The sequence below is a fragment of the Pseudomonas sp. 22515 genome, assembly GCF_052044625.1.
Lineage (GTDB): Bacteria > Pseudomonadota > Gammaproteobacteria > Pseudomonadales > Pseudomonadaceae > Aquipseudomonas > Aquipseudomonas alloputida.
In genome coordinates this window covers 1-57,619 of record NZ_JBQENN010000033.1, presented here as the reverse complement: position 1 = coordinate 57,619, position 57,619 = coordinate 1, and the positions used below count along the sequence as shown (strand labels likewise).

The window sequence follows — 57,619 nt, the reverse complement described above, 5'->3', positions numbered from 1 at the left end:
GAAATCTACGCAAAAAAAAACGCCGCTGATAACAGCGGCGTTTTTGAGTACCTCAATGCCTTAGAACGGCATCTTGAAGCCTGGCGGCAGTTGCATGCCGGCGGTCATGCCGCCCATCTTTTCCTGGCTGCTTTGCTCAACCTTGCGCACGGCGTCGTTCAGCGCAGCGGCAATGAGGTCCTCCAGAACTTCCTTGTCGTCTTCATCAGTCGACATCAGGCTCTGGTCGATGCTGACGCGCTTGACGTCGTGACGACCGGTCATCACCACGCTCACCAGACCGCCACCGGACTGACCGGTGACTTCGGCGTTGGCCAGTTCTTCCTGCATCTTCTGCATTTTTTCCTGCATCTGCTGGGCCTGCTTCATCAGGCCGGCCATGCCACCTTTCATCATGGGGTATACCTCGATTGGGTCATGTGATGCGGCCCGGCACCGGGCCGGCCGCATGGTTATCCGTTACTGGCCCTGACTGGCCAGGGCTTCTACAGGCTCAATAGTATCCTGCCGCACCTTGGCGCCGAACAACTTGATCATCTGCTGGATCAACGGATCCTGCTCGATCGACGCGACGGCGTCCTGCTGGCGCTCGGCACGCTTGCGCGCTGCGGCCTGAGCCGGGGTTTCCTGCTCGGGCAGGATCAGCTCGATGCGCAGGTTCAGCGTGCGCCCCAAGTGCTGGTTGAGCGCTTCGTTCAGGCGCCGCTGCTGGGTGGCGTTGAACAACGCACCCTGGCCCGGGTCCAGATGCAGCAACCAGTCGTCGCCATCGGCGGCAATCAGCGTACAGTTTGCCGCGATGTTGCCTGTCATCCCGGACACAGGCAACTGTGGGAATAATTCCAGCCATTGCAGGGCCAGACCGGTGGCCGGTTTGGCTGCCGGCAACGGTTCGGCCGCCGGTTTGGACACGTCTTCCTGAACATGTTCGGCCAGCTCGTCCAGGTAGCTGAAGCCTGCCGGATCGCTTTCGCCGCCGTAATAGTCTTCGTCAAGCGGCGGCTCATCGTCGCGCTCCATCCCCACGGCAGCGTAGGCAGACGGGTCGAAAGGCGGCTCGTCGTGTGCCGGGGTGGCCTGTGGGGGCGCCACCGGGGCAACAGGCTCGGGCTCGGGTGCAGGTGCCGGTTCGGGCGCGAGTTCAGCCGCTAACGGCGCGGGCGCAACGGCAGGCTCTTCCCACGGCAAGTCGACCACTTCGGCAACAGGCTCAGGTACGGAGATGGCCTCGGCTTCGGCCTTCAGCTCAACATCTGCCTCGGCCTCCGGCTCATGATCAGCCGTCGCGGGTGCAGGCACCTCCAGCTGCGGGGCTTGCGCTACAGGCTCCGCCGGCACAGCCGCGACAGGTGATGAAGGCTCGACCGGCGCCGCGGCTGCCACCTGCCCTGCAGGATCAGCTGTGGCCTGGCTGATCCCCGCTGGCTTTAGCACCGGCTTCGGTGCGTCGTCCGTGTCTGCCGGGCGGAACGCCAGCATGCGCAACAGCACCATCTCGAAGCCACCGCGCGGGTCCGGCGCAAGGGGCAGGTCACGGCGGCCAATCAGGCCCATCTGATAATAGAACTGCACATCCTCGGCCGGCAGCGCCGAAGCCAGCGCCAATACCCGCTCGCGATCACCCTGGCCGTTGTCTACCGCTTCGGGCAGCGCCTGGGCAATGGCTACACGGTGCAGCACATTGAGCATTTCGGCCAGAACGCCCGACCAGTCCGGCCCTTGCTCGGCCAGATTACGCACGGCCTCCAGCAAAGCCCTGGCATCGCCTTCGAGCAGTGCCTGCAAGACCCCATACACCTGGCCATGGTCGAGGCTACCCAACATGGCACGTACATCGGCAGCCAGTACCTTGCCTTCACCGAAGGCGATGGCCTGGTCGGTCAGGCTCATGGCATCCCGCATGGAGCCGTCGGCCGCACGCCCCAGCAGCCACAGGGCATCTTCCTCGAACGGCACATTTTCGGCGGCCAGTACGTGGCTGAGGTGCTCCACCACCCGCTCCGGGCTCATGTTCTTCAACGAGAACTGCAGGCAGCGCGACAGGATGGTGGCCGGCAGCTTCTGCGGGTCGGTGGTGGCGAGGATGAACTTGACGTAGGGCGGCGGCTCTTCCAGCGTCTTGAGCAAGGCGTTGAACGAGTGGGTCGAGAGCATGTGCACTTCGTCGATCAGGTAGACCTTGAAGCGCCCACGGCTGGGGGCGTACTGCACGTTATCGAGCAGTTCGCGAGTGTCCTCGACCTTGGTACGGCTGGCGGCGTCGATCTCGATCAGGTCGACGAAACGGCCTTCGTCGATTTCACGGCACACCGAACAGGTGCCACAGGGCGTGGAGGTGATGCCGGTTTCACAGTTCAGGCACTTGGCGATAATACGGGCGATGGTCGTCTTGCCCACGCCGCGGGTACCGGTGAACAGGTAGGCATGGTGCAGGCGCTGGTTGTCCAAGGCATTGATCAAGGCCTTGAGCACATGGGTCTGGCCGACCATTTCGCGGAACGAGCGCGGACGCCATTTTCGTGCAAGAACCTGATAACTCATCGAAAAACCATCGTAGCCTGATCGAGCGGAAGATCGCTAATGCTAGCGGAGCGGGGGCAAAATTGCACCCTGCGCAACTCGTCTAAGCTTGGAATGGCGCATTGTCCAGGGAGGATTGCCTTTGCGAAGACTGCTGGCCCTGTTACTGCTGTGGTCTACAAACAGCCTGGCTGACCAGCCGGTGCTGCGCTTCTCCGTAGCCGAGAGCTGGAGCATGCCCCTGGTACGCATCGAAGGCGATCAGCCAGTGGAGGGATTGCTTTACGACCTGATGCAAGCCGTTGCCAGGCAAGTGGGCGCTCGCCCCGAGTTCCACGTCATGGCCCGCTTGCGCCTGGAGGAGGCCATGAGCAGCGGCGATATTGATGTCCGTTGCTACGTCAGTACCCAATGGCTCAACGACCGCCCAAGGGATTTTGTATGGAGTATCCCGCTGATTCATCAGCGTGACGTACTGGTCGGCCGCGCCAGCGACAGCACCCCGATACCCCCGGAGCAACTGCCAGCCCAGGCGATCGGCACGGTACTGGGCTACACCTATTCAACCCTGCAACCACTGCTGGACCACGGCCAGTTGCACCGTGAGGACAGCCGCAACCAGTTGCTGGTACTGCAAAAGCTGCAGGCCGGCCGGTATCGCCATGCGGTGAGCAACCAGTTGTCGTTGCAGTGGTTCAACCAAGGGTTGCCAGCGGAGCAGCAATTGCAAGCGCTGGCGGTGCTGGACGAACAGGATTTGGGGTGCATGGTGCGCAACGATCCGGCGATACCGACACAAGGGCTGTTGCGGGCGTTGGTAAGGATGAAGCAGTCGGGGGAGATCGAGCGGATTTTGCAGCGGTATGGAGGGACGGGCGACCCGGACAGTAGGTCTGTGGCCCGGCCCGAAATACCCAGCAAAATGCCGGCACACAGCCAGCGCAACTAACGTCCTGCTCATTTCGCGAACGCTTGCGCAAACACTGCTGGAGCAACTGTCTTGCTCAATTTCTAAAAGCTGGCGCGATCCCTGTGGGAGCGGGCTTGCCCGCGAACACGGGCGAAGCCCGTGCCATCCACCGCGCTATATTCTTCGCGGGCATGCCCGCTCCCACAGCATTGTGCGGCACATTCACAATCGCTATCACAAACTCAACGTCACCGGCCTTTACGTTCAAACGCCAAGCTGACAGCATCCGCCTGCCCCCAGGCAATCTGCATGGCCCGCAAACCATGCTCCAACAACTGCCTGGTTTCTTCGTCCTGAATACGCTCAAGCGCCCGCCGGCTATCGCTGTAGGCGAACATCAGGTAGTGGGAAACATTCATCAACGCGAACTCCATCGGGACGATGCCTTCGCTGATCGCGCGGGAAAGGGATTTGCCTTGGGGAAGATCAAAGACGTGGAGCGGATCGGGGACCAGTTTTTTCATGAGTTCACCATACCGGGCTGAGAGCACCCTTTCGCTTCCACACTTAGGGTGACAGTTGTACGCGGGGTGGAAGACCAGGGGTATGGCAAACCCGGCAGGCCCGAAGGCCTCCCACGCACAACTGTCATATCGACAGCCGCCAAACCACCCAGGCTTCCACACCCGATCGCTGAACTGACAGCGACCGCGAAAGCCTAGTGGGCGAGGTTTACCGGGACAATCAGACGGGAGTCGACGGAACACGTAGGATAATTCGCTATGCCTGCCTGACGTGTAGGGGCTTTCCTAGACTGTTATCAGACCTATCTTAAAGTGGGCACTCTGATCATGTGCTTACTGTTATCGGGCTCCCTGTCTTCACACCAAAGCCCGTAAATACGCACTCAAGAACAACCCCACACCAAACACAAAATGCGTGGCCAGGCTCTTCAGACAGTTCCGCGCAGGTGTCGGCGTTCTGGACGCAAAGAACCCTGCCCCCATCGCCGGCTGCATGAGGCAAAACGGCGCCACGACTGTACCCACACCCACAACTACTGCAGGTAAAAGAGTAGGCGACCGCAACCAGCCCTCCCCTACGATCACAAGCAGCAGCATCGCGAAAAGCACGCCGGTGGCGTAGTGAATCCCCCATCCCCACGCCAACTCATTACGCACCGGTTCCGCTTTGGCAATCGCTTGGTGCGAAACACGCCCGCCTAGCAAGTGCCCCGCCCAACGCCCGACCATGGCAAAGTTCAGCGTTGCCACACCCAACCGCCTCAGCAGCAGCCCCCATAGGTCCATCACTACAGTGGCACCAATGCCAATCGGCAATGCAGCTAGAAACATCGCAGTAAACGTCATTTGAACAAGCCCTCGAAGGTTGACGGTCATTACCCATGCCGCGCAGCATAGAAGTTGAAGTCAACTTCAAGTCAAGGGCCCGAAATGGACATTGCCGACGTCGCCAAACGCACAGGCGTACCCGCATCGACACTGCGTTACTACGAGAAGAAAGGCTTGCTCAAGTCGCTTGCCGGGCACGGTCAGCGTCGACAGTTTGCAGCCGACGTGGCGGACAGGCTAGCGCTGATCGCCCTGGGGCAGGCTGCGGGGTTTTCGCTGGATGAAGTGGGGGCGATGCTGGTGGACCTGCAGGTCGACCGGCAGATGCTGAATGCCAAAGCTGATGAACTGGATGCAAGAATCAAACGATTGCAAGCGATGAGCAAAGGCTTGCGGCATGCCGCGCAATGCCCTGAGAAAGATCATCTGACATGCCCGAAATTCCAGCAGCTGATGAAGCTGTCGGCGGCAGGAGCATTGGGCGAAAAGCAGAAAAGAACGAAGACGTTCGTTACAGATTGAGGTTTTCCGACCCCAGAAATGGAGGCGGCCCCACCAGCCACACCCCGGCACTCGATGTTCCCGCTATGGCTGCTCCCTTCCGGGCCTGACCAGGTTAACGGGTAATCAATGCGGAGGGACCGATGGGGCCACCACTACATGCCTCGCTGAGCAGCGAGTGGCGCCATTGTACCGGTCTTTGGGGCAGATACAACCACTGCGGCAGAAAAAGTCATCATTTCTCAATGACTTGTCAGGGGCGAGACGGCCTGGACGGGCCTCTTCGCGGGTAAACCCGCTCCTACGGGGGACCGCGCAGGCTTTTCGAGTTTTGAGCAAGGCCGTTGCCCCCCACAGGGGGGGCACGGATGCCTAGACCGCTATGCCCTGTTCGGCCAGGAATGTGACGAAGGCATCTTCGTCCAGTACCTTCACACCCAGCTCAGCAGCCTTGGCCAGCTTGGAACCTGCCCCCGGCCCTGCCACCACGCAGTGGGTCTTGCCGGAAACGGAGCCGGCAACCTTGGCCCCCAGGCTTTCCAGCTTGTCCTTGGCAATGTCGCGGCTCATGCGCTCCAGCGTACCGGTCAGCACCCAGGTCTGGCCGGCCAGCGGCAAGCCTTCGGCCACCTTCTTCTCGCTGCTCCAGTGCATGCCGAATGCCAGCAGCTGCGCTTCGATGTCCCGGGCCAGTTTCTGGTTTGCTTCATCCTTGAAGAACTCACGCACGGCGTCGGCCTGCTTGGCCGCCAGGGCCTGGCGCAGGTCAATGCCGTCGGCGGCGATGATCTTGTCCAGGCTGTCGAGCTTGGCCACCAACTTCTCGGCACCGGTCGGGCCGACGGAGGCAATGTCGAGCTTGGCGATCATCCCGGCCAAGGTGGTGCTGGCGGCAAATTCGGCGGCCAGCTCACCTTCGTCCTGCAACTGCATACCGCTGTCGAGCAGCTGCTGGATAACCTTCTGGTTGTGCTCGTCTTCAAAGAAATTGTGGATCTCGTAGGCCACTTCGAGACCGATGTCCGGCAAATAGGTCAGCACCTGCGGCAATGCCTGCTGCACGCGCGCCAGGCTGCCCAGCGAGCGGGCCAGCACCTTGGCAGTCTCCTCGCCGACATCCGGGATGCCCAGCGCGTAGATGAAGCGCGCCAGGCTCGGGCGCTTGCTGGCTTCGATGGCATCCAGCAGCTTCTGGGTCGACACCTCGGCAAAGCCTTCAAGGCCGACGACCTGCTCGAACTGCAGCTTGTACAGGTCAGCCGGCGAGCCGATCAGGCCTTCATCCACCAACTGCTCGACACTCTTCTCACCCAGGCCGTCGATGTCCATGGCACGGCGCGACACATAATGAATGATCGCCTGCTTGAGCTGCGCGCCACAGGCCAGGCGGCCGACGCAGCGGTACACCGCACCTTCGCTGGTGGTTTCCTTGCCTTTGCTGCGTTTGACCAGCTGGGTGCGCTCGACCTGCGAACCACACACCGGGCACTCGCTTGGCACCTCTACCGGGCGGGCGTCTTGCGGACGACGCTCCAGCACCACCTGCATCACTTGCGGGATCACGTCGCCGGCCCTGCGAATGATCACCGTGTCGCCGATGCGCAGGCCCAGGCGGGCGATTTCGTCCATGTTGTGCAAGGTGGCGTTGGACACGGTCACACCGGCCACCTTGACCGGCTTCAGCCGCGCCACAGGCGTTACGGCACCCGTACGGCCAACCTGGAACTCAACGTCCAGCACCTCGGTCAGCTCTTCCATGGCCGGGAACTTGTGGGCAATCGCCCAGCGCGGCTCTCGGGCGCGGAAGCCCAGCTCGCGCTGGGCGGCCAGGCTGTTGACCTTGAACACTACACCGTCGATCTCATACGGCAGGCTGTTACGCCGCTCGCCAATGTCGCGGTAGTAGGCCAGGCATTCTTCGATGCCCGCCGCATGCTTGAGCTCGCGGCTGATCGGCAGGCCCCAGGCCTTGAGTTGCTCGAGGATGCCGATGTGGCTGTCGCCGATGCTTTCGGACAACTGGCCGACGCCATAGCAGCAGAACTCCAGCGGGCGGCTGGCGGTGATTTTCGAGTCCAGCTGGCGCAAGCTGCCAGCGGCGGCATTGCGCGGGTTGGCGAAGGTCTTGCCACCGGCCTCGGCCTGGGCGGCATTGAGCCGGTCGAAACCGGCCTTGCTCATGTACACCTCGCCGCGCACCTCCAGCACTGCCGGCCAGCCCTTGCCCTGCAACTTGAGCGGGATGTTGCGCACGGTGCGTACGTTGACGCTGATGTCTTCGCCAGTGGTGCCGTCGCCCCGGGTGGCGCCCTGCACCAGCTGTCCGTCGCGGTACAGCAGGCTCACGGCCAGGCCATCGAGCTTGGGTTCGCAGCTGTAGTCGACCGCACCCGGCTGATCGAGGCCTTCTACCACACGGCGACCGAACTCACGCAGATCGGCTTCTTCGAAGGCGTTGCCCAGGCTGAGCATGGGCACTTCGTGGCGCACCTGGCTGAACGCAGCCAAGGCAGCGCCGCCAACGCGCTGGGTGGGCGAGTCAGGGGTTACCAGGTGCGGGTGTTCAGCTTCCAGCGCCTTGAGCTCGTTGAACAGGCGGTCGTATTCGGCATCGGGCACGCTGGGCTCGTCGAGCACGTAGTAGCGATAGTTATGCTGATCGAGCTCGGCACGCAGTTCGAGGATACGGGTTTCGGCGGTCATGGGATTTGTCTTCTCTTGCAAAGCAAAAGAGCAGCTTGGGGTGGTGCGTGGGGTTCCAGGTGTCTGTTGACTGTGCCGGCCTNGCCTAGGGCGGTGATGTACCTGTAGGAGCGGGTTTACCCGCGAAGAGGCCGGAACAGGCAACGACGATACCCGAACCGGCCAGCACGCCCTCAGGCTGCTCTTTCGTCTGGATCTGTCAGCGTTTCTGGGTCAGCGCGCGGCGCTCGAACTCGACGATACGCTGGCGGTAGTGCTCGATGGTCTGGGCAGTCAGCACGCTGCGCTGGTCATCCTTGAGCTCACCGTTCAGTTCGTGGGCCAGCTTGCGTGCCGCGGCAACCATCACGTCGAAAGCCTGCTTCGGATGACGCGGGCCCGGCAAACCGAGGAAGAAGCTCACAGCGCGAGTGCTGAAGTGATCGATGTCGTCCAGATCGAACACGCCAGGCTTGACTGCGTTGGCCATCGAGAACAGCACCTCGCCGTGACCGGCCATGCTCTCGTGGCGGTGGAAGATGTCCATTTCGCCGAAGCGCAAGCCGCTTTCCAGGATGTTCTGCAGCAGCGCCGGGCCCTTGAAGCCACCCTCGTCGCGGGAGATCACGCTGATGACCAGCACCTCTTCGGCGGGTGGCAACTCCTTGACGCTGCTGCTGGCAGACGCTGCGCCGCTGCTACGGTTGTTGTCGGCGGCAAAGTCGTCATCGCTGTCGGCAAACAGGTCGGGCTCGCGCTGCTCGGCGCTCAGGTTCAGGTCACCCTGCTGCACATCGGCAGCCGCACTGGCTCGCTTGCCGCGCTTGCTGGCCTTGACCGGCTTGGGCTCACGCTCGCGATCACGCGCAGACGCGCTGAGGGACGGCAGGTCGCTTTCGTCCAGCTCAGGCTCCTTGTGGGTATCGAGCACTCGCGACGGGCCGAGCACTTCGGCACTGCCACCCTCTTCGTCCGGCAGGTTGGAATAACTGCGATCCAGACGGAATTTCAACTTGCCTTTCCCGCCGCGCATGCGGCGCCAGCCGTCGAAAAGAATCCCGGCGATAACAATGATGCCGATGAGGATCAGCCACTCGCGCAGACCGATTTCCATGTAATCCCGTGCCTCTATAAAAATATGCTTGAAAACAAAGGGTTCAAAGCCCTTTAACACGTGGCGCCAACTCTATGTTCTGACAGGCGTTTTACCCACGCAAAAAACGAGTGACATTAAGCTAGCACGACCAAAGACAACTTTACACCGTCTGTCGCACACGGCGGGGGCATTTCGCTGCAGAATGTGCCCCTATCGTCGTGCATCAAGCGTCGACCATGGCCATGGCCGCCTCCACATCAACTGCAACAAGGCGTGAACAACCCGGCTCATGCATGGTCACCCCCATCAATTGGTCCGCCATCTCCATGGCAATCTTGTTATGGGTGATGTAGATGAACTGCACGCTTTCACTCATTTCCTTGACCAGACGCGCGTAGCGCCCGACGTTGGCATCGTCCAGCGGTGCATCGACCTCGTCGAGCATGCAGAACGGTGCGGGGTTCAACTTGAAGATGGCAAACACCAGCGCCAAAGCGGTCAGTGCCTTCTCGCCACCGGACAGCAGATGGATGGTGCTGTTCTTCTTGCCCGGCGGTCGCGCCATGATCGTTACCCCTGTATCGAGTAGATCTTCGCCCGTCAGTTCCAGATAAGCGCTGCCACCACCGAAAACTTTTGGGAAAAGTGCCTGTAATCCGGCATTTATCTGATCAAAGGTATCCTTGAAGCGGTTGCGGGTTTCCTTGTCGATTTTGCGGATGACGTTTTCGAGGGTCTCCAGCGCTTCGACCAGGTCGGCGTCCTGAGCGTCCAGGTATCGTTTGCGCTCGGACTGCTGCTCGTATTCTTCGATGGCCGCCAGGTTGATCGCCCCCAGGCGCTGGATGCGCGCTTCAAGCTGTTCCAGCTCCTGCTCGGTGCCCTGCTCGCTGGCCTCGGCTTCCAGGGTGGCGAGCACGCCTTGCAGGTCATAGCCGTCGGCCAGCAACTGCTCTTGCAGGGTCTTGCGCCGCACATCCAGGCCCTGGCACTCCAGGCGCAGCTGCTCCAGTTGACCACGCAGCAGCTGGGCCTGCTGCTCGGCCTGGGTGCGGCGTTTTTCGGCATCGCGCAGTTCGCGGTCAGCTTCGTCCATGTGCAGGCGAGCCAGGCGCATTTCCTCGTCGACGCTCATGCGCCGCTCCAGCAGCTCCTCCAGCTTCAGGCGCAGTTCTTCCTGCGGGGCTTCACCCTCCTCCAGGTTCAGGCTCAGTTGTTCCTGGCGCTCGGTCAGGCGCGCAGCTTGCTGCTCCAGACGCTCCAGCGCCTGGCGGGTGGAGTCGTGCTGGGCACGCAACGACCCCAGGCGCACCGCCAGCTGGTGAGCGTGGTCCTTGTGCTGGCGGGCCTCCTGACGCACCCGGTCAAGGCTTTCGCGCAGGGTGTCGCGGCGGGCCATCAACTGTTCGCGCTGCTCGGTGTCCTGGGCCATGAGCTCCAGAGCCTCTTGCAGCAGCAGGCGTGCTTCGCCCAGTTGCTCGTGTTCCAGGGCGCGCTGCTCTTCCAGCTCGCTCAGCTCTTCGTGCAAGCGGCGGCGGCGCAACTCGACCTGCTCGGCGCGCGCGCGGCTGGCCGAAAGACTGGCCTTCAGCTCGCCGTGCAGGCGGTTTTCATCCTGTGTGCGGCGGCGCAACTGTTCGCGCTGCTCCTCCAGGTCCAGTTGCTGCTCGCGCAGCGCCTGCAACTGTTGATCGAGTTGCTCCAGCGCCGCTTCCTGCTCCAGTTGTTCCTGGCCCAGGCGTTCGATTTCCTGGCCGCGCGCCAGCACGCCGCCTTCGGCCTCGCCACCTCGGCGTACCCGCACGAAGTGCCGGCCGACCCAGTAGCCATCACGACTGACCAGGCTCTGCCCTTCGCCGAGCGACGCGCGCTGCTCCAGTGCCTGAGCCAGGTCTTCCACAGGCCTGACCTGGCCCAGCCAGGGCGCCAGGTCGATACGGCTCTCAACCTTCTCCAGCAAGCTGCCGGGCAACGTCGCCCCCGCGCCGACGGCCAGCAGCAAACGCAGCTCACCCTGTTCCAGGCCCGCAAAATCGAGGTCGTTGAAATCGTCCACCAGCACAGCCTGCAGATCGGCGCCAAGCACCGTCTCTACCGCCAGCTCCCAACCCGGCTCCACCCGCAAGCCTTCGGCCAGCCGCGGCTGTTGCTCCAGCCCTTGGCCGTGCAGCCATTGCGCAGCACCTGCGCCCGGCTCCAGGGCGGCCTGCTGCAAGGCTTCAAGCGAGGCCAGACGCCCGCCCAGACGCTGCAGGTCACCCTGTGCCTGCTGTTGCGCCTGGGTGGCCTGCTGCATTTGCTCGCGCGCGCTTTCCAGGCGCTCGATCACCTGCTCTTCGCAGAGCTGCAGTTCCTCCAGCAGCATTTCGCTGCTGGCCAGTTGCTCGGCCAGTTCGAGCATGGCGGCATCCTGCGGGTCGCCGCCCAGTTGCTCGCGCTCCTCGACCAACTTGCGCTGGCGCTCGGCCTGGCGCTCAAGGCTGGTTTCCAGCTGCTGCAGGCGCGCCTGCTGCACTTCGGCCTGGCGGCGCGGTTCGGCGGAGCGGCTGTTGAAGCTGTCCCACTGTTCCTGCCAGCCGTGCATGCCCAGCTCGGCCTCTTCAAGCGCGGCAGCGGCTTCCTCGGCAGCCGCCAGGGTCATTTCCTGCTCGGGTTCGAGCATGGCCAGCTCTTCGCCCAAAGTCGCCAGCAGGGTACGGTCGTGCCCCAGATGCGATTCGGCTTCCAGGCGTGTGCGCTCGGCTTCCTTGAAGTCGTCCTGCAACTGCCGCAGGCGCTGCTGGCCATGCTGAATGCTCTGCTCGACCCGGGCGATGTCACCGGCCACCGAATAGAAACGGCCCTGCACCTGGTTGAAGCGTTCGGACAGTTCGTGATGACCGTCGCGCAGGCGTTCGATACTGGCATCGGCATTGCGCTGCTCGGCCACCAGTGCCTCGTGAGAAACGCCCTGATCGCCGATCACCGATTCGCGCTGGCGTACTTGTTCGTCCAGGTCTCGCCAGCGCAAGGCAGACAGGCGCGCTTTCATCTGCCGCTCCTGAGCCTTGTACTCACGGTACTTCTCGGCGGCCTGGGCCTGGCGATGCAGACGCTCCAGCTGGCGCTCGAGCTCTTCGCGCAGGTCGGTCAGGCGCGCCAGGTTTTCCTGGGTGCGACGGATGCGGTTCTCGGTTTCGCGGCGGCGCTCCTTGTATTTGGAAATGCCCGCCGCTTCCTCGATGAAGTTGCGCAGCTCCTCGGGCTTGGCCTCGATCAGCTTGGAGATCATGCCCTGCTCGATGATCGAGTAGCTGCGCGGCCCCAGCCCCGTCCCGAGGAAGATATCGGTGATGTCACGCCGGCGGCACTTGGTACCATTGAGGTAATAGCTGTTCTGCCCGTCGCGGGTAACCTTGCGGCGGATCGAAATCTCGGCGTAGGCGGCATACTCGCCGACCAGGGTGGTTTCGCTGTTGTCGAACACCAGTTCGATACTGGCCTGGCTGACCGGCTTGCGGCCACTGGAGCCGTTGAAGATGACGTCGGTCATCGACTCGCCGCGCAGGTTTTTTGCCGAACTTTCGCCCATCACCCAACGCACCGCGTCGATGATATTGGACTTGCCGCAGCCGTTTGGGCCGACCACGGCCGCCATGTTGCTGGGGAAGTTGACCGTGGTCGGGTCGACGAACGACTTGAACCCGGCCAGGCGAATGCACTTCAGGCGCATCGGTCAGCCTCTGGCCAGTGCCGCCAGCACCAGTTCGCAGCTGCGCTGGCCATAGGCGGTGAGCACCTCGCGAATGCGCGGCAGGTCGCGGGAGACCACGGCTTCGAGCAGGCGGGCGAACAGGTCGAGATAGTCGATCATGTTGGCCTGGCGCTGGTCCAGCGACAGGTAATAGGCACGGCTCATGGCCGGCTGCAGGTTTTCCACGGTTTCCTGCAGGAACGGGTTGTCGGCGAACGGATAGGCCGCACGCATGACCGCAAAACTGTCGGCGACGAAGGTCTTGATGTCGAGCTGGTCATGGGCACGCTGCAGCCGCTGCTGGATCTCCAGAAACGGGCGCAGGTCGGCTTCGGTGCGCCATTTTTGCGCAACCGCATTGCCCAGCAGGATGTAGAACTCGCCCATCAGCGAGCACAGGCTACGAACGCTGCGTTCGTCCAGTTCGGTGACATGGGCACCACGTCGCGGCAGGATCGCCACCAGATGGCGGCGTTCGAGGATCAGCAGTGCTTCGCGCACCGAGCCGCGGCTGACGTTGAGCGCCTGGGTAACCTTCTGCTCCTGGATACGTTCGCCTGGCGCCAGCTCGCCGCGGATGATGCGTTCGGCCAGGTAATCGGCAATCTGCTCGGAGAGGCTGTCCGGGGCCTTGAACGTCATGGTTTTCCTTCAAAATCATTGAACTGGGCACAAGGGGCGAATTGTAGCGTACTTGGGCGGTAATCGCGCAGAGGGGCCAGGTGGTTTATTTGACCTTTCAGACAGCCACGCGCCCGGCGCGATCTATGCTTGGAATAGAGGCAGTGTGTGCGGCTGGGCATGGACATGTGCATTTTCTTGACCCTTGAGTCAGAAAAATATTGACCTGCTAGACAGGTCTTGCTTAGAGTCCGCCCAACAACAATAAAACCATTGCGAGGCCATCCCCGTGATCCAGTTTCTCGTCAACCAGGAGCTGCGTAGTGAGCACGCCCTGGACCCTAACATGACAGTGCTGCAGTACCTGCGCGAGCACCTGGGCAAACCCGGCACCAAGGAGGGCTGCGCCAGTGGTGACTGCGGTGCGTGCACCGTGGTGGTCGGTGAACTGAGCCAGGACGACCACGGCAACGACAGCCTGCGCTACCGCAGCCTCAATTCGTGCCTGACCTTTGTGTCGTCGCTGCACGGCAAGCAACTGATCAGCGTCGAGGGGCTCAAGCACCAAGGCCAACTGCACAGCGTGCAACAGGCCATGGCCGATTGCCATGGATCGCAGTGCGGCTTCTGCACCCCTGGCTTTGTCATGTCGCTGTTCGCTCTGCAAAAGAACAGCAGCGGCCCTGACCTGCACCAGGCCCAGGAAGCCCTGGCTGGCAACCTGTGCCGCTGCACCGGTTACCGGCCGATCCTCGACGCCGCCGAGCAGAGCTGCCGCCAGCCCTGCCGCGACCAGTTCGATGCCCAGCAGGCACAAACCATCAGCCGCCTCAAGGCCATTGCCCCGACGCAGACCGGCGAGCTGAACAGCGGCGACAAGCGCTGCCTGGTGCCGCTGACCGTGGCGGATCTGGCCGACCTGTACAGCTCGCACCCCGAAGCGCGGCTGCTGGCCGGTGGTACCGACCTGGCGCTGGAAGTCACCCAGTTCCACAAGACCTTGCCCGTGATGATCTACGTCGGCCACGTGGCCGAGCTCAAGCGCATCGAGAAAACCGCCAGCCACCTGGAAATCGGCGCCGCCACCCCGCTCACCGACTGCTATGGCGCGCTTAACGAGGAATATCCTGACTTCGGCGCCCTGCTGCATCGTTTTGCCTCGCTGCAAATCCGCAACCAGGGCACCCTCGGCGGCAACATCGGCAACGCCTCGCCAATCGGCGACTCGCCACCCCTGCTGATCGCCCTGGACGCGCAGGTGGTGCTGCGCCAGGGTGAACGCCAACGGGTGATGCCACTGGAAGACTACTTCATCGACTACCGCATCACGGCTCGCCAGGACAGCGAGTTCATCGAGAAGATCATCGTACCGCGCGCCTCCAGTGACTGGGCGTTCCGCGCCTATAAAGTGTCCAAACGCCTGGACGACGACATCTCCGCCGTGTGCGCAGCCTTCAACCTGAGCATCGAAGACGGTGTGGTCAGCGGTGTGCGGATCGCCTTCGGCGGCATGGCGGCGATACCCAAGCGCGCCCGTGCCTGCGAGGCAGCGTTGCGCGGCAAGCCGTGGAACCAGGCCGCCATCGAGCGCGCCTGCCAGGCCTTGGCCGAGGACTTCACCCCACTCAGCGACTTCCGCGCCAGCAAGGAATACCGCCTGCTGACCGCGCAGAACCTGCTGCGCAAGTACTTCATCGAACAGCAAACGCCGCACATCGAAACCCGGGTGACCGCTTATGTCTAACCATCACGTAGCCAAAAGCCAGGCCGAGATGGCCGAACTGTTCAGCCAGGACCTGACCACCGGGGTCGGCCGCAGCGTCAAGCACGACAGCGCCGACAAGCATGTATCCGGCGAGGCTGTGTACATCGACGACCGCCTGGAATTCCCCAACCAGTTGCACGTCTACGCCCGCACCGCCGACCGCGCCCATGCGCGCATCCTGCGCATCGACACCACGCCGTGCTACACCTTCGAGGGCGTGCGCATTGCCATCACCCACGAAGACATCCCCGGCCTGAAGGACATCGGCCCGGTGGTGGCCGGCGACCCATTGCTGGCCATCGACAAGGTCGAGTTCTTCGGCCAGCCGGTGCTCGCTGTCGCTGCCCGCGATCTTGAAACCGCACGCAAAGCGGCCATGGCCGCCATCGTCGAGTACGAAGACCTGGAGCCGGTGCTGGACGTGGTCGATGCACTGCGCAAGAAGCACTTCGTGCTCGACAGCCACACCCACCAGCGCGGCGATTCGGCTGCCGCCCTGGCCAGCGCCCCGCACCGCATTCAGGGCACCCTGCACATCGGCGGCCAGGAGCACTTCTACCTGGAAACGCAGATTTCCTCGGTCATGCCCACCGAAGACGGCGGCATGATCGTCTACTGCTCCACGCAGAACCCCACCGAAGTGCAGAAACTGGTCGCCGAAGTGCTCGACGTGCCGATGAACAAGGTGGTGCTGGACATGCGCCGCATGGGTGGCGGTTTTGGCGGCAAGGAAACCCAGGCCGCCAGCCCGGCATGCCTGTGCGCGGTAGTCGCGCGCCTGACCGGCCAGCCAACCAAGATGCGCCTGCCGCGGGTCGAAGACATGACCATGACCGGCAAGCGCCACCCGTTCTACGTCGAGTATGACGTGGGCTTCGACGACAACGGCCGGCTGCACGGTATCAATTTCGACCTGGCCGGCAACTGCGGCTATTCGCCCGACCTGTCCGGTTCGATCGTCGACCGTGCCATGTTCCACTCCGACAACGCTTACTACCTGGGCGATGCCACCGTCCACGGCCACCGCTGCAAGACCAATACCGCCTCCAACACCGCCTACCGCGGCTTTGGCGGCCCACAGGGTATGGTCGCCATCGAGCAGGTGATGGACCATATCGCCCGTCATCTGGGCCGTGACCCACTGGCCGTGCGCAAGGCCAACTATTACGGCAAGACCGAACGCAACGTCACCCACTACTACCAGACCGTCGAGCACAACATGCTCGAGGAGATGACCGCCGAACTGGAAGCCAGCAGCGACTACGCCGAACGCCGCGAGTCGATCCGCCGCTTCAACGCCAACAGCCCGATCCTGAAGAAAGGCCTGGCACTGACACCGGTCAAGTTCGGCATTTCGTTCACCGCCACCTTCCTCAACCAGGCCGGTGCACTGATCCATATCTACACCGACGGCAGCATTCACCTGAACCACGGCGGCACCGAAATGGGCCAAGGCCTGAACACCAAGGTGGCTCAGGTGGTGGCGCAGATCTTCCAGGTTGATTTCAGCCGCATCCAGATCACTGCCACCAACACCGACAAGGTACCCAACACCTCGCCAACCGCAGCGTCGAGTGGTGCAGACCTGAACGGCAAGGCGGCGCAGAACGCGGCCGAAATCCTCAAGAAACGCCTGACCGAGTTTGCCGCACGGCACTATCAGGTGACCGAGGAAGACGTCGAATTCCGCAACGGCCATGTGCGGGTGCGCGACCAGATCGTCAGCTTCGAGCAACTGGTGCAGCAGGCTTACTTCGCTCAGGTGTCACTGTCCAGCACCGGGTTCTACCGCACGCCGAAAATCTTCTACGACCGCAGCCAGGCACGCGGCCGGCCGTTCTACTACTTCGCCTTTGGCGCTGCCTGCGTGGAAGTGATCGTCGATACGCTGACCGGCGAATACAAGATGTTGCGCGCCGACATCCTGCACGACGTAGGCGATTCGCTGAACCCTGCGATCGACATCGGCCAGGTAGAGGGCGGTTTCATCCAGGGCATGGGCTGGCTGACTACCGAAGAGCTGGTGTGGAACGCCAAAGGCAAGCTGATGACCAACGGCCCGGCCAGCTACAAGATCCCGGCCGTGGCCGACATGCCACTGGACTTGCGGGTGAAGCTGGTGGAAAACCGCAAGAACCCGGAAGACACCGTGTTCCACTCCAAGGCCGTGGGCGAGCCGCCGTTCATGCTGGGCATTGCCGCCTGGTGCGCGATCAAGGATGCCGTGGCCAGCCTCGCCAACTACCGCGTGCAGCCACAGGTGGACGCGCCGGCAACACCGGAGCGGGTGCTGTGGGGCTGTGAGCAGATGCGCAAGGCGGTGGCTGCCACTCAGTCCGCAGAACCGGAGCTGGAAACCGTCACCCAGTAACGCCGCGCTCCGCTTTTTCTGTGGGAGCGGCCTTGTGTCGCGAAAGGGCTGCGCAGCAGCCCCAAATATGTATGTTGCTTTAAATATTCTGGGGCCGCTTCGCGCCCCTATCGCGACACAAGGCCGCTCCCACAAAGAAGCGGACCGCGTTGACCTGAAGAGGATCTGCATCATGCACCAATGGATCAACGCCCTCGCCGACCACCAGTCCCGTGGCGAAGCGTGCGTGCTGGTGACCATCATCGAGGAACGCGGCTCGACCCCGCGCAATGCCGGCTCGAAGATGGTGGTCAGCGCCAGCGGTCTGTTCGACACCATCGGCGGCGGCCACCTGGAATACAAGGCGCTGCACATCGCCCGGCAAATGCTCGAAGCGCAGCGCACCACGCCGCACCTTGAGCGCTTCAGCCTCGGCGCCAGCCTGGGCCAGTGCTGCGGCGGCGTGACCGTGCTGCTGTTCGAACCCATGGCCGCCGTGCAGGCTCAGATCGCCGTGTTCGGCGCGGGCCATGTCGGCAGGGCTCTGGTACCCTTGCTCGCCGCGCTCCCCTGCCGGGTGCGCTGGATCGACTCGCGTGAACAGGAATTCCCCGAGCTCATCCCCAACGGGGTGACCAAGGTGGTCAGTGAAGAGCCGGTCGACGAAGTCGCAGACCTGCCGCCCGGCAGCTACTGCATCGTCATGACCCACAACCACCAGCTCGACCTGGAACTGACCGCCGCCATTCTCAAGCGCAACGATTTCACCTGGTTCGGCCTGATCGGCTCGAAGACCAAACGGGTCAAGTTCGAGCACCGCCTGCGCGAGCGAGGCTTCGACGAGGCCGTCATGGCACGCATGCGCTGCCCGATGGGCCTGGCCGAGGTCAAGGGCAAGCTGCCCATCGAGATCGCCGTGTCTATCGCCGGTGAAATCATTGCCACTTACAACGCCTGCTTCGGCCAGCACGACGCTGCCGCCAATGCCGGCCCCATTGCCCAATTGCTGCCGCCCTCCCGCCGCAGCCAAGCCATTTGACGAGTGTGTTATGACCGTTACCCGCAAAGCCTACCGTGCCGCCATCCTGCACAGCATTGCCGACCCGGCCGAGGTGGGCCTGGAGGCTTCCCATGAATACTACGAAGACGGCCTGCTGGTGGTCGACGATGGCCGCATCAGCGCCGTTGGGCACGCCAGTGAACTGCTGCCGACGCTGGATGCCGGCATCCCGGTCGAGCACTACCAGGACGCGCTGATCACCCCGGGCTTCATCGATACCCACATCCACTTCCCGCAGACCGGCATGATCGGCTCGTACGGCGAGCAGTTGCTGGACTGGCTGAACACCTACACTTTCCCATGCGAAAAGCAGTTCGCCGACAAAGGCCACGCCGACCAGGTGGCGAAAATCTTCCTCAAGGAACTGCTGCGCAACGGCACCACCACTGCGCTGGTATTCGGCAGCGTGCACCCGGAATCGGTCAACGCCCTGTTCGAAGAGGCCGAGCGCCTGGACCTGCGCCTGATCGCCGGCAAAGTGATGATGGATCGCAACGCGCCGGACTACCTGACCGACACCGCCGAATCGGGCTATGCCGAAAGCAAGGCACTGATCGAGCGCTGGCATGGCAAGGGCCGCCTGCATTATGCCGTTACCCCGCGGTTCGCCCCAACCAGCACGCCGGAACAATTGACCCTGGCCGGCCAATTGCTCAAGGAGCACCCGGGCGTGTACATGCACACGCACCTGTCGGAAAACCTCAAGGAAATCGACTGGGTCAAGTCGCTGTTCCCCGAGCAGAAGGGTTACCTGGACGTCTACGACCACTTCGAGCTGCTGGGCGAGCGCTCGGTGTTTGCCCACGGCGTGCACCTGTGCGACGACGAGTGCCAGCGCCTGGCAGAAACCGGCTCGGCCGTGGCCTTCTGCCCCACCTCCAACCTGTTCCTCGGCAGCGGCCTGTTCAACCTGCCCCAGGCCGAGCGGTTCAAGGTCAACGTGGGCCTGGGTACCGACGTTGGCGCCGGCACCAGCTTCTCTCTGCTCAACACCCTGAACGAGGCATACAAGGTGATGCAGCTGCAAGGCGCGCGCCTGCACCCGTACAAATCGCTGTACCTGGCCACCCTCGGCGGCGCCCGCGCACTGCGCCTGGACGACCGTATCGGTAGCCTGCGCCCAGGCAACGATGCCGACTTCGTGGTGCTGGACTACAAGGCCACACCACTGCTGGACTACCGCATCCAGCAGTCCAACAGCATCGAAGAAACCTTGTTCGTGCTCACCACCCTGGGCGATGACCGTACCGTGCGTGAAACCTACGCCGCCGGGCGCTGCGTGCACCAGCGCTAAGGTTCTTTCGCCAGGCCCCGATACAGCGCGCCGCCGATTGCAGCACCGATCAGCGGCGCCACCCAGAACAGCCACAGCTGCTGCAGGGCCCAGCCACCGACGAACAAGGCCGGCCCCGTGCTACGCGCGGGGTTGACCGAGGTATTGGTCACCGGGATCGAGATCAGGTGGATCAGGGTTAGGGCCAGGCCGATGGCGATCGGTGCAAAACCTGCCGGTGCGCGGGCGTCGGTCGCCCCCATGATGACCACCAGGAACATCGCCGTCATCACCACTTCACTGACAAAACCCGCACCCAGCGTATAGCCACCGGGCGAATGGTCGGCGTAGCCGTTTGAAGCCAACCCCGAAGACAGCTCGAACCCGGCCTTGCCGCTGGCGATGAGGTAGATCACCCCGGCCGCCAGGATGGCACCGATCACCTGGGCGATCACATAAGGCAGCAGCTCTTTGGCCGGGAAGCGCCCGCCGACCACCAGCCCGAACGACACGGCAGGGTTTAGATGGCAACCCGAGATATGGCCGATGGCAAAGGCCATGGTCAGTACGGTGAGGCCGAAGGCGAAGGCGACACCGAGCACACCGATGCCGACGGGGGAACTGGCTGCGAGTACCGCACTGCCACAGCCACCAAGGACCAGCCAGAAGGTGCCGATCAGTTCGGCACCCATGCGTTTACCGAGGGACATGCTCATGAATCCATTCCTCAAGAAGTTGAACGCAGCGAATGCGCAAGCCCAACTGCTTGATGAAGGTTTGCTCACAAGAATTTAGCAGACCTTTGGGTTATGGCCAGTTGTGGCTAGGGGCTGATTTGCAGCCCCTCGATCACACCGGCAAACGTTCAACCCTTGACGGAAACCTTGGGCTTTTTCAGCAAATGCGAGAACACCGCATGCAAATCGTCCGAGGCGCTCTCCTCGTCCAGGTTCAGCTTGCTGTCGATGTGGTCCATGTGATGCATCATCAGGCTCACGGCCTGCTCGGCATCGCGCGCCTCGATGGCATCGATGAGCTGCATGTGCTCATCGTAAGAGCAGTGCGAGCGGTTGCCGCTTTCGTACTGGGCAATGATCAGCGAAGTCTGCGATACCAGGCTGCGCTGGAAACTTACCAGCGGTGCATTGCCCGCCGCTTCGGCCAGCTTGAGGTGGAACTCACCGGACAGGCGAATGCCGGCACCCCGGTCACCGCGCGAAAAGCTGTCGCGCTCCTCACGCACCATCTGCCGCAGCTCGTTGAGCTGATCGGGGGTGGCATGCTGCACCGCCAGCTCGGTGATGGCGCGTTCGACCATGCGCCGTGAGAAGAACACCTGGCGCGCCTCTTCTACAGTCGGGCTGGCCACCACCGCGCCGCGGTTCGGCCGCAGCAGCACCACGCTTTCGTGGGCCAGGCGCGACAAGGCGCGGCGGATGATGGTGCGGCTGACGCCAAAGATCTCGCCCAGCGCTTCCTCGCTCAACTTGGTGCCCGGAGCCAGACGCTGCTCGAGGATCGCCTCGAAAATATGCGCGTAGACGATGTCGTCCTGGGTACCGCTGCGGCCGGCCTTGCCGACTCGTGCAGGTTTTTTCAGAGGTTGCAGCTGTTCGTTCATGGGCTCTCGAGGCACGAAGAGAAAGTATGGCGCCATTGTACACAGGCTGAGGCGATTCCGCAGGGGGCGTTTTACCTATATAGCCGTTGTACGACGCATTGCGCACACAAAACATAAAACATTATTTGCTTTATTTGTACACAAAAGCATAATCCATCGAGCAACTTCTTGACCCATGAGTCAACAAAAAGGTAGACGTCTGCCTTCCCTCGCGGAGCCGCCAAGTGCATTGCGCAGGAAACTGGCTCCATAACAACAAGAAAGACTTGAGGAGTACCCGCTGTGGAAAGCCGCAAATCCGAAGCCCCTACGCTGGATCTCGCCCCGCCGCTCGAAACGAGCTGGCTGGAGCGGATTTTCAAACTCAAGCAACACGGCAGCACTGTCAAAACCGAAATGATCGCTGGGGTGACCACCTTCATCACCATGGCCTACATCATCTTCGTCAACCCCAACATCATGGCCGACGCCGGCATCGACCATGGTGCCGCTTTTGTCGCCACCTGCATCGCCGCCGCGCTGGGCTGCCTGCTGATGGGCCTGTACGCCAACTGGCCGGTGGGCCTGGCGCCGGGCATGGGGCTCAATGCTTTCTTTACCTACACCGTGGTCGGCACCATGGGCTACAACTGGGAAACGGCGCTGGGGGCGGTATTCGTCTCCGGCGTGTTGTTCATGTTCCTGACCTTGTCGAAAGTGCGCGAATGGCTGCTCAACAGCATCCCGGTCAGCCTGCGCCATGCCATGGGGGCCGGCGTCGGATTGTTTCTCGGGCTGATCGGCCTGAAGACCGCAGGCATCATCGTCGACAGCCCCGCCACCCTGATCAAGCTGGGCTCGTTGCATGAGCCGGGGCCGCTGCTGGCGGCCGTGTGCTTCCTGCTGATCGCCATCCTGAGCTACAAGCGGGTATTCGGCGCGATCCTGATCAGCATCATTGGTGTCACCCTGGCGGGCTGGGGCCTGGGCCTGGTCAAGTTTGGCGGGGTGATGTCGATGCCCCCAAGCCTGGCACCGACCTGGATGGCCATGGACGTGGCTGGCGTGTTCAATGTCAGCATGATCAGCGTGGTGCTGGCGTTCCTGTTCGTGCACATGTTCGACACTGCCGGCACGCTGATGGGGGTTGCCCAGCGAGCGAACCTGGTAGCGCCGGACGGGCGTATCGAAGGCCTGTCACGCGCCTTGAAGGCCGACAGTGCTTCCAGCGTATTCGGTGCTGTGGTCGGCGTGCCCCCAGTGACCAGTTATGTGGAGAGTGCCGCAGGTGTCGCCGCAGGTGGCCGTACCGGTTTGACGGCGGTGGTGGTCGGCTTGCTGTTCGTCGCAGCGATGTTCTTCGCCCCGCTGGCGGGGATGATCCCGGCCTACGCGACAGCAGGCGCACTGATCTACGTGGCAATGCTGATGATGGGCAGCATGGCGCACATCCATTGGGACGAAGCCACCGACAGCATTCCGGCGATTGTCACGGTCATCATGATGCCGCTGACCTTCTCCGTTGCCGATGGTATCGCGCTGGGTTTCATCACCTACGTCGCGTTGAAGGCAGGTACCGGGAAGTACAAGGAAATCTCGGCCAGCCTGTGGGTACTGTGCGCAATCTTCATTGCCAAGTTCGTGTTCCTCTGAGCAAGGGCGCTTGGCTTTAGATTTCCAGTGTTTTCGAAATCGAGCGCCGCACGCGCGGCGCATCGCGAGCAAGGTCGCTCCTACGCTTGTTCCGGCCCATTAATGCCTGCGAGGGACGCGCGAACGCCTTGTTGGGACGCCACGATATGGCGCCCTTGCTCAACATTTGAAAGGCCTGCGCGGTCGCCCGTAGGAGCGGGTTTACCCGCGAAAGGGCCGGGCCTGACGGCCAATCTCCATCCGCCGTTCACCGTTGCTACCGCCACCGTATTCGCGGGTAAACCCGCTCCTACAACGGTGGTGGACAGTTGGATACAGCCCGCCGTAGGAGCGGGTTCACCCGCGAAAGGGCCGGGCCTGACGGCCAATCTCCATCCGCCGTTCACCGTTGCTACCGCCACCGTATTCGCGGGTAAACCCGGTGCTACAACGGTGGTGGACAGTTGGATACAGCCCGCCGTAGGAGCGGGTTCACCCGCGAAAGGGCCGGCCCTGCTGGCCAATCTCCCCCCGCCGTTCACCGTTGCTGCCGCTACCGTATTCGCGGGTAAACCCGCTCCTACACCTGATCGGTGGTGACACACATCAGGGGTTGGGAACCGGCCGTGGTAGGAGCGGGTTCACCCGCGAAGAGGCCGGCACAGGCCACACAAAAACAGCAGACGAAAAAAAGCCCGCCAGTGTGAGAGCGGGCCAAAGGACCTACGAAGATTCTTCTAGCGACCAACTAGCTTCCACGATAGGTCGAATAGCTGTACGGCGAAATCAGCAGCGGCACGTGGTAGTGCTCCTGCGACTCGTCGATGCCAAAGCGCAGCACGACAACATCCAGAAACGCCTGGGCCGGCAATTGCACGCCACGGGCGCGGTAGTAATCCCCAGCGCTGAACTGCAACTGGTAAACGCCAGTGCGGTAATCGTCCCCCTGCAACAGCGGCGCGTCGACGCGGCCATCGCTGTTGGTCAGGGCGGTGTTCACCAGCTCCAGCTGCTGGCCTTCGACGCGGTACAGCTCGACCTTGATCGAGCTACCCGGGCAGCCATGCGCGGCATCCAGTACGTGTGTGGTCAAACGTCCCATTGCGTGTCGCCTCTTGTTCAATCTGTGGGCAAAAAATACTCAGCCATCGCACCAGCTTAGCGCCTGCGGTAGGCGGGAATGACGTTATTAAGACATTCCACCCGAGGATTGTACACAATTTTTTGATCCCCTCTGTCACACCCTTCATTTGCTGCCCATTAACGCCCCATCGGTCGCAAATACACGCACCATAACGATGCCAACCTCATTAGCTGACCAAACAGGCAGGTTTCTTGCACTGTATTTCCAGGTCGCTGTCAGGCGACAAAAGGGAAGAAATGCGGAAAAACAGGCTTACAAAAGATTTCAGAAGTTGTATACAATCAGCCCATCCGGTGGTGCGACATACCGACGCGGCCCGCCCACCCCCCGCACTAACGCACAAGAAGGAAGACTGCAGTGAGCGCTGATTACCCTCGCGACCTGATCGGTTACGGCAACAACCCTCCTCACCCGCAATGGCCGGGCAACGCCCGCATCGCGCTGTCTTTCGTCCTCAATTACGAGGAAGGTGGCGAACGCAACATCCTGCACGGTGACAAGGAATCCGAAGCCTTCCTGTCCGAGATGGTCGCTGCCCAACCCCTGCAGGGCCAGCGCAACATGAGCATGGAGTCGCTGTATGAATACGGCAGCCGTGCCGGTGTATGGCGCCTGCTGAAGCTGTTCAAGGACAGCGGCGTGCCACTCACCGTCTTCGCCGTGGCCATGGCCGCCCAGCGCCACCCCGACGTGATCCGCGCCATGGTCGAAGCCGGCCACGAGATCTGCAGCCACGGCTACCGCTGGATCGACTACCAGAACATGGACGAGGCCCAGGAGCGCGAGCACATGCTCGAAGCCATCCGTATCCTCACCGAACTCACCGGCGAGCGCCCGCTGGGCTGGTACACCGGCCGTACCGGCCCGAACACCCGCCGCCTGGTGATGGAAGAAGGTGGCTTCCTCTATGACAGCGACACCTACGACGACGACCTGCCCTACTGGGAGCCGAACAACCCCACCGGCAAGCCGCACCTGGTAATCCCCTACACCCTGGACACCAACGACATGCGCTTCACCCAGGTACAGGGCTTCAACTGCGGCGAGCAGTTCTTCCAGTACCTGAAAGACGCCTTTGATGTGCTGTACGCCGAAGGCGCCGAAGCACCGAAAATGCTTTCCATCGGCCTGCACTGCCGCCTGGTCGGCCGCCCGGCACGCCTGGCAGCACTCAAGCGCTTCGTCGATTACGCAAAAAGTCATGACCAGGTCTGGTTCGCCCGTCGCGTGGATATCGCCCGCCACTGGCACACCACCCACCCGTACAAGAAAGAGAACGCCTGATGACCGCCTTCAATACCCTCAAACCCTCCGCCCTGGACCGCGACGCCTTCGTCAAGGCCTTCGCCGACATCTACGAGCACTCGCCGTGGGTTGCCGAAAAAGCCTATGACCTGGGCCAACTGGGCGAGCTGGACGAGATCGAGGCGCTGCACCAGCGCATGAGCGATATCCTGCTCAGCGCCAACCACGCTGACCAGCTCGCGCTGATCAATGCTCACCCGGACCTGGCAGGCAAGGCCGCCATCCAGGGCGAACTGACCGAATCGAGCACCAACGAACAGGCCGGTGCCGGTATCCACCAGTGCACCGCCGAAGAGTTCGCCCGGTTCACCGAACTGAACGATGCCTATAAAGCCAAGTTTCAGTTCCCGTTCATCATGGCGGTGAAGGGCAGCAACCGGCACCAGATTCTCGCCGCCTTTGAAAAACGCATCCACAACGATGCCGATGCCGAATTCAAGGAAGCCCTGGCGCAGATCAACCTGATCGCCCTGTTCCGCCTGCTGCAGCTGTAAGCAACAGCCGAACCTTATTCAGAAAACGAACAATAGAAGAGATAACCGCATGCGCACCCTGATGATCGAGCCCTTGACCAAAGAAGCCTTCGCCCAGTTCGGAGACGTGATCGAAACCGACGGCAGCGACCACTTCATGATCAACAACGGCTCGACCATGCGCTTTCACAAGCTCGCCACGGTCGAAACCGCCGAGCCTGAAGACAAGGCGATCATCAGCATCTTCCGCGCCGACGCGCAGGACATGCCGCTGACCGTGCGCATGCTGGAACGCCATCCGCTGGGCAGCCAGGCTTTCATCCCGCTGCTCGGCAACCCCTTTCTGATCGTGGTCGCGCCCGTTGGCGATGCACCTGTATCAGGCTTGGTCCGAGCCTTCCGCAGTAATGGCAGGCAGGGCGTTAATTACCATCGCGGCGTCTGGCACCACCCGGTGCTGACGATCGAAAAGCGGGATGATTTCCTGGTGGTTGATCGCAGTGGTTCTGGCAACAACTGCGATGAGCATTACTTCACCGAGGAACAGATGCTGATCCTCAATCCCCACCAATAAGAAAAGGTCAGTCATCTTCTCGGTGACTGGCAGAGGTACATACTGTGGAAGCACACCTTCACGAATGGCTGAACCTGAGCATTCGCTGGGTTCACATGATCACCGGCGTCGCCTGGATCGGTGCATCGTTCTACTTCGTCTGGCTGGAGAACCACCTGAACCGAAGCAACCCGCGCGATGGGTTGTCGGGTGATCTCTGGGCGATTCACGGCGGTGGTATCTACCACCTGGAGAAATACAAGCTCGCCCCCCCGAAAATGCCCGAGAACCTGCACTGGTTCAAATGGGAAGCCTACTTCACCTGGATGTCCGGTATCGCCCTGCTGTGCGTGGTGTTCTACTGGAACCCGACCCTGTACCTGCTGGCACCTGGCAGCACCCTGAGCGGTGCCGAAGGCGTGGCCATCGGTATCGGCTCGCTGATCGCGGGCTGGTTCATCTACGACTTCCTGTGCGACTCGCCCTTGGGCAAGAAGCCAGCGCTGCTCGGTGGTGTGCTGTTCGTGCTGATCATCGCTGCCTGCTGGGGCTTCAGCCTGGTGTTCAGCGGCCGTGGTGCCTACCTGCACACCGGCGCGATCATCGGCACCATCATGGTCGGTAACGTGTTCCGCATCATCATGCCGGCCCAACGCCAGCTGGTGGCGGCGATCGAGAACAACCAGACGCCCGACCCGGTACTGCCGGCCAAGGGCCTGTTGCGCTCGCGTCACAACAACTACTTCACCCTGCCGGTGCTGTTCATCATGATCAGCAACCATTTCCCGAGCACCTACGGTAGCCAGTACAACTGGCTGATCCTGGCCGGTATCGCAGTAGCCGCGGTGCTGATCCGCCACTACTTCAACACCCGCCACGACAGCAACAAGTACGCCTGGACCCTGCCCGTCGGCGCCTTGGCGATGATCTGCCTGGCCTACGTTACCGGCCCGAAACCGATGGCCGTAAGCCCTGAGCAAGCCGCAGCGAAGATCGAGTACCAACCGCTGCCGGCAACTGCTGTAGGTGGCAAGACCGCTGCCGAGCAGCGTGCCGAGGACGCCGCCAAGGCTGCCGAAGCACCCGCCGCACCTGCGCAGGCACCGGCCCAGGCCGCTGCCCAGGCCGGAGGTGGCGACTTCGACAAGATCCACAATGTCATCCAGGAACGCTGCACTGTGTGCCACTCGTCCAAGCCGACCAGCCCACTGTTCAGCGCCGCTCCTGCCGGCGTGATGTTCGACACTCCGCAGCAGATCCAGGCCCAGGCCGCGCGCATTCAGGCGCAAGCGGTTGCCAGCCAGATCATGCCGCTGGGCAACATCACCCAGATGACCACCGAAGAGCGCAAGCTCGTCGGCGACTGGATCGCCAAAGGCGCCCAGGTCAACTGACAGCACCTCGCCAGGCAACCCGCCCCCAAGGGAACCACCTTTCCCTGTAGGAGCGGGCTTGCCCGCGAAGAGGCCGGAAGCCCCGGCCTCAAGCTCCATGTGTTACGCAACAAGCAAGCATCGAGCGCGCAGGCATGAGGCCTGCCGCTTGGATCCGAGAATAAAAACAAAACTCGAGGTGCTGCATGTCCGAGTCACGCAAGGCGTATATCCCCATTGCGCCGCCGCGAGAACCCTTGCCCCTGTTCCAACTGTTCCTGGTTGGCCTGCAACACGTTCTGCTGATGTACGGTGGCGCGATCGCCGTGCCGTTGATCATCGGCCAGGCCGCCGGTTTGTCCCGTGAAGAAGTCGCTTTCCTGATCAACGCCGACCTGCTGGTCGCTGGCGTCGCTACCATCATCCAGTCGTTCGGTATCGGCCCGGTGGGCATCCGCATGCCGGTGATGATGGGTGCCAGTTTCGCTGCCGTCGGCAGCATGGTGGCCATGGCCGGCATGCCCGGCGTGGGCCTGCAGGGGATCTTCGGCGCGACCATCGCTGCCGGGTTCTTCGGCATGCTGATCGCGCCGTTCATGTCCAAGGTTGTCCGCTTCTTTCCCCCACTGGTCACCGGTACGGTGATCACCTCGATTGGCCTGTCGCTGTTCCCGGTGGCCGTCAACTGGGCCGGTGGCGGCCAAGACGCTCAAACGTTCGGGTCGCCGATCTACCTGCTGGTGGCCGGCCTGGTACTGGCCGTGATCCTGCTGATCAACCGCTTCATGCGCGGTTTCTGGGTCAACGTGTCGGTACTGGTGGGCATGGGCCTTGGCTACATCCTGGCCGGCTCCATCGGCATGGTCGACCTGTCGGGTCTGAATGAAGCACCGTGGTTGCAGGTGGTCACCCCGCTGCACTTTGGCATGCCGACCTTCAGCCTGGCGCCGATCCTGTCCATGTGCCTGGTAGTGGTGATCATCTTCGTCGAGTCCACCGGCATGTTCCTGGCCCTGGGCAAGGTGACCGATCGCGAAGTCACCCCTGGCATGCTGCGTCGCGGCCTGCTGTGCGATGCCGGTGCGTCGTTCATTGCGGGCTTCTTCAACACCTTCACCCACTCCTCGTTCGCCCAAAACATCGGCCTGGTGCAGATGACCGGGGTGCGCTGCCGCTATGTCACCATCGTGGCCGGTGCACTGCTGATCCTGCTCAGCCTGCTGCCCAAGGCGGCCTTCCTGATTGCCTCGATCCCGCCCGCAGTACTGGGCGGCGCGTCCATCGCCATGTTCGGCATGGTCACCGCCACCGGGATCAAGATTCTTCAGGAGGCGGACATCGGCGACCGCCGCAACCAGCTGTTGGTTGCCGTGAGCGTCGGCTTCGGGTTGATCCCCGTGGTGCGTCCGGAGTTCTTTGCCCAGATGCCACAGTGGATGGAACCCATCACCCACAGCGGTATCGCCATGGCCACGGTCTGTGCCCTGGTGTTGAACGTTCTGTTCAACATCCTTGGCGGTGCCGACCGCGCAATGCACAACGACGTCTGTCACCAGCATTGAGCCAAAAGGGGCGGTGCATGACCGCCCCTCATTTACCTCTGCAGTAACCGCTACGCCGTCGACCCGCCGGAATGGGTCGCCCGGGGCGCCTGCGCGCCAAAAAAACCGCCAACAAAAACAATAAGTCCGGGAATCACAACATGAAGCGCATCACCACGTCCCTGTTGTTGGGCAGCAGCCTGCTGGCCACCCTACCCTCGCACGCAGGCGAATGGCTGCAGTGGCACGGCGAAAGCCTGACCTACCTGTACGGCAAGGACTTCAAGGTCAACCCTGATATCCAGCAGACCATCACCTTCGAGCACGCCAACAAATGGAAGTACGGCGACACCTTCATGTTCGTCGACAAGATTTTCTACAACGGCAAGGCCGACCCCGGCAAAGGTGTGACCACCTACTACGGCGAGTTCAGCCCACGCCTGTCATTGGGCAAGATCTTCGACCGCAAGCTTGCCTTCGGTCCGATCAAGGATGTGCTGCTGGCCATGACCTACGAGCGCGGTGAAGGCGACAACGAGGCCTACCTGATCGGCCCCGGCTTTGACTTGAACATCCCCGGCTTCAACTATTTCACCCTCAATTTCTACGTGCGCAACACCGAAGGCAGCCGCCCCGGTGACAACGTCTGGCAGATTACCCCTGGCTGGTCGTACACCCTCCCTGTCGGCCGGTCAGACATTCTGATCGACGGTTACATGGACTGGGTTACCGACAACGACCAGACCCGCCGTGGCACCTATCACGCCAACCTGCACTTCAACCCGCAGGTCAAATACGACCTGGGCAAGGCGCTGAACCTGGGCGCCAAGCAGCTCTACGTCGGCTTTGAATACAGCTACTGGAAAGACAAGTACGGCATTGACAGCCGCGGCAACCTGGACAGCAACCAGAGCGTGGCCAGTGCGCTGATCAAGGTGCACTTCTAGGAAGTTGACCAAACGCACAAGTTTGAATCACCCCGCTCCAGGACGGAGCACTTGAGGCGCGGCGCGCAAGCCAGTAATCTGCGCGCCCCCTCGATCAGGGCAGAACGGATTCTGCCTGCGTTTACTGACCGCTCAGTCAATGAATACGGGCGGTTGGCCAACGTGTTGCCAGCCTGAAAGACCCTTTTCATCCGTTCAAAACGAAGTCGAGCAGGAAGGTTTTGCCAACCCGGAAAAGTTGGCTCGACCCTTGCCAAACAGCTGTGGCCTATCGAAAAAAGCTGACTCAAAAGACAAAAAAGCGCCGGCAACGAGCGCTGACAACAGATCAATCAAGGGAGCGACACTCGCAATGCGTACCATCAACAGCCTGATCCTCGCCGGCGGCCTGCTGGCCTGCGGCACCACCTTCGGCGGCGACCTGCTGCAATGGCAGAACAACAGCCTGACCTACCTGTGGGGCAAGAACTTCAAGGTCAACCCGGCAATTCAGCAAACCGTCACCTTCGAGCACGCCGATGGCTGGAAGTACGGCGACAACTTCATTTTCGTCGACAAGATCTTCTACCAGGGCCAGAAAGACGCCGGCAACGGCCCGAACACCTACTACGGTGAGATCAGCCCACGCCTGTCGTTCGGCAAGATTTTCGACCAGAAGATCGAGTTTGGCCCGGTCAAGGACGTGCTGCTGGCGATGACCTACGAGTTTGGCGAGGGTGACACCGAGTCTTACCTGATCGGTCCGGGCTTCGACCTGGCCATCCCGGGCTTCGACTACTTCCAGCTGAACTTCTACAACCGCACCACCGACGGCAGCCGCGCGGGCGACAACGTGTGGCAGATCACCCCGGTGTGGTCTTACACCATTCCGGTCGGTGACTCCGACGTGCTGATCGACGGCTTCATGGACTGGGTGGTGGACAACGACGAGAACCGCCGCGGCACCTACCAGGCCAACCTGCACTTCAACCCGCAGATCAAGTATGACCTGGGCAAGGCGCTGCACCTGGGCGAGAAGCAGTTGTATGTGGGTGTTGAGTACGATTACTGGAAGAACAAGTACGGCATCAAGGACAGCGATGCCTTCACTACCGACCAGAACACCATGAGCTTCTTGGTCAAGGTTCACTTCTGAACGGATCGCTCGGGGCCGCGCTGCGGCCCATTCGCGGGTAAACCCGCTCCTACAGGGGCCGCACCGGGTTCAAGGCATACGCGGTACCTGGGGGGCGGGTTCACGCGCGAACCGGGGCAAAGCCCCGGCCAGGCGCCTCAATTGGCAGGTCTGAGCGCCCGCCACAACTTCCCCGCAGCACTGACCACCGCCAGCACCATGGCACCGGCCACAACCCCGACCCCAGCGTTGAGCAACGCCCCGGTCAGCGCCCCACCACGCCCTTCGCTGAACGCCTCGATGGCATGATGCAGCGGCTCGATGCCATGCACCAGGATCCCACCGCCCACCAGAAACATCGCCGCAGTACCAATCACCGACAGGCTTTTCATCATGTACGGCGCCGCCCGCAGGATGCCGTTACCCACTGCCTGAGTCAGCCTGGAGGTTTTGCGGGCCATCCACAGCCCAAGGTCGTCAAGCTTGACGATCCCGCCTACCAACCCATACACACCAATGGTCATGACCACCGCAATGCCCGACAGCACGATGATCTGCTGGGTCAGCGGCGAGTCAGCCACGATACCCAAGGTAATGGCGATGATTTCCGCCGACAGGATGAAGTCGGTACGCACCGCCCCCTTGATCTTGGCTTTTTCAAAAGCCACCAGGTCAACACTGGCATCGGCAACAGCCTCCTTGCGCGCCGCGTGCTGTGCCTCATCCTCTGCCTTGCTGTGCAAGAACTTGTGCGCCAGCTTCTCGAAACCCTCGAAGCACAGGAACGCGCCACCCAACATCAACAACGGCGTAACCGCCCAGGGTATGAACGCACTGATCAGCAACGCGGCCGGTACCAGGATCGCCTTGTTGACGAACGACCCCTTGGCCACCGCCCAGACGACCGGAAGTTCGCGATCGGCGCGCACGCCGGTGACCTGCTGGGCATTCAGCGCCAGGTCATCACCCAGCACGCCTGCGGTTTTTTTTGCCGCCACCTTGGTCATCAGAGAGACGTCGTCCAGCAGCGTGGCGATATCGTCGATCAGTACCAGTAGACTGCTTCCTGCCATGTTTGCTTGTATCCAAATAAGTCAATGTGCCGGATTCTAGCCCAAAGCCGCTGCCTTGAGCGCCCGTCGAGGCCGGTGCTACCATGCCCGATCCCCCTTAGAGGTGGCCAGACACGAGGAAGATCCCTGACCATGAGCACCATTCGCGAGCGCAACAAGGAATTGATCCTGCGCGCGGCCAGCGAGGAATTCGCCGACAAGGGCTTCGCCGCCACCAAGACCAGCGATATCGCGGCCAAGGCCGGCCTGCCCAAGCCGAACGTGTACTACTACTTCAAGTCCAAGGACAACCTTTACCGCGAGGTCCTGGAAAGCATCATCGCGCCGATCATGCAGGCATCCACGCCGTTCAATGCAGACGGCGACCCGAAGGAAGTGCTGAGTGCGTACATTCGTTCGAAAATTCGCATTTCGCGTGACCTGCCCCATGCGTCCAAGGTGTTCGCCAGCGAGATCATGCATGGCGCGCCGCACCTTTCACCGAACCAGGTAGAGCAGTTGAACGAGCAGGCCCGGCACAACATCGAGTGCATCCAGCGCTGGATCGACCGCGGGCAGATCGCCCATGTGGACGCGCATCACCTGATGTTCAGCATCTGGGCGGCGACCCAGACCTATGCGGACTTCGACTGGCAGATTTCTGCGGTGACCGGCAAGGCCAAGCTGGCCGACAGTGATTATGACGCGGCGGCCGAAACCATTATTCGTATGGTCTTGAAAGGTTGTGAGCCTGAGGCAGCCTGAACCATCCCGAAGGGCCATTCGCGGGCAAGCCCGCTCCCACAGGATCACCACTTGCCTGAAGGTTGTGGAGTCCCTGTAGGAGCGGGCTTGCCCGCGAATGGGCCAGAACAGGCAATAGAGATTTAGGCCGCTACCCCGGCATCTGCCCGCAACCCCACCTCCTCGATCGCACTGATCGCACACTGCTCGTCGATATCCGACGTATCGCCGCTGATCCCCACGGCACCCAGCACCTTGCCGTCCTGATCACGAATCAGCACCCCACCCGGCGCCGGCACCACCGGCCGCTCACCCATCCCGTTCAACGCGGCAAAAAAAGCCGGCCGCTGCTGCGCATCCAGCGCCAGCAAGCGCGACCCCTTGCCCAGGGCAATCGCCCCCCAGGCTTTGCCAGTGGCCACTTCAGGACGAATCAAGCTCGCGCCATCCTCGCGCTGCAGCGCCAGCAGGTGCCCGCCGGCATCCAGCACCGCCACGGTCAGTGGCGCGGCATTGATCTTGCGGCCCGCCACCAGCGCGGCATTCACCAGGCTGACGGCGATTTTCAGGTTCAGAACGTTCATGGAAAGGTCCTCTTCTTGTTGTGAGAAGCCCGGAGGGCAGTTGAAAACCGATCGAACAAATAGAACACAACGAGAGATATTTTTGTATACAATATTTTGAAACGATCGTATGCGATGACGCAAACCCTCGTTTTCACGGGCGCTCTGACGAATGCCAGCTTAGTCGATGAAAACCCATTGACCTGAGCCGCCAGGCGTGAATACACTCTGTCGCAAAGCAAGTTGTATACAATTACAAAATCGATGAGGCACAAACCATGAGCAAAATGAGAGCAATCGATGCAGCCGTTCTGGTCATGCGCCGTGAAGGTGTAGATACCGCGTTCGGCATCCCGGGGGCTGCCATCAACCCGTTGTATTCGGCCCTGAAGAAAGTCGGTGGCATCGATCACGTCCTCGCTCGTCACGTCGAAGGTGCCTCGCACATGGCCGAGGGCTACACCCGCGCCAACCCGGGCAACATCGGTGTGTGCATCGGCACTTCCGGCCCTGCCGGCACCGACATGGTCACCGGCCTGTACAGTGCCTCGGCCGACTCCATCCCGATTCTGTGCATCACTGGCCAGGCGCCACGTGCCCGTCTGCACAAGGAAGACTTCCAGGCTGTCGACATCACTAACATCGTCAAGCCAGTGACCAAGTGGGCGACCACCGTTCTGGAGCCAGGCCAGGTGCCTTACGCCTTCCAGAAGGCCTTCTATGAAATGCGTACCGGCCGCCCAGGCCCGGTGCTGATCGACCTGCCGTTCGACGTGCAGATGGCCGAGATCGAATTCGACATCGACGCCTACGAACCACTGGCAGTCAACAAGCCATCCGCCACCCGCGTACAGGCCGAGAAAGCCCTGGCCCTGCTCAATGACGCCGAGCGCCCACTGCTGGTAGCCGGTGGCGGCATCATCAACGCCGATGCCAGCGACAAGCTGGTCGAATTCGCCGAACTGACCGGCGTACCCGTGATCCCGACCCTGATGGGCTGGGGCACCATCCCGGACGACCACGCCCAGATGGTCGGCATGGTCGGCCTGCAGACCTCGCACCGCTATGGCAACGCAACCCTGCTGAAATCCGACCTGGTATTCGGTATCGGTAACCGCTGGGCCAACCGCCACACCGGCTCGGTCGATGTCTACACCGAAGGCCGCAAGTTCGTGCACGTGGACATCGAGCCGACCCAGATCGGCCGTGTGTTCACCCCGGACCTGGGTATCGTTTCCGACGCGGGCAAGGCGCTGGACGTGTTCCTCGAAGTGGCTCGTGAGTGGAAAGCCGCCGGCAAGCTGAAGTGCCGCAAGGCCTGGCTGGAAGAGTGCCAACAGCGTAAGGCAAGCCTGCAGCGCAAGACCCACTTCGACAACGTGCCGGTCAAGCCGCAGCGCGTCTACGAAGAAATGAACCAGGTATTCGGCAAAGACACCTGCTACGTCAGCACCATCGGCCTGTCGCAGATTGCCGGCGCGCAGTTCCTGCATGTGTACAAGCCACGCCACTGGATCAACTGCGGCCAGGCCGGCCCGCTGGGCTGGACCATCCCTGCTGCGCTGGGCGTGGTCAAAGCCGATCCGAAGCGCAAGGTTGTGGCGCTGTCGGGTGACTACGACTTCCAGTTCATGATCGAAGAACTGGCGGTGGGTGCGCAGTTCAACCTGCCGTACGTTCACGTACTGGTGAACAACGCCTACCTGGGCCTGATCCGCCAGGCGCAGCGTGGCTTCGACATGGATTACTGTGTACAACTGGCGTTCGAGAACATCAACTCGACCGACGCTGCCACCTATGGCGTCGACCACGTTGCAGTGGTCGAAGGCCTGGGCTGCAAGGCCATTCGCGTGTTCGAACCGGCCGAGATCGCCCCTGCCCTGCTCAAGGCACAGAAGATGGCCGAAGAGTTCCGCGTGCCGGTCGTGGTCGAGGTGATTCTCGAGCGTGTGACCAACATTTCCATGGGCACCGAGATCAACGCGGTCAACGAATTCGAAGACCTGGCCCTGGTCGGCAACGACGCGCCAACCGCCATCTCGCTGCTGGACTGATCGCCTGACGCCCCCAGGCACGCTCTGGGGGCCTTCATCGCAAGGAGACAACTCATGCCTCGCTTCGCTGCCAACCTGTCCATGCTGTTCACCGAACAGGACTTCCTGGCCCGCTTCAAGGCTGCCGCCGATGCTGGTTTCAGCGGCGTCGAATACCTGTTCCCCTATGACTTCAGCGCAGCTGAAATCAAGCAGCAGCTGGAGGCCAACGGCCTGACCCAGGTGCTGTTCAACCTGCCGGCCGGCGACTGGGCCAAAGGTGAGCGCGGTATCACCTGCCACCCTGACCGCGTCGAGGAATTCCGCGCGGGTGTCGACAAGGCCATCGAATACGCCAAGGTGCTGGGCAACACCCAGGTCAACGCCCTGGCCGGCATTCGCCCACAAGGCCCGGACTGCGCCACCGTGCGCAAGACCTTCGTCGAGAACCTGCGCTACGCCGCTGACAAGCTCAAGGGCGCCGGTATTCGCCTGGTCATGGAAATGATCAACACCCGCGACATCCCAGGCTTCTACCTGAACACCACCCAGCAGGCCCTGGAAATCCAGGCCGAGGTGGGCAGCGACAACCTGTTCCTGCAATACGACATCTACCACATGCAGATCATGGAAGGTGACCTGGCTCGCACCATGGAAGCCAACCTGAAACTGATCAACCACATCCAGCTGGCCGACAACCCCGGCCGCAATGAACCAGGCACCGGCGAGATCAACTACCGCTTCCTGTTCGAACACCTGGACCGCATTGGCTACCAGGGCTGGGTGGGCGCGGAGTACAAGCCGCTGACCACCACCGAAGCGGGCCTGGGCTGGCTGAAAACCCACAACGCAATCTGAGGAACAACTCGGGACCCTGTGGGAGCGGGCTNTTCGCGGGCGAGCCCGCTCCCACAGGGGGCCAAAGCTTGCTTGAGATATCACAATTACAAAGAGGTAATTTCTCATGGCTAAAATCGGTTTCATCGGCACCGGCATCATGGGCAAGCCCATGGCTCAGAACCTGCAAAAAGCAGGTCACAGCATCTTCGTTTCCACCCACCACGACGCTGCGCCAGCCGACCTGATCGCCGCCGGTGCAGTGGCCCTGGCCAACCCGAAAGAAGTTGCCCAGGAAGCCGAATTCATCATCGTCATGGTTCCCGACACTCCGCAGGTCGAAAGCGTCCTGTTCGGTGAAAACGGCGTGGCCGAAGGCGTGGGCCCGAACAAGGTGGTGATCGACATGAGCTCGATCTCCCCCACCGCGACCAAAGCCTTCGCCGAGAAGATCAAGGCCACCGGCGCCGCCTACCTGGACGCCCCGGTGTCCGGTGGTGAAGTCGGCGCCAAAGCCGCGACCCTGAGCATCATGGTCGGCGGCTGCCCGAAAGCCTTCGAGCGCACCCTGCCGCTGTTCGAAGCCATGGGCAAGAACATCACCCGCGTCGGTGGCAACGGTGACGGCCAGACCGCCAAGGTCGCCAACCAGATCATTGTCGCCCTGAACATCCAGGCCGTGGCCGAAGCCCTGCTGTTCGCCGCCAAGAACGGCGCCGACCCTGCCAAGGTGCGTGAAGCACTGATGGGCGGCTTTGCTTCGTCGAAAATCCTCGAAGTGCACGCCGAGCGCATGATCAAGGGCACCTTCGACCCAGGCTTCCGCATCAACCTGCACCAGAAGGACCTGAACCTGGCCCTGCAAGGCGCCAAGGAACTGGGCATCAACCTGCCCAACACCTCCAATGCCCAGCAAGTGTTCAACACCTGCCAGGCCCTGGGCGGCGGCAACTGGGACCACTCGGCGCTGATCAAAGGCCTGGAGCACATGGCCAACTTCTCGATCCGCGACGACAAATAAGACGTTTTTAGCCTTCACTGGCCTCTTCGCGGGTAAACCCGCTCCTACCAAAGACCGCACAATCGCTCAGAGCTGTGCATGTAGGAGCGGGGCTTGTCCGCGAAGAAGCCAACGCCGTTGAACCTGCGACCACAGGCCCAATGGTGGCATCGAGCAACACCCGCCCCTGGTTCGGCCTGCACGGAGGCAGTTCCAGGGGCGTTTTTGATTCTGCAGAACAACAATAATTGGGAGCCTGCCATGTCGGTCGATCCGCAAAAACTTCTCCGCGAACTGTTCGACACAGCCATCGCCGCCGCCCACCCCCGTCAAGTCCTCGAACCCTACCTGCCCGCCGATCGCAGCGGCCGGGTTATCGTCATCGGCGCCGGCAAGGCCGCAGCCGCCATGGCCGAAGTGGTCGAGAAAAGCTGGCAGGGCGAAGTCTCCGGCCTGGTCGTGACCCGTTACGGCCACGGCGCCAACTGCCAGAAGATCGAGGTGGTCGAAGCCGCCCACCCGGTCCCGGACGCTGCCGGCCTGGCGGTGGCCAAGCGCGTGCTGGAACTGGTCAGCAACCTCAACGAAGAAGACCGCGTCATCTTCCTGCTGTCTGGCGGTGGCTCGGCGCTGCTGGCCCTGCCTGCCGAAGGCCTGACCCTGGCCGACAAGCAGCAGATCAACAAGGCACTGCTGAAATCCGGCGCCACCATCGGCGAGATGAACTGCGTGCGCAAGCACCTCTCGGCGATCAAGGGCGGGCGCCTGGCCAAGGCCTGCTGGCCGGCCACGGTCTACACCTATGCCATTTCCGATGTACCGGGCGACCTCGCCACGGTCATCGCTTCCGGCCCCACCGTGGCCGACCCGAGCACCTCGGCCGACGCCCTGGCCATCCTCAAACGCTACAACATCGAAGCGCCCAAAGCGGTCATCGACTGGCTGAACAACCCGGCCTCGGAAACCGTCAAGGCCGATGACCCGGCCCTGGCCCGCAGCCACTTCCAGTTGATCGCCAAACCCCAGCAGTCGCTCGAGGCCGCCGCGGTCAAAGCCCGTCAGGCCGGTTTCAGCCCGCTGATCCTCGGCGACCTTGAAGGTGAATCGCGCGAAGTGGCCAAGGTGCATGCCGGTATCGCCCGGCAAATCGTTCAGCACGGCCAGCCGCTCAAAGCGCCCTGCGTGATCCTGTCGGGTGGCGAAACCACCGTGACCGTGCGCGGCAATGGCCGTGGCGGGCGCAACGCCGAGTTCCTGCTCAGCCTCACCGAAAGCCTGAAAGGCCTGCCGGGCGTGTACGCCCTGGCCGGTGATACCGACGGCATCGATGGCTCGGAAGAAAACGCCGGTGCCTTCATGACCCCGGCCAGCTACGCCAGCGCCGAAGCCTTGGGCCTGTCGGCCAGCGACGAGCTGGACAACAACAACGGCTACGGCTACTTCGCCGCGCTGGATGCGCTGATCGTCACCGAACCGACTCGCACCAACGTCAACGACTTCCGCGCCATCCTGATCCTCGAGACTGCCCAATCATGACGCCTGATAAAAAAGTTAAGATCCTCGCCACCCTTGGCCCTGCGATCAACGGCATCGACGATATCCGCCAGCTGGTCGAAGCCGGGGTGAACATCTTTCGCCTCAACTTCAGCCATGGCGAGCATGCCGACCACGCCCTGCGCTACCAGTGGATCCGCGAAGTCGAGCAGCAACTGAACTACCCGCTGGGCATCCTCATGGACCTGCAAGGGCCGAAGCTGCGCGTTGGCCGCTTCGCCGAAGGCAAAGTGCAGTTGCAACGCGGGCAGGCCCTGCGCCTGGACCTGGACAAAACCCCGGGCGACAGCCGCCGGGTCAACCTGCCGCACCCCGAAATCATCGCCGCCCTCGAGCCCGGCATGGACCTGCTGCTGGACGACGGCAAACTGCGCCTGCGCGTGACCGCCAAGCACAGCGACGCGATTGACACCGAGGTGCTGAACGGTGGCGAGCTTTCCGACCGTAAGGGCGTCAACGTACCGCAAGCGGTGCTCGACCTCTCCCCGCTCACCGAAAAAGACCGCCGCGACTTGGCCTTTGGCCTGGAGCTGGGCGTGGACTGGGTCGCCCTGTCGTTCGTCCAGCGCCCTGAAGACATCGTTGAAGCGCGCCAGCTGATTGGCGACCGCGCCTACCTGATGGCCAAGATCGAGAAGCCATCGGCCGTCGAGCAACTGCAAGCCATCGCCGAGCTGGCAGACGCGATCATGGTGGCCCGTGGTGACCTGGGCGTGGAAGTGCCGGCCGAGAGCGTGCCGCAGATCCAGAAGCGCATCATCGGCACCTGCCGCCAGCTGGGCAAACCCGTGGTGGTGGCCACGCAGATGCTCGAGTCGATGCGTTTCTCGCCAGCGCCAACCCGTGCCGAAGTCACCGACGTGGCCAACGCGGTGGCCGAAGGTGCCGATGCAGTGATGCTGTCGGCCGAAACCGCCTCGGGTGATTACCCGCTGGAAGCCGTGCAGATGATGAGCAAGATCATCCGCCAGGTTGAGAACGGCCCGGACTACCAGGCCCAGCTCGACGTCGGCCGGCCAAAGGCCGAGGCCACCGTGTCGGACGCCATCAGCTGCGCGATCCGCCGCATCAGCGGCATCCTGCCAGTGGCGGTGCTGGTCAACTACAGCGAGTCGGGTGCCTCGACTCTGCGCGCGGCACGTGAACGGCCACGGGCACCGATCCTCAACCTGACGCCGAACCTGAACACCGCGCGCCGCCTGAGCGTGGCTTGGGGTGTGCATTCGGTGGTCAACGACCGCCTGCGTCAGGTCGACGAGGTGGTTTCCACCGCCCTGGAGATTGCCCAGGCGCAAGGCATGGCCAGCCGTGGCGACACGCTGCTGATCACCGCTGGCGTGCCTTTCGGCAAGCCGGGTACGACTAACACACTGCGGATCGAGACTTTGATCTGAGATTGCCGGGGGCGCGTTGCGCCCCTTTCGCGACACAAGGCCGCTCCCACAGGGCCACGCTGGCACAAGGGAATGCGATCCCTGTGGGAGCGGCCTCGTGTCGCGATTGGAGGGCAAAGCCCTCCCTGAATACCGCTTTACCCGACCGCGGAAAACCGAGGCCCAAAGAGGCCCACCGCTCCCCCATCAACCTCACTGACTGCCCCATGTACACCAAAAATTTCGTCAACCCGTGCCCCGACTGGGCCACGGCGTTACTCAACGGCTTCAGCCAAGTGCTGCTGCTGCGCAACCCCCTGTGCGGCCTGTGCTGCCTGCTGGCTATCCTGCTGACCGCACCCAACCTGGTCGGCGGCGCCCTGCTTGGCGCCCTGGCCGGCCTGCTCACCGCCCAGGCACGCGGCTATGACCGTGCCGACCGCCAGGCCGGGCTGTACTGCTACAACGGTGTGCTGATCGGCATCCTGATCAGCGCCGTGCTGCCCTGGTCGGTCATATTGCCCCCCCTGGTCATCGCCGCCGGCGGCCTGTCCAGCCTCATCACCCACCAGTGGCGCAAGCGCGGCGGCAAGTTGCTGGTCGCCTATACCGCGCCATTCGTGCTGCTGGGCTGGGGCACACTGCTAGTCGTCAGCCCCTCGCCCAGCGGCTTCGTCGAAGCTGACCCGCTGTACGCGTTGGCCCGCGGCGTGGGCCAGATCTTCCTGCTCGACCAGCCCTTGGCCGGGTTGCTGATCATCGTCGGCATGTTCATCGCCAACCCCTATGCGGCGCTGTGGGCGGTGATCGGCTCGGCCATTGGCGGCGGCGTGGCGTTGCTCGCCGACCAGGCGCAGGCCGCCTGGTTAGGTCTTTACGGCTTCAATGGCGCACTGGCGGCACTGGCCTTCAGCAGGCAAGGTGAAAAACCTTGGGTGACGCTGCTGGCGATAGCGTTGGCCCTGCTGTTGCAACCGCTGTTCAAGCTGCTGCCAGTGCCTGGCTTGACCGCCCCCTTCGTTGCCGCCTGCTGGCTGATGCACTTGGGCAGTCACCTGGCGCAACCCAGGCAGCGCAACGCCAGCCGCTTGCACGGCTGATACGCAACCCCTAGGCTCAGCCCATCGCTTTTGTGGAACGAGCCAATGAACAACCCAGCGAGCCTGCGCGAGCGGCTCTTCGTCATCGTCTTCCAGACCGACACCGTAGCCGGTCGCCGCTTCGACAAGATCCTGTTGCTGATCATCCTGGCCAGCCTGGTCACGGTGATCCTCGACAGCATCGATGAGGTGCACCAGGGCTACGCCGGCCTGCTGGCCGGCATCGAGTGGGGCTTTACCGCAATCTTCCTGGCCGAATACATCACCCGCCTGTACTGCTCGCCCAAGCCGTTGCGCTATGCCTTCAGTTTCTACGGCCTGGTCGATTTACTGGCGATCGTGCCGGGGATCCTCGCGCTTTACTACAGCGACGCCCAGTACCTGCTCATCATCCGTGTCATCCGGATGCTGCGGATCTTCCGTGTACTCAAGCTCAGCCCGTACCTCAAGCAGGCCCATTACCTGATGGAGGCGCTGCGCGGCAGCAAGCAGAAGATCATCGTGTTCCTGGTGACAGTATCGACGCTGGTAACGGTGTTCGGCACGCTGATGTACGTGATCGAAGGGCCTGAGCATGGCTTTACCAGCATCCCCAAAGGCATCTACTGGGCCATCGTTACCCTGACCACCGTGGGCTTTGGCGACATCGTGCCCAAGACCCCGCTGGGGCAGGTGCTGTCGTCGCTGGTGATGATTACCGGTTACTCGATCATTGCCGTGCCAACCGGCATCTTTACCGCCGAGCTGGCCAATGCCATGCGTGGGGAGCAGCTGCAGCATGATTGCCCGACCTGCCACAAGAAGACCCACGAGCATGGGGCAGCGTTCTGTTCTCGCTGTGGGAATGGGTTGTTTCCCAAAGCATGATAGCGCCTGCGCCGGCCTCTTCGCGGGTAAACCCGCTCCNCGTGCGCGGTCCCTGTAGGAGCGGGTTCACCCGCGAAGAGGCCGGCACAGGCAGAAGCATAACCAAAGCATTTTTTGTTCTTTAACCCGTATAAACCCACCCGCTATAGTCGCTGGCAATCTGCCCCAACACCCTTCAAGAACAAGGAAGCAACGTGAAAAAACTCTTCACCGCCTCGCTGCTCGCCGCAGGCCTGGCCCTGGGCAACCTCGCCCAGGCCGCCCCCACCCTGCTCAACGTTTCCTACGACGTGATGCGCGACTTCTACAAGGACTACAACCCGGCCTTCCAGAAGCACTGGGAAGCCGAGCACAACGAGAAGGTCAACGTGCAGATGTCCTTCGGCGGCTCGAGCAAGCAGGCCCGTGCAGTGATCGATGGCCTGCCGGCCGATGTCATCACCATGAACATGGCCACCGACATCAACGCCCTGGCAGACAACGGCAAGCTGGTGCCCGACAACTGGGTAACCCGCCTGCCGAACAACAGCGCGCCGTTCACCTCGGCCACTGTGTTCATCGTGCGCAAGGGCAACCCGAAAGCCCTCAAAGACTGGCCCGACCTGCTCAAGGACGGTGTGCAGGTGATCGTGCCCAACCCGAAAACCTCGGGTAATGGCCGCTATACCTACCTGTCGGCCTGGGGCTACGTACTCAAGCAAGGCGGCGATGAAAGCAAAGCCCGCGACTTCGTCGGCAAGCTGTTCAAACAGGCACCCGTGCTGGACACCGGTGGCCGTGCCGCCACCACCACGTTCATGACCAACCAGATCGGTGACGTGCTGGTCACCTTCGAGAACGAAGCCGAGATGATCGCCCGCGAGTTCGGCCGCGACCAGTTCGAAGTGGTCTACCCAAGCGTATCGGCCGAAGCCGAGCCACCGGTGACGGTGGTCGACAAGGTGGTGGTCAGAAAAGGCACCCAGGCCGTGGCCGAGGAATACCTGAAGTACCTGTGGTCACCCGCAGCCCAGGAGATCGCCGCCAACAACTACCTGCGCCCGCGTGATGCGACGGTACTGGCCAAGTACACCGACCGCTTCCCGAAAGTGGACTTCCTGTCGGTGGAGAAAACCTTCGGTGACTGGCGTACCGTGCAGAAGACCCACTTCAATGACGGTGGGGTGTTTGACCAGATCTATGCCAACCAATAGCCATAAGGGGGCATCTGGCCTAATGCCAGTCAGTTAAGACAGACTCATTGACCTTTAGCCTGTAGGCCGCAAAATCCGACGCTTGGAAACGAGCATCGGATTTTTTATGCGCCTGTCAAAAGCCCTCTCTCTGAAACACCACATTAGAGATTAAAGCGCGGCTATTGAGCAAAACGGTAAAGGAAAGGTCGTGAGCAGTGCTTCGACGCTGTGCCTGAACCTGTGCACCAGGCAACACCCCGGGGGCGGTGGCAACTACATTCAATGCCTGGTCCACGGGAAACGCGTCAACGGCAACAAAGTCCATGCGCCATTCGCCTTCGCTGCGCGTGAAACAGCCACGAAGTGCCGGATACTTCCTCACGACAAACCGCACGGCCTCACGCAGATGATGAGCACAAAGATGCTCCTGCGGTATCAGGACTTCGCCGACATAACGCTGTTCCAGATGCAAGGCCGCACGCTGATCATACAATTGCCCCAATAATAGGCGCATGCCACCTCTCCAAATTTAAAGCAGCAAAAATCCAGACCCGAAACCATTCAACTGAACAGTTCCGGGCCGAGCATTATTTGACTAAATTAAGAAGAAACTTGCTGTTCGGCAGAAACTGTCGAATACCTTCGAAAGTTCACAAACACCAACAGTGCGATGACCACGAGTACCCCCACGGTGGCCATCATTACCGAGGACACCGCTTGGTCGAACGCCAATCGCGCATTCACAGCGATTTCCTGCCCCAGCGGGGCGGGCATTTGCGCGGCAGCGGCCAGCGCGCTGTCGATCCCGTCCTGCAGGCGCGCCGCGTCGGCGGCCTGCTCGGGCACGACCAGCGAGCGGCTGTACACCACCGACATCAGGCTACCCATGAAGGCGATGCCCAACCCTCCTCCCAGCTCGTAGGAAATTTCCTCGGCCGAAGCGGCCATCCCCGCTCGCTCCGGCGGCGCGCTGGCCATGATGGTGGTGGACGCCCCGGTCATACTCGCCCCTACGCAAGCACCCATGACGAACAGCAGCAGCAGTTGCAGGGCGACCGACTGGCTGAAACTGTACATGAACAGGCCAATGGCACCGGCGTAGATCAACAGTGCGAGCACCAGGAACCGATCACAACGAACCTTGGGCAGCAACCAGCCGCTTAACGGACCGGCCACGATCGCTCCCACGGAAAGGGGCAGGAAATAAAGGCCGGTCTCGAGCGGGGATAGCCCGACAACCAGTTGCAGGCGCTGGCTCAGTACCAGGTTGATGCCCATCAGGCAGCCGGCCGCGGCCAGGCTGGCGATGACCGCAGAGGAGAACGCGGGGCTGCGGAAAATCTGCAGGTCGATCAACGGAAAACCACGCTTGCGCTGCCCGCGCACGAACATCCAACCGAAGCCCGCGCAGATGGCCAACGCCCCCAGCGCCGCCACCAGCGAGGGCTCGGGCTTGGCGAATTCCTTGATCAGGTACGCCAGGCTGATGAGCCCTACCATCGCCTGAAGGGAGCCAAGCAAGTCCCATGGCCCGGCGTTGGCCTGTTGCATGTTCCTGATCAGCAGCAAGGACAACACCAGGGCCACCAGCACGATGGGCACGTTGATCAGAAACACGGAACCCCACCAGAAATGCTCAAGCAGCGCCCCCCCTATCAGCGGACCAATCGCTGCACCACCGGAAGCCACGGCCGTCCAGACGCCGATGGCAAAACCACGCTCACGCTCATCCTCGAAGGTCAGGCTGATGATCGCCAGCGTGGCCGGCATCATGGCCGCCGCACCGACGCCCAGCGCGCCCCTAGCCAGGATTAGCAGCGCGGAAGATGGCGCGAATGCAGCCAGAAGCGACGCCGCACCGAACAGCACAAGGCCGATCACGAACAATCGCTGGTGGCCGATGCGATCACCCAAGGTGCCAGCACCCAGCAACAGGCCGGCGACGACCAGGGGATACATGTTGATGATCCACAGCTTTTCGGAGGTAGATGCCCCGAGCGCATGGGTAAGTGTGGGCAAGGCGATGTAAAGGACCGTCATGTCGATCGCAACCAATAGCAAGGCGAAGGACAGGACGGCCAATACGAGCCATCGCTGGTAAGTGTTGAACATTGGCATTCTCCCTGCCTTGATCAAGCCGATCACTGATTGTCGGCGCCGCATCCAAATAGGAACTCGGATCCTAGTAGACGGACAACTTCATTGCAAATATTAAAAATTATCAAAACAATTAATCTCCACACAATGAATATAAATAAATCATACCCGTAAGATAAATCCTACATTAACGGATGAATAATGACGTATTTAAAATAGAACTCCATCACCTTGAGTGCTCCTCCACGCCCGCATCCGAAAAATTGGCGGATTCGCCAGCCGCTCGGCGAACACCAGTGCCGGGGCATGCAAGGACAACTCTTCGATAAGGAACTGCAGCCCGATGCCTGGGTCGTTGGCACAGGCCAGTAAGGTGCCGAACAACTGGTAACCCGCCTGCCGGACAACAGCGTGCCGTTCACCTCGGCTCCTACAAGGGATGCGCAGCCTCGCCCACGCGCTACTGCGCATCGCCATGGCCTTCACCTTCATCGAGCTGCTGGGGCGCATCTGGGGCTTCTCGGTGGTCGATTTCGCCCTGAGCAACAGCCTGGGCCAGGCGATCAGCAACTCGCTGTCGAGCATTGGCTTGATCCTGCTGGTAACCTGGCTGCTGTGGGTGGTACTCGATACGGCCATCCAGGAAGCACTCAAGCCCCCCGTCGGCCGCCGCAGCGCGCGTCAGCCGAGCACCCGGGTGCGGACCATCCTGCCGATGCTGCACAATGCGATCAAAGTGGTCCTGATCGTCATCTACACCATCACCACCATGGCCAACCTGGGCACCAACGTCGCGCCGTTCCTGGCCGGTGCCGGGGTTATCGGCCTGGCCATCGGCTTCGGCTTGCAGCAGCTGGTGCACGATGTGATTACCGGGTTGTTCATCCTCATCGAGGATTCCATTTCCATCGGTGACTGGGTAGTGCTCGATTCCGGCCATACCGGTACAGTCGAAAGCCTGACGATCCGTAGCGGCTGCGCGATGGCAAAGGCTTCGTGCACTCGGTGCCGTTTGGCCAGATCAAGGCGGTTACCAACCAGTCGCGGCAGTTCGCCTATGCGTTCTTCTCGGTGCAGTTCACTTACGACAGTGATGTGGATGCGTCACTCGCGCTGATCCATGAGGTGGGTAAGTCGATCAGCGAAGACCCGCTGCTGCGCATCAACCTGCAAGGGCCGTTACAGGTATCCGGGGTGGACCGCTTTGCCCAGGTGTACCCGCTGCCGCTGCAGGCCCTGGGGGCTTGAATTCGCCTGCACCGGCCCTTTCGCGGGCTCGCCCGCGAAGCTTCCAGCAAGGGCAGCATCAAACCTGACGGAATACCAAGGCCTTCAGCCCCCCCGCCGGGTCAACGTCCGGAAACTCCGGCGGGTTTTCCAGGCGTTCGACATAAGCCAACGAAGGCGCCTGCTCTGCCATGCCTTCAATCAGAAACTCAGGCCCGATCCCCGGGTCGTTGACACACGCCAGCACCGTCCCGCCTTCGCTCAACAACTCCGGCAAACGCCGCAGGATCTTTGCGTAATCCTGGGTCAGCACAAAGCTGCCACGCTGGAAGGTTGGCGGGTCGATGATGATCAGGTCATAAGGCCCGTACTTGCGCACCTTGCCCCACGACTTGAACAGTTCATGCCCCAGGTACGCCACCCGTGATGCATCGTGGCCATTGAGGCGATGGTTGTCCCGGCCCCGCGACAGGGCCGACTTGGCCATGTCCAGGTTCACCACCTGCTCAGCGCCACCGGCAATCGCTGCCACGGAAAAGCCGCAGGTATAAGCGAACAGGTTCAGCACGCGCTTGCCCGCCGCCTGCTCGCGCACCCAACGGCGGCCATAGCGCATGTCGAGGAACAGGCCATTGTTTTGCCGCACGCCCAAGTCCAGCAGGTAGGTCAGGCCGTCCTCGATCACTTCGCGTTGCTGGCACGGCTCACCCAGCAGCCACTGGCCCGGGCTGTCGGGCAGGTAGCGGTGCTGGATGATGACTGCCTGACCCGTCCACTGCGGGCGCTCGGCCAAGCTGCGCAGCATGGCTTCCAGTTCGGCGAGCTGGCCTTCGGGCGGCTCACGGAACAAGGCGACCGACAGCACGCCCTGCAGCCAGTCGACGGTGACCTGCTCCAGGCCCTGCCAGCAGCGGCCGCGCCCGTGAAACAGGCGGCGGGTTTCCTGTGGGGCAGGGTCGAGGGCGGCAAGCAGGTGTTGCTCAAGGGTGTCGATGGGCGAGGTCATGGCGGATCGCAGGCTGGCAAAAAGCGGCATTCTACCTTGCGGGCCTCTTCGCGGGTAAACCCGCGCCTACAGGATGCCGCGCCGAGCGGAACCACCACCCCTGCTGCATGCCCGCTGCCGCCAGCAGGATCAACCCCACCCCCAGCCACTGTAGCGGCGCCAGGCGGTGCCCGAACGCCACCCAGTCCACCAGAATTGCCGCAATCGGGTAAATGAACGACAGCGCACCGGTCAAGGCCGTGGGCAAACGCTGGATGGCGCTGTACAACAGCACATACATCAGGCCGGTGTGCACCATCCCCAGTGTCAACAAGCTGGCCAACGCGGGCACTTCAACCGGCAACCCGCCAAGCGTGACCCATGGCGCCAGCAGCAACACACCCGTGGTTACCTGAATCAACGCAATCAGGTGCGGGGGCGTGCCACTCAGGCGCTTGATGATCAAGGCCGCGATTGCATACAGAAACGCCGCCCCCAGCGCCAGGGCAATCCCCAGCAGATAGTCCTCGCCATTACTTTGCCCAGCGCCATGGGCACTGACGATGGCCAGCATGCCGAGGAACGCCACACTCAGCCAGGTCACCTTGGCCAAGGTGATCTTTTCGCCCAGAAACAGCGCCGCCAGCCCCACCAGCATGAACGGCTGCACGTTGTACACCGCCGTGCCGATGGCAATCGACGCCCGTGCGTATGAAGCGAACAACAGCAGCCAGTTGCCGACAATGGCCACCCCGCTGGCAATCGCCAGCAAAAATGCCGTGCGGCTGATCACGCCCGGTCGCAGAAAACCAAACGCGGCGCAAATCGCCAGCAAGGTCACGGCACCGAACACGCAGCGCCAGAACACCACATCCAGCACCGGCTGGCCGGACACCAGCACGAACCAGCCAATGGTCCCAGAAATCAGCATGGCAGCGACCATTTCCAGCGAGCCACGGCGCAATGAACTGTCCATCTCAAACCTCCCGTTGATAATGGCCACAGTATGCAAAGGCGGCAGCCTGGCCATCCAGCGGATAACCAAGGCATTTTCGACAACCTGCCTTTACTATCAAGGCAAATAACACGAATCACCTGATGAGGTGGGTATGACCGATGCCATCGACCAATTATTGATCAACGCACTGATGGAGGACTCGCGCCGCTCGCTCAAGGCGCTGGCGCAGGTCAGCGGGCTGTCCGCACCTAGCGTCAGCGAGCGCCTGCGACGGCTGGAAGAGCGTGGCGTGCTGCGCGGCTACACCGTGGAGGTCGACCCGCGCGCCTTTGGCTACCAGTTGCAGGCGATCGTGCGCATCCGTCCGCTACCGGGGAAGCTGCAGGAGGTGGAGCGCCAGATCATTGCCATCCCTGAGTTCACCGAATGCGACAAGGTCATTGGCGAAGACTGCTTCGTCGCCCGACTGCATGTGCGCTCGATGGAGCAGCTGGACACGCTGCTCGACCTCATGAATGTGCTGGCTGAGACCAATACCGCGATCATCAAGAAGACCCCGGTCAAGCGGCGGTTGCCGCCAATGGATTGATTGGCCCCTGTACTGGCCTCCTCGCAGGCGTGCCCGCGAAGAGGCCAGCACAGGAAAAGTTGACTATTTTTTGTACACAAAAACGTAACCATAGGTGCCATTTTTGTGTGCACTTTCTTCAGTAGCGCCCCAATTCGTTACACACTTTCCACCCGTTATTTTGACCAAATGATCAACTAATCAATCTTTCAAAAAATATAACTTGTTCATTTGGTCAACTTATATGCTCTGTATTTCATTAACTTACCTTCTAACAAGATAAGTTCGAAATGATCGCCTGCTGAAACCTGCTCTTCCCTTGGCATGGAACTCGCTTTTGTGTGTTCGTGTTTTGTATACAACTTAAACAAAACATAGATACACAAGAATCCGCGACGCCGACCCAATGTCGGCCGCCGCGCCCACAACCCTGTGATGCCAACGCTGCACCGACGAGATGGCGAGCCCGTGCGCATGCCCGCTCATCGCAGTCCATGTGCATCAGGAGCCCGCCGGAATGAGTAGCAGCCTCGACCTTGCCCCTGAACAATCCGTCGCCAGCACACACCCCGCGTCCACGCTTGCCGGTCACCAGCCGGACCTTGTTCTCAGCCCGCGCCTGCATAACCGCGACCTGGCGCCAACGCGTATGGAAGGCCGTCGCTGGGGCGGCTACAGCATCTTCGCGCTGTGGACCAACGATGTGCACAATATCGCCAACTATTCGTTCGCCATGGGCTTGTTCGCCCTCGGCCTCGGCGGCTGGCAAATTCTGTTGTCGCTGGCCATCGGCGCGGTCCTGGTGTACTTCTTCATGAACCTGTCGGGTTACATGGGCCAGAAAACCGGGGTACCGTTCCCGGTCATCAGCCGCATTGCCTTCGGCATCCACGGCGCGCAGATCCCGGCGCTGATCCGTGCCGTCATCGCCATCGCCTGGTTCGGCATCCAGACCTACCTGGCATCGGTGGTGCTGCGGGTGCTGCTCACCGCCGTTTGGCCGCAAATGGCAGCCTACGACCACGACAGCATCCTCGGCCTGTCGAGCCTGGGCTGGGTGTGTTTCGTGTCGATCTGGCTGGTGCAGCTGGTGATCCTGGCCTACGGCATGGAGATGGTGCGCCGTTACGAGGCCTTTGCCGGGCCTGTGATCCTGCTGACCGTCGCCGCCCTGGCGGTGTTCATGTACTTCAAGGCCGACGCGCGCATTGCCTGGTCGGTGGCTACCCCGCTGACCGGCTACGAGATGTGGCGCAACATCTTTGCCGGCGGCGCACTGTGGCTGGCGATCTACGGCACCCTGGTGCTGAACTTCTGTGACTTCGCCCGCTCCTCGCCTTGCCGCAAGACCATCCGCGTCGGCAACTTCTGGGGCCTGCCGGTGAACATCCTGGTATTCGCCGTGATCACCGTGGTGCTGTGCGGCGCGCAATTCCAGATCAACGGCCAGATCATCGACAGCCCGACGCAGATCGTCGCCGCCATACCCAGCACGCCATTCCTGGTGCTCGGCTGCCTGGCCTTCCTGATCGTCACCGTGGCGGTGAACATCATGGCCAACTTCGTCGCCCCAGCCTTCGTACTCAGCAACCTGGCACCGCGCCACCTGAACTTCCGCCGTGCCGGGCTGATCAGTGCCACCCTGGCGGTGCTGATCCTGCCCTGGAACCTGTACAACAGCCCGCTGGTCATCGTGTACTTCCTGTCGGGCCTGGGCGCCCTGCTCGGCCCGCTGTACGGCGTGATCATGTCCGACTACTGGTTGCTGCGCAAAGGCTGCATCAACGTGCCAGAGCTGTATACCGAGCACCCGGCCGGCGCCTATCACTACAGCAAGGGCATCAACCTGCGCGCCGTGGCCGCCTTCGTGCCGGCCGCACTGCTGGCCATCGTGCTGGCCCTGGTGCCCAACTTCCAGGGTATCGCGCCGTTCTCCTGGCTGATCGGTGCCGGCATCGCCGCCGCCCTCTATCTGTTGATCGCGCCACGCAACCGCCAATACCACGACATCAGCGGCGAGTGCATCGCCGTCGACCATAGCAGCCATTAGTCAGGGAGGACTGCCCATGCGTATTCTGATCGCCAACGTCAACACCACCGAAGCCATCACCCACGCCATTGCCGAACAGGCCCGTGCGGTGGCCGCTCCTGGTACCGAAATCGTCGGCCTCACACCCTGGTTCGGCGCCGAATCGGTGGAGGGCAACTTCGAAAGCTACCTGGCGGCCATCGCGGTGATGGACCGGGTCCTGGCCTTTGAAGGGCCTTACGATGCCGTGATCCAGGCCGGTTATGGCGAACATGGCCGCGAAGGCCTGCAGGAACTGCTCAACGTGCCTGTGGTGGACATTACTGACGCCGCCGCCAGCACGGCAATGTACCTGGGCCACGCCTATTCCGTAGTAACCACGCTTGACCGCACCGTGCCATTGATCGAGGACCGCCTGAAGCTCTCGGGCCTGTATGACCGCTGCGCCTCGGTGCGAGCCAGCGGGCTGGCGGTGCTGGAACTGGAAGCCGACCCGCTGCGGGCCGTGGAGGCGATTGTCGAGCAGGCCGAACGCGCCGTGCGTGACGACAAGGCCGAGGTGATTTGCCTGGGTTGTGGCGGCATGGCCGGGCTGGACGAGCAGATTCGCCAACGCACCGGCGTGCCGGTGGTGGATGGTGTGAGTGCAGCGGTGACCATTGCCGAATCGCTGGTGCGCATGGGGTTGAGCACGTCCAAAGTGCGCACCTATGCGACGCCACGGGCGAAGAAAGTGGTGGGCTGGCCGATGCGCTTCGGCCGCTAGACATCCTTCGCCTGTACCGGCCTCTTCGCGGCTGATGCCGCGCCTACAGAACNTCCTCGTAGGAGCGGCTTTAGCCGCGAAGAGGCCGGCCCGCTTAACGCATCATCCTGGCCAAACGCTGCGCACTGCCACAGGCCAAGGTGAACCCCAACGCCCCATGCCCCAGGTTCAGCCACAGGTTGCGGTACACCGTCCCACCTATGATCGGCACCCCGGTAGGTGTCGCTGGTCGCATCCCCGCCCACTCCACCGCCTGGCCATAATCCGCCGCCCTCGGCAGCGTCTCCAGCGCCAGCCGCCGCATGCTCTGCAAACGGCGCATGTCCACCGACTCGTCGAAGCCGACAATGTCCACCATCGCCGCTACCCGCAGCTGCTGCCCCAGGCGTGCATAGACGATTTTGCGCTCATAGTCGGTAAGGCTCACCTCCGGGGGCAGGTGCCCGGAGGTGATCGGTGCGGTCAGGCTGTAGCCCTTCAGCGGGTAAACCGGTATCTGCACCCCCGGTAATGCCAAGCCAGGGCCGCGATGCCCGGCACACAGCACCAACTGCTCCACGTCCAGCTGCTGATCGCCCAGTTGCAGTGCCACGACCTGGCCCTGGCGCTGAACCAATTGCGTCACCGGCCGGCCAAGCAGGAAACGGCACTGGCCCGACGCGCGCAACAGCGCCTCCAGCCGCAAGCAAAACACGTGGCAATCGCCAACCTCTTCGCCCGCCGTGAACACGCCACCCACAAACGGTGCGCCATCCAGGGCAGGCTCCAGCGCGCGCAGCTCGGCAGCCGCCAGCACCTGCTGACTGGCCGGGTCCGTCAACTGTTCCCGGCCTTGGGCAAAGGCCCGTTCACTGCGAAAAGCCACCAGCTTGCCATTGCGCCGCCAGGCGAAATCCCCCAGGTTCTGATGTTCGCGCCACTGCGCCAGAACAGCTTGGCTGTACAGCGCCAGCTCAAGCAATTGCCCGGCATTACGGCGATTGACGCTACGCCGGCAAGCCAGGGTGAATGCCAGCAGCCAGCGCCACTGGGCCGGGTCCATGCGCAAGCGCAAGCGCAATGGCGACTCGCCCTGCAACAGCCAGCCCAGCGCCTGCCACGGCACCCCGGCATCAGCCAGCGGCGCCACATAGCGATAAGACAATTGCCCGCCATTGGCAAAGCTGGTGGCCGACGCCAGGCTGTCGCGGGCCTCGATCAGATCAACCGACCGCCCTTCCAGAACCAGCGCGTAAGCCGTCGCCAGGCCCACCACTCCGCCACCGATCACCGTTACCCGCTGCTTCATCGCTCATCCCTGTTCCGGCTTCCTTGCCAAACAGTACCAGCGGATCAGGTCGGGCAGCTATGCGCACCGTCATTCAGGCCCTGACGCACATTGCGGCTCAGCAGGCTGGCCTTGCCATCGTGCCAAGTCAGGGTCAGTACGTAGAGGGTGTCGAAGTCTTCGCCGCTCCAGTCCTCGGTGATCACCCGCTCCTCCCCCAAGGCCTTGCCGGCCACCGTGTTGATCAGTTCCGGCAGGTAGCCGTGGGACCAGGCGGTATAGATGGTCGCATTGCGGTATTTGTTGCTCAGCAACTCATCGGCCAGTTCAGCGGTGTCGTTGGCGCCGTAGTCGATATTCACCGGTAAGCCGAGGCGGATGGCACTGGGGGTGATGGTCATCAGTGGGCGGATGTAGCTGTAGCTTTCATCCCGGCTGCCTTCCTCGACATGCCGCGTGGGGTTGGCGGCAAACACATAGTCGGCCTTGCCGAAGCGCTCGGGCAGTACAGTGGCCAGGTCCAGCGCACGGTTGAGGCCCTGGCAATTCAACTGCCCGAGCCCCTCGCCCGGCTTCTCGCCATGACGCAGAAACACCAGGGTCTGGGTGCCATCCACCGGTTGCGCGCGGCTTTCGACAGCCTCCAGCGCCAGCGGCGCGGCGATGGCAGTCAGCACCAGGCTCAGCAGCAAGTGACGGCGACGGTGGAAGAATGTTGGCAACTTCATCAAGGCAGGCTCGTGTGGCAGAGAAAATCGGGTTTACCCGCCACATCGCCCAACAGTTAGAGGGCGTCCTTGTAGTGAATGCCATCCTTGGCACGAGTGAGGGTCAGAGTGCCCTGAACCCGTTTGGTTCCTCCCTGGAGGTGGATGCCGTTCCCTGGGCAAGGCCTAGGTTAGGGGCTGGGTGTTGCGCAATTGTGTAAGGTGCAAGAACCTCGGGTTGCAACGCGAACACTCAATCATCCCGCGTGAGCACTTCCAGCAGTTCAATCTCGAAGGTCAGGTCCGAATTCGGCGGGATCGCCCCTACGCTGCGTTCGCCATACCCCAGGTGCGCCGGTACCAGCAGCTTGCGCTTGCCACCTACGCGCATGCCCATCAGGCCTTGATCCCAGCCTTTGATTACCCTGCCGGTACCGATCACGCACTGAAACGGCTTACCGCGCGACCAGGACGAGTCGAACTCGCTGCCATCGGCCAGCCAGCCGGTGTACTGGGTGGTGATCAGGGCACCTTTGACGGCGGCTTTGCCGTCACCCTCGACCAGGTCGATGATCTGCAGTTCTTGGCTCACGGGTACACTCCAAACGCTGAAAAACAAAACCGCCCTTTTCTCAGGAATGCATCGGTTTGGCAAGTTCACGCAGAAATGTCCGGAGGCATTCACCCACGGAATGCCTCCGGACAAACATGACGTTGAATCAGCTGTTCTGCTCGAACACCTCTTGACCGGACAGCTCCTTGGTTTGATTGGCGAAGCAGTACCACGCGGGCTTCTGTTCAACGAAGATCTGCAGGTCAAAATCCCAGGCTTGGTCGCCATCGAGCAGGCCGACCGGCACGGCATGGAAGTCGTTGGCCTTGAGCCGGTAGTACAGGTGCGTACCACAGCGGCCACAGAAAGCACGCTGGGCCCAGTCGGACGAATCATAGACGCTGGGCGCACGCCCTTCGATCAGCGGAGGCTTGCTGCAGTGCACCACCAGCAGCGGGCCGCCGGTCCACTTGCGGCACATGCTGCAATGACAAGCGCTGATATGGGTATTGTCGACGGTGACCGTCAGCCGCGTGTCGCCGCACAGGCAGGTGCCTTGTTTTTCCAGGGCCATGGGTGGCTCCTTGAACGGAAAGATGGGCCTGCAATTATAGAAGCCCCCCAGGGCATCGCACGCCGTACTAGATGTACACATTGCCCCGCAGGTACAACGCCGCCCGCCCACTGATGATCACGCGGCCATTGCCCGGCACTTCGCACTGCAACTGCCCTTTGCGTGCCCCGCCCTGCTCGCAGCTCAGCACGTTCTTGCCCAGCCTTTGGGCCCATAACGGCGCCAGTGAGGTGTGTGCCGAACCGGTTACCGGGTCTTCATTCACACCAACCCGCGGGCCGAACCAGCGGGTGACGAAGTCAAAGCCACGCCCTGCCGCGGTCACGGCAATGCCACGGACGTCGAAGGCCGACAGCGCAACAAAGTCGGGTTTCAACGTTTCGAGCAGCATGGCGTCATCGATCACCACCACATAATCGTCGCTACGGTACACCGCCTTCGCCTGGCTCAAGCCCAGCGCCTGCAGCAGGCCCGCCGGCGTGTCCACCGCTACGGGTTGTTTGGCCGGGAAGTCCATGGCCAGCAGGCCATCAGTGCTGCGGCTCACGCGCAGCTCGCCACTGCGGGTGTTGAAGCGCAGTACTTGCGCCTGCTCACCCAGTTGCTCGAACAGCACGTAAGCCGAGGCCAAGGTAGCATGGCCGCACAGGTCGACTTCCACGGTGGGGGTGAACCAACGCAGGTCGAACGTTTCGCCTTTGCGCACGAAGTAGGCTGTTTCTGACAGGTTGTTTTCTTCAGCGATGCGCTGCAGCACATCGTCCGGCAGCCAGCTGTCCAGCGGGATCACTGCGGCCGGGTTGCCACCGAACGGTTCAGTGGAAAAGGCATCGACCTGGAAGATTTCGAGTTGCATGCACACACTCCTTGTTACCTGGGCGCTGCCAGGCAGATATCTGGAAAAGGGCTACGGGCGTACCGGGGTCAAAACTGGCTCACCGGCAAAGAACGCCTGCAGGTTGCGCAGCACCAAGGCCACCGTGTCGCGCGCGGCTTCCGGCGATTGGCCAGCCACGTGGGGTGTGAGCACAGTGTTGGGCAAGGCCTTGAGTGCATCGGGCACTGCTGGCTCGTCATCGAAAACATCCAGCGCGGCGCCAGCCAGCTGGCCACGCTGCAATACGGCAATCAGGGCCTGCGTGTCGACCACGCTGGCACGGGCGATGTTCACCAGATAGCCTTCAGCGCCCAGGGCCTGAAGGACGTGGGCATCGACCAGATGCCGGGTGTTGGCGCCACCGGGGGTGGCCACCACCAGGATGTCGACGGCTTCAGCCAAGTGCCGAGGGCTGTCGTACCAGGCATAGGGCACATCCTGGCGTGGTGTGCGGCTGTGGTAGCTGACGGGCATGTCGAAGCCCAAGTGGGCCCGCTTGGCGATCGCCAGCCCCACTGCGCCGAGGCCGAGAATGCCCAGGCGTTTGCCACTCACGGAGGGGCTGATCACCCGGTTCCATTCACCGCGCCGCGTGCTGGCATCGGCACGGGGGATGTCGCGCAGCAGCGCCAACAGCAGGGCCAGGGTGTGGTCGGCGACGGCTACGGCATTGGCCCCGGCGCCATTGGTGACGGTTATGCCGCGTGCGGCGGCGGCGGCCAGGTCGACCTGCTCGTAGCCGGCGCCGATCACGCAGATGATCTGCAATCTGGGTAATGCGTCAATTTCGGTGGCGGATAGCCCCAGCGGCCCACGGGTGAGGACCGCATCGATTTCTTCGGCGTGGCGATGAATGGCATCGGCGCGCAGTTGCGGCGAAGGGGCACGGATCAGGTGGTAACCGGCCTGCTCCAGCATGGGCAGGTAATCGTCGACGGTTTCCACCAGTACCAGGACTGTCTTGCTCATGCCACCTCCGGGTGAATTCGAGGCGTCATTATGCGGAGTCACCGGCCAGTACAGTCAATGGAAATAACAAGGCAAAACTGTACTGTGCTGTTGCTGTTGCTGTTGCTGTTGCTGTTGCTGTTGATCTTGATCTTGATCTTGATCTTCGCGACTTCAGGAGGCCGAACGCAGGCCTTGCGGAGGCAGGTGACGGGCATGG

The 57,619-nt window shown here is 62.1% G+C and carries 49 protein-coding genes, 1 other RNA gene and 2 pseudogenes; 27 read left to right on the top strand and 25 right to left on the bottom strand.

Annotated features, from left to right (window positions below):
- Positions 1-60: 60 nt before the first annotated feature.
- Together ACTJJN_RS24110 and dnaX are read right to left on the bottom strand one after the other, a co-directional pair.
- Complete coding sequence (locus tag ACTJJN_RS24110; protein WP_003254305.1) at positions 61-396, bottom strand: YbaB/EbfC family nucleoid-associated protein; 336 nt, start codon at positions 394-396, stop codon at positions 61-63.
- Between the two features lie 63 nt (positions 397-459).
- Entirely contained in the window at positions 460-2,541 is a 2,082-nt protein-coding gene (gene dnaX / locus ACTJJN_RS24105) for a DNA polymerase III subunit gamma/tau (protein ID WP_088513752.1), read from the bottom strand.
- Between the two features lie 121 nt (positions 2,542-2,662).
- Here dnaX and ACTJJN_RS24100 point away from each other — a divergent pair, with 121 nt between their 5' ends.
- Positions 2,663-3,469 carry a substrate-binding periplasmic protein gene (locus ACTJJN_RS24100; protein WP_088513753.1) on the top strand — a complete coding sequence of 269 codons (807 nt, stop codon included), beginning with the start codon at positions 2,663-2,665 and terminating at the stop codon, positions 3,467-3,469.
- A 209-nt stretch (positions 3,470-3,678) separates the two neighbouring features.
- On the opposite strand, the gene ACTJJN_RS24095 is transcribed toward ACTJJN_RS24100, so the two are convergent.
- Positions 3,679-3,954 carry a hypothetical protein gene (locus tag ACTJJN_RS24095; protein ID WP_088513755.1) on the bottom strand — a complete coding sequence of 92 codons (276 nt, stop codon included), beginning with the start codon at positions 3,952-3,954 and terminating at the stop codon, positions 3,679-3,681.
- A gap of 357 nt (positions 3,955-4,311) precedes the next feature.
- On the bottom strand, positions 4,312-4,800 hold the full coding sequence (locus ACTJJN_RS24090; RefSeq protein ID WP_088513756.1) for a DUF2938 domain-containing protein: 489 nt from the start codon (positions 4,798-4,800) through the stop codon (positions 4,312-4,314).
- 84 nt (positions 4,801-4,884) lie between these two features.
- On the opposite strand from ACTJJN_RS24090, the gene ACTJJN_RS24085 reads away from it, so the two are divergent.
- Positions 4,885-5,304 (top strand): helix-turn-helix domain-containing protein, encoded by a 420-nt coding sequence (locus ACTJJN_RS24085; protein WP_088513757.1) that lies wholly within the window; start codon positions 4,885-4,887, stop codon positions 5,302-5,304.
- 28 nt (positions 5,305-5,332) lie between these two features.
- Here ACTJJN_RS24085 and ffs read toward each other — a convergent pair.
- From ffs to ACTJJN_RS24060, 5 genes are all read right to left on the bottom strand, one after another.
- An RNA gene (ffs, locus tag ACTJJN_RS24080) (signal recognition particle sRNA small type) lies at positions 5,333-5,429 on the bottom strand.
- A gap of 226 nt (positions 5,430-5,655) precedes the next feature.
- Positions 5,656-7,986 carry an NAD-dependent DNA ligase LigA gene (gene ligA / locus ACTJJN_RS24075; RefSeq protein ID WP_440781672.1) on the bottom strand — a complete coding sequence of 777 codons (2,331 nt, stop codon included), beginning with the start codon at positions 7,984-7,986 and terminating at the stop codon, positions 5,656-5,658.
- A gap of 199 nt (positions 7,987-8,185) precedes the next feature.
- Positions 8,186-9,079 carry a cell division protein ZipA gene (gene zipA, locus ACTJJN_RS24070; protein ID WP_060546455.1) on the bottom strand — a complete coding sequence of 298 codons (894 nt, stop codon included), beginning with the start codon at positions 9,077-9,079 and terminating at the stop codon, positions 8,186-8,188.
- Positions 9,080-9,284: 205 nt separating this feature from the next.
- Positions 9,285-12,773, bottom strand: a complete 3,489-nt coding sequence (smc, locus tag ACTJJN_RS24065; RefSeq protein ID WP_440781671.1) for a chromosome segregation protein SMC — start codon at positions 12,771-12,773, stop codon at positions 9,285-9,287.
- Positions 12,774-12,776: 3 nt separating this feature from the next.
- Positions 12,777-13,436, bottom strand: coding sequence for a GntR family transcriptional regulator (locus ACTJJN_RS24060; protein WP_003254317.1), 660 nt, complete (start codon positions 13,434-13,436; stop codon positions 12,777-12,779).
- A 268-nt stretch (positions 13,437-13,704) separates the two neighbouring features.
- Here ACTJJN_RS24060 and xdhA point away from each other — a divergent pair, with 268 nt between their 5' ends.
- From xdhA to guaD, 4 genes are all read left to right on the top strand, one after another.
- Positions 13,705-15,159, top strand: coding sequence for a xanthine dehydrogenase small subunit (gene xdhA, locus ACTJJN_RS24055; protein WP_088513759.1), 1,455 nt, complete (start codon positions 13,705-13,707; stop codon positions 15,157-15,159).
- Positions 15,152-17,551 (top strand): xanthine dehydrogenase molybdopterin binding subunit, encoded by a 2,400-nt coding sequence (xdhB, locus tag ACTJJN_RS24050; RefSeq protein WP_440781670.1) that lies wholly within the window; start codon positions 15,152-15,154, stop codon positions 17,549-17,551. The genes xdhA and xdhB overlap by 8 nt, the downstream gene beginning before the upstream one ends.
- A gap of 172 nt (positions 17,552-17,723) precedes the next feature.
- Positions 17,724-18,569, top strand: coding sequence for a xanthine dehydrogenase accessory protein XdhC (xdhC, locus tag ACTJJN_RS24045; protein ID WP_003254321.1), 846 nt, complete (start codon positions 17,724-17,726; stop codon positions 18,567-18,569).
- Positions 18,570-18,579: 10 nt separating this feature from the next.
- Positions 18,580-19,884, top strand: a complete 1,305-nt coding sequence (guaD, locus tag ACTJJN_RS24040) for a guanine deaminase (protein WP_088513761.1) — start codon at positions 18,580-18,582, stop codon at positions 19,882-19,884.
- Here the strand turns inward: guaD and aqpZ are convergent.
- Together aqpZ and ACTJJN_RS24030 are read right to left on the bottom strand one after the other, a co-directional pair.
- A complete protein-coding gene (aqpZ, locus tag ACTJJN_RS24035; RefSeq protein WP_012051680.1) occupies positions 19,881-20,579 on the bottom strand; it encodes an aquaporin Z in 699 nt (232 codons plus the stop codon). The genes guaD and aqpZ overlap by 4 nt on opposite strands.
- 149 nt (positions 20,580-20,728) lie before the next feature.
- Positions 20,729-21,484 (bottom strand): GntR family transcriptional regulator, encoded by a 756-nt coding sequence (locus tag ACTJJN_RS24030; protein ID WP_004577063.1) that lies wholly within the window; start codon positions 21,482-21,484, stop codon positions 20,729-20,731.
- 282 nt (positions 21,485-21,766) lie between these two features.
- Here ACTJJN_RS24030 and ACTJJN_RS24025 point away from each other — a divergent pair, with 282 nt between their 5' ends.
- Entirely contained in the window at positions 21,767-23,116 is a 1,350-nt protein-coding gene (locus ACTJJN_RS24025; protein WP_004577064.1) for an NCS2 family permease, read from the top strand.
- 727 nt (positions 23,117-23,843) lie between these two features.
- On the opposite strand, the gene uraH is transcribed toward ACTJJN_RS24025, so the two are convergent.
- Positions 23,844-24,197, bottom strand: coding sequence for a hydroxyisourate hydrolase (gene uraH, locus ACTJJN_RS24020; protein ID WP_003254328.1), 354 nt, complete (start codon positions 24,195-24,197; stop codon positions 23,844-23,846).
- 399 nt (positions 24,198-24,596) lie between these two features.
- Between uraH and puuE the strand changes: the two genes are divergently transcribed.
- The 7 genes from puuE (at position 24,597) to ACTJJN_RS23985 (ending at position 31,566) form a co-directional block, all read left to right on the top strand.
- Positions 24,597-25,523 carry an allantoinase PuuE gene (puuE, locus tag ACTJJN_RS24015; protein WP_003254330.1) on the top strand — a complete coding sequence of 309 codons (927 nt, stop codon included), beginning with the start codon at positions 24,597-24,599 and terminating at the stop codon, positions 25,521-25,523.
- Entirely contained in the window at positions 25,523-26,038 is a 516-nt protein-coding gene (gene uraD, locus ACTJJN_RS24010) for a 2-oxo-4-hydroxy-4-carboxy-5-ureidoimidazoline decarboxylase (RefSeq protein WP_004576924.1), read from the top strand. The genes puuE and uraD overlap by 1 nt, the downstream gene beginning before the upstream one ends.
- Positions 26,039-26,087: 49 nt before the next feature.
- Positions 26,088-26,591, top strand: a complete 504-nt coding sequence (locus ACTJJN_RS24005) for an ureidoglycolate lyase (protein WP_003254333.1) — start codon at positions 26,088-26,090, stop codon at positions 26,589-26,591.
- A gap of 44 nt (positions 26,592-26,635) precedes the next feature.
- Positions 26,636-27,964, top strand: coding sequence for a urate hydroxylase PuuD (locus ACTJJN_RS24000; RefSeq protein ID WP_012051677.1), 1,329 nt, complete (start codon positions 26,636-26,638; stop codon positions 27,962-27,964).
- Between the two features lie 185 nt (positions 27,965-28,149).
- Positions 28,150-29,505 carry a nucleobase:cation symporter-2 family protein gene (locus tag ACTJJN_RS23995; protein ID WP_003254336.1) on the top strand — a complete coding sequence of 452 codons (1,356 nt, stop codon included), beginning with the start codon at positions 28,150-28,152 and terminating at the stop codon, positions 29,503-29,505.
- A gap of 140 nt (positions 29,506-29,645) precedes the next feature.
- Positions 29,646-30,431 (top strand): outer membrane protein OmpK, encoded by a 786-nt coding sequence (locus ACTJJN_RS23990; protein WP_003254337.1) that lies wholly within the window; start codon positions 29,646-29,648, stop codon positions 30,429-30,431.
- 352 nt (positions 30,432-30,783) lie between these two features.
- Complete coding sequence (locus tag ACTJJN_RS23985) at positions 30,784-31,566, top strand: outer membrane protein OmpK (protein WP_012051676.1); 783 nt, start codon at positions 30,784-30,786, stop codon at positions 31,564-31,566.
- Positions 31,567-31,703: 137 nt separating this feature from the next.
- On the opposite strand, the gene ACTJJN_RS23980 is transcribed toward ACTJJN_RS23985, so the two are convergent.
- Positions 31,704-32,618, bottom strand: a complete 915-nt coding sequence (locus ACTJJN_RS23980; protein ID WP_014755819.1) for a DUF808 domain-containing protein — start codon at positions 32,616-32,618, stop codon at positions 31,704-31,706.
- A 132-nt stretch (positions 32,619-32,750) separates the two neighbouring features.
- On the opposite strand from ACTJJN_RS23980, the gene ACTJJN_RS23975 reads away from it, so the two are divergent.
- Positions 32,751-33,362 carry a TetR/AcrR family transcriptional regulator gene (locus ACTJJN_RS23975; RefSeq protein ID WP_010955036.1) on the top strand — a complete coding sequence of 204 codons (612 nt, stop codon included), beginning with the start codon at positions 32,751-32,753 and terminating at the stop codon, positions 33,360-33,362.
- A 122-nt stretch (positions 33,363-33,484) separates the two neighbouring features.
- Here the strand turns inward: ACTJJN_RS23975 and ACTJJN_RS23970 are convergent, their stop codons facing one another.
- Entirely contained in the window at positions 33,485-33,925 is a 441-nt protein-coding gene (locus ACTJJN_RS23970; protein WP_012051674.1) for a GlcG/HbpS family heme-binding protein, read from the bottom strand.
- 257 nt (positions 33,926-34,182) lie between these two features.
- Here ACTJJN_RS23970 and gcl point away from each other — a divergent pair, with 257 nt between their 5' ends.
- The 8 genes from gcl (at position 34,183) to ACTJJN_RS23930 (ending at position 43,861) form a co-directional block, all read left to right on the top strand.
- Positions 34,183-35,958, top strand: a complete 1,776-nt coding sequence (gene gcl, locus ACTJJN_RS23965) for a glyoxylate carboligase (RefSeq protein ID WP_014755817.1) — start codon at positions 34,183-34,185, stop codon at positions 35,956-35,958.
- Between the two features lie 54 nt (positions 35,959-36,012).
- Positions 36,013-36,795 carry a hydroxypyruvate isomerase gene (gene hyi, locus ACTJJN_RS23960; RefSeq protein WP_014755816.1) on the top strand — a complete coding sequence of 261 codons (783 nt, stop codon included), beginning with the start codon at positions 36,013-36,015 and terminating at the stop codon, positions 36,793-36,795.
- Positions 36,796-36,901: 106 nt separating this feature from the next.
- Positions 36,902-37,795, top strand: coding sequence for a 2-hydroxy-3-oxopropionate reductase (locus ACTJJN_RS23955; protein WP_003254347.1), 894 nt, complete (start codon positions 36,902-36,904; stop codon positions 37,793-37,795).
- Positions 37,796-38,035: 240 nt separating this feature from the next.
- Positions 38,036-39,310, top strand: a complete 1,275-nt coding sequence (locus ACTJJN_RS23950; protein ID WP_003254348.1) for a glycerate kinase type-2 family protein — start codon at positions 38,036-38,038, stop codon at positions 39,308-39,310.
- Positions 39,307-40,722 (top strand): pyruvate kinase, encoded by a 1,416-nt coding sequence (gene pyk / locus ACTJJN_RS23945; RefSeq protein ID WP_003254349.1) that lies wholly within the window; start codon positions 39,307-39,309, stop codon positions 40,720-40,722. Before ACTJJN_RS23950 ends, pyk begins: the two co-directional genes overlap by 4 nt.
- A 206-nt stretch (positions 40,723-40,928) precedes the next feature.
- Positions 40,929-41,801, top strand: coding sequence for an urea transporter (locus ACTJJN_RS23940; protein ID WP_014755814.1), 873 nt, complete (start codon positions 40,929-40,931; stop codon positions 41,799-41,801).
- A 45-nt stretch (positions 41,802-41,846) separates the two neighbouring features.
- The gene (locus ACTJJN_RS23935; RefSeq protein WP_012051670.1) at positions 41,847-42,668 is read left to right on the top strand and encodes an ion transporter; all 822 of its coding nucleotides are present in this window, start codon (positions 41,847-41,849) and stop codon (positions 42,666-42,668) included.
- A 194-nt stretch (positions 42,669-42,862) separates the two neighbouring features.
- Positions 42,863-43,861: a sulfate ABC transporter substrate-binding protein gene (locus tag ACTJJN_RS23930; RefSeq protein WP_012051669.1), complete on the top strand. Its 999-nt coding sequence runs from the start codon at positions 42,863-42,865 to the stop codon at positions 43,859-43,861.
- A 115-nt stretch (positions 43,862-43,976) separates the two neighbouring features.
- On the opposite strand, the gene ACTJJN_RS23925 is transcribed toward ACTJJN_RS23930, so the two are convergent.
- From ACTJJN_RS23925 to ACTJJN_RS23915, 3 genes and pseudogenes are all read right to left on the bottom strand, one after another.
- Positions 43,977-44,357, bottom strand: coding sequence for a hypothetical protein (locus tag ACTJJN_RS23925; protein ID WP_012051668.1), 381 nt, complete (start codon positions 44,355-44,357; stop codon positions 43,977-43,979).
- A gap of 86 nt (positions 44,358-44,443) precedes the next feature.
- Positions 44,444-45,955 carry an MFS transporter gene (locus ACTJJN_RS23920; RefSeq protein ID WP_017148180.1) on the bottom strand — a complete coding sequence of 504 codons (1,512 nt, stop codon included), beginning with the start codon at positions 45,953-45,955 and terminating at the stop codon, positions 44,444-44,446.
- Positions 45,956-46,150: 195 nt separating this feature from the next.
- Positions 46,151-46,318 (bottom strand): annotated as a pseudogene (locus ACTJJN_RS23915) (class I SAM-dependent methyltransferase); the annotation flags it as partial.
- Positions 46,319-46,385: 67 nt separating this feature from the next.
- Here ACTJJN_RS23915 and ACTJJN_RS23910 point away from each other — a divergent pair.
- Positions 46,386-47,188: pseudogene (locus ACTJJN_RS23910) on the top strand (mechanosensitive ion channel family protein); the annotation flags it as partial.
- Positions 47,189-47,246: 58 nt separating this feature from the next.
- Here ACTJJN_RS23910 and ACTJJN_RS23905 read toward each other — a convergent pair.
- Positions 47,247-48,173 carry a class I SAM-dependent methyltransferase gene (locus ACTJJN_RS23905; RefSeq protein ID WP_371919701.1) on the bottom strand — a complete coding sequence of 309 codons (927 nt, stop codon included), beginning with the start codon at positions 48,171-48,173 and terminating at the stop codon, positions 47,247-47,249.
- A gap of 31 nt (positions 48,174-48,204) precedes the next feature.
- On the bottom strand, positions 48,205-49,128 hold the full coding sequence (locus ACTJJN_RS23900; protein WP_010955046.1) for a DMT family transporter: 924 nt from the start codon (positions 49,126-49,128) through the stop codon (positions 48,205-48,207).
- 133 nt (positions 49,129-49,261) lie between these two features.
- On the opposite strand from ACTJJN_RS23900, the gene ACTJJN_RS23895 reads away from it, so the two are divergent.
- The 3 genes from ACTJJN_RS23895 to ACTJJN_RS23885 all read left to right on the top strand — a co-directional run bounded on the left by ACTJJN_RS23895 (position 49,262) and on the right by ACTJJN_RS23885 (position 52,473).
- Positions 49,262-49,699, top strand: coding sequence for an Lrp/AsnC family transcriptional regulator (locus ACTJJN_RS23895; protein WP_003254357.1), 438 nt, complete (start codon positions 49,262-49,264; stop codon positions 49,697-49,699).
- A 496-nt stretch (positions 49,700-50,195) separates the two neighbouring features.
- Positions 50,196-51,728, top strand: a complete 1,533-nt coding sequence (locus ACTJJN_RS23890) for an NCS1 family nucleobase:cation symporter-1 (protein WP_440781669.1) — start codon at positions 50,196-50,198, stop codon at positions 51,726-51,728.
- Positions 51,729-51,744: 16 nt separating this feature from the next.
- Positions 51,745-52,473, top strand: coding sequence for an aspartate/glutamate racemase family protein (locus ACTJJN_RS23885; protein ID WP_010955048.1), 729 nt, complete (start codon positions 51,745-51,747; stop codon positions 52,471-52,473).
- Positions 52,474-52,567: 94 nt separating this feature from the next.
- Here ACTJJN_RS23885 and ACTJJN_RS23880 read toward each other — a convergent pair whose 3' ends face one another.
- From ACTJJN_RS23880 to ACTJJN_RS23855, 6 genes are all read right to left on the bottom strand, one after another.
- The gene (locus tag ACTJJN_RS23880) at positions 52,568-53,761 is read right to left on the bottom strand and encodes a D-amino acid dehydrogenase (protein ID WP_088513767.1); all 1,194 of its coding nucleotides are present in this window, start codon (positions 53,759-53,761) and stop codon (positions 52,568-52,570) included.
- 44 nt (positions 53,762-53,805) lie between these two features.
- Positions 53,806-54,468, bottom strand: coding sequence for a hypothetical protein (locus ACTJJN_RS23875; RefSeq protein WP_014755803.1), 663 nt, complete (start codon positions 54,466-54,468; stop codon positions 53,806-53,808).
- Positions 54,469-54,700: 232 nt separating this feature from the next.
- The gene (locus tag ACTJJN_RS23870) at positions 54,701-55,039 is read right to left on the bottom strand and encodes an FKBP-type peptidyl-prolyl cis-trans isomerase (protein ID WP_003254365.1); all 339 of its coding nucleotides are present in this window, start codon (positions 55,037-55,039) and stop codon (positions 54,701-54,703) included.
- 127 nt (positions 55,040-55,166) lie between these two features.
- On the bottom strand, positions 55,167-55,574 hold the full coding sequence (locus tag ACTJJN_RS23865; protein ID WP_003254367.1) for a GFA family protein: 408 nt from the start codon (positions 55,572-55,574) through the stop codon (positions 55,167-55,169).
- Positions 55,575-55,641: 67 nt separating this feature from the next.
- Entirely contained in the window at positions 55,642-56,430 is a 789-nt protein-coding gene (locus tag ACTJJN_RS23860) for a PhzF family phenazine biosynthesis protein (protein WP_012051660.1), read from the bottom strand.
- A 51-nt stretch (positions 56,431-56,481) separates the two neighbouring features.
- Complete coding sequence (locus tag ACTJJN_RS23855) at positions 56,482-57,420, bottom strand: 2-hydroxyacid dehydrogenase (RefSeq protein WP_440781667.1); 939 nt, start codon at positions 57,418-57,420, stop codon at positions 56,482-56,484.
- Positions 57,421-57,619 lie beyond the last annotated feature (199 nt).

Excerpts from the sequence above, each read along its gene's own strand:
- ACTJJN_RS23990 (WP_003254337.1), top strand. The coding sequence starts at position 29,646 with ATGAAGCGCATCACCACGTCCCTGTTGTTGGGCAGCAGCCTGCTGGCC.
- ACTJJN_RS23885 (WP_010955048.1), top strand. The coding sequence starts at position 51,745 with ATGCGTATTCTGATCGCCAACGTCAACACCACCGAAGCCATCACCCAC.
- ACTJJN_RS24060 (WP_003254317.1), bottom strand. The coding sequence starts at position 13,436 with ATGACGTTCAAGGCCCCGGACAGCCTCTCCGAGCAGATTGCCGATTAC.
- ACTJJN_RS24005 (WP_003254333.1), top strand. The coding sequence starts at position 26,088 with ATGCGCACCCTGATGATCGAGCCCTTGACCAAAGAAGCCTTCGCCCAG.
- ACTJJN_RS24090 (WP_088513756.1), bottom strand. The coding sequence starts at position 4,800 with ATGACGTTTACTGCGATGTTTCTAGCTGCATTGCCGATTGGCATTGGT.
- ACTJJN_RS23995 (WP_003254336.1), top strand. The coding sequence starts at position 28,150 with ATGTCCGAGTCACGCAAGGCGTATATCCCCATTGCGCCGCCGCGAGAA.
- ACTJJN_RS23935 (WP_012051670.1), top strand. The coding sequence starts at position 41,847 with ATGAACAACCCAGCGAGCCTGCGCGAGCGGCTCTTCGTCATCGTCTTC.
- ACTJJN_RS23940 (WP_014755814.1), top strand. The coding sequence starts at position 40,929 with ATGTACACCAAAAATTTCGTCAACCCGTGCCCCGACTGGGCCACGGCG.
- ACTJJN_RS23925 (WP_012051668.1), bottom strand. The coding sequence starts at position 44,357 with ATGCGCCTATTATTGGGGCAATTGTATGATCAGCGTGCGGCCTTGCAT.
- uraD (WP_004576924.1), top strand. The coding sequence starts at position 25,523 with ATGACCGCCTTCAATACCCTCAAACCCTCCGCCCTGGACCGCGACGCC.
- ACTJJN_RS23975 (WP_010955036.1), top strand. The coding sequence starts at position 32,751 with ATGAGCACCATTCGCGAGCGCAACAAGGAATTGATCCTGCGCGCGGCC.
- ACTJJN_RS23895 (WP_003254357.1), top strand. The coding sequence starts at position 49,262 with ATGACCGATGCCATCGACCAATTATTGATCAACGCACTGATGGAGGAC.
- ACTJJN_RS23980 (WP_014755819.1), bottom strand. The coding sequence starts at position 32,618 with ATGGCAGGAAGCAGTCTACTGGTACTGATCGACGATATCGCCACGCTG.
- xdhC (WP_003254321.1), top strand. The coding sequence starts at position 17,724 with ATGCACCAATGGATCAACGCCCTCGCCGACCACCAGTCCCGTGGCGAA.
- hyi (WP_014755816.1), top strand. The coding sequence starts at position 36,013 with ATGCCTCGCTTCGCTGCCAACCTGTCCATGCTGTTCACCGAACAGGAC.
- ACTJJN_RS23900 (WP_010955046.1), bottom strand. The coding sequence starts at position 49,128 with ATGGACAGTTCATTGCGCCGTGGCTCGCTGGAAATGGTCGCTGCCATG.
- ACTJJN_RS23865 (WP_003254367.1), bottom strand. The coding sequence starts at position 55,574 with ATGGCCCTGGAAAAACAAGGCACCTGCCTGTGCGGCGACACGCGGCTG.
- ACTJJN_RS24095 (WP_088513755.1), bottom strand. The coding sequence starts at position 3,954 with ATGAAAAAACTGGTCCCCGATCCGCTCCACGTCTTTGATCTTCCCCAA.
- xdhB (WP_440781670.1), top strand. The coding sequence starts at position 15,152 with ATGTCTAACCATCACGTAGCCAAAAGCCAGGCCGAGATGGCCGAACTG.
- ACTJJN_RS23985 (WP_012051676.1), top strand. The coding sequence starts at position 30,784 with ATGCGTACCATCAACAGCCTGATCCTCGCCGGCGGCCTGCTGGCCTGC.
- ACTJJN_RS24085 (WP_088513757.1), top strand. The coding sequence starts at position 4,885 with ATGGACATTGCCGACGTCGCCAAACGCACAGGCGTACCCGCATCGACA.
- uraH (WP_003254328.1), bottom strand. The coding sequence starts at position 24,197 with ATGGGACGTTTGACCACACACGTACTGGATGCCGCGCATGGCTGCCCG.
- guaD (WP_088513761.1), top strand. The coding sequence starts at position 18,580 with ATGACCGTTACCCGCAAAGCCTACCGTGCCGCCATCCTGCACAGCATT.
- ligA (WP_440781672.1), bottom strand. The coding sequence starts at position 7,986 with ATGACCGCCGAAACCCGTATCCTCGAACTGCGTGCCGAGCTCGATCAG.
- aqpZ (WP_012051680.1), bottom strand. The coding sequence starts at position 20,579 with ATGAGCATGTCCCTCGGTAAACGCATGGGTGCCGAACTGATCGGCACC.
- smc (WP_440781671.1), bottom strand. The coding sequence starts at position 12,773 with ATGCGCCTGAAGTGCATTCGCCTGGCCGGGTTCAAGTCGTTCGTCGAC.
- ACTJJN_RS24030 (WP_004577063.1), bottom strand. The coding sequence starts at position 21,484 with ATGAACGAACAGCTGCAACCTCTGAAAAAACCTGCACGAGTCGGCAAG.
- ACTJJN_RS23855 (WP_440781667.1), bottom strand. The coding sequence starts at position 57,420 with ATGAGCAAGACAGTCCTGGTACTGGTGGAAACCGTCGACGATTACCTG.
- ACTJJN_RS23875 (WP_014755803.1), bottom strand. The coding sequence starts at position 54,468 with ATGAAGTTGCCAACATTCTTCCACCGTCGCCGTCACTTGCTGCTGAGC.
- pyk (WP_003254349.1), top strand. The coding sequence starts at position 39,307 with ATGACGCCTGATAAAAAAGTTAAGATCCTCGCCACCCTTGGCCCTGCG.
- gcl (WP_014755817.1), top strand. The coding sequence starts at position 34,183 with ATGAGCAAAATGAGAGCAATCGATGCAGCCGTTCTGGTCATGCGCCGT.
- ACTJJN_RS23880 (WP_088513767.1), bottom strand. The coding sequence starts at position 53,761 with ATGAAGCAGCGGGTAACGGTGATCGGTGGCGGAGTGGTGGGCCTGGCG.
- ACTJJN_RS23905 (WP_371919701.1), bottom strand. The coding sequence starts at position 48,173 with ATGACCTCGCCCATCGACACCCTTGAGCAACACCTGCTTGCCGCCCTC.
- ACTJJN_RS23970 (WP_012051674.1), bottom strand. The coding sequence starts at position 33,925 with ATGAACGTTCTGAACCTGAAAATCGCCGTCAGCCTGGTGAATGCCGCG.
- ACTJJN_RS24110 (WP_003254305.1), bottom strand. The coding sequence starts at position 396 with ATGATGAAAGGTGGCATGGCCGGCCTGATGAAGCAGGCCCAGCAGATG.
- ACTJJN_RS23950 (WP_003254348.1), top strand. The coding sequence starts at position 38,036 with ATGTCGGTCGATCCGCAAAAACTTCTCCGCGAACTGTTCGACACAGCC.
- dnaX (WP_088513752.1), bottom strand. The coding sequence starts at position 2,541 with ATGAGTTATCAGGTTCTTGCACGAAAATGGCGTCCGCGCTCGTTCCGC.
- ACTJJN_RS23890 (WP_440781669.1), top strand. The coding sequence starts at position 50,196 with ATGAGTAGCAGCCTCGACCTTGCCCCTGAACAATCCGTCGCCAGCACA.
- ACTJJN_RS23860 (WP_012051660.1), bottom strand. The coding sequence starts at position 56,430 with ATGCAACTCGAAATCTTCCAGGTCGATGCCTTTTCCACTGAACCGTTC.
- zipA (WP_060546455.1), bottom strand. The coding sequence starts at position 9,079 with ATGGAAATCGGTCTGCGCGAGTGGCTGATCCTCATCGGCATCATTGTT.
- ACTJJN_RS23920 (WP_017148180.1), bottom strand. The coding sequence starts at position 45,955 with ATGTTCAACACTTACCAGCGATGGCTCGTATTGGCCGTCCTGTCCTTC.
- ACTJJN_RS23955 (WP_003254347.1), top strand. The coding sequence starts at position 36,902 with ATGGCTAAAATCGGTTTCATCGGCACCGGCATCATGGGCAAGCCCATG.